Genomic DNA, 57,094 nt, shown 5'->3' with positions numbered 1-57,094 from the left:
CGATCCAGCGAACGTGTGCTGGAGGCCATCGACGCGTTCATCGCGGCAGGGGCACGCAACCCGCGGCCCAAGCCGATGAACCTGTGGCGGAAGCTCAAGATCCGCAAGCGCATCGGTTATTGGGGGCCGGCCTGAGGACCGCGACCGGTTGTCATCTGGCCCGGCGAGAATCGGGCGGGTGAAGGGGTGCCATGAAGATCACTGTCATTGCCAGTACGTACAACGCGGAGGAGTGGCTGGAGAAGGTGCTGCACGGCTACCGGTTCCAGACATGGCGCGACTTTGAGCTGATCGTCGCCGACGATGGTTCGCGCGCGAGCACCCGCGAGATGGTGGAACGGCTGGCGGCCGATTATCCGGTGCCGTTGCGGCATGTCTGGCACGAGGACGCGGGTTACCGGCGACAGGAAATCCTGAATCGCGCGATCCTGGAGTCGTCGCACGACTACATCCTTTTCACCGACGGCGACTGCATTCCGCGCCGCGATTTCGTGGGCGTCCACGCCGCACTGGCGGAGCCGGGGCGCTTCCTGTCCGGGGGCTACTGCAAGCTGAGCATGAAGGCGAGCAAGGCGATCACGCTGGAGGACATCCGCGACGGCCGGTGCTTCCAGCTCGACTGGCTGCGCGCACTGGACCGCGTGGGATTCTCGCCTGCGCTCAAGCTGGGCGCGGGAACGCGGACCGGCCCCCTGCTGGATGCCATCACCACCACGCGCGCGACGTTCAACAACTGCAACTCTTCCGCATGGAAGCAGGATCTGCTGGCGATCAACGGTTACGACGAACGGATGAAGTACGGCGGCCCCGATCGCGAGCTTGGCGAGCGTCTGGAGAACCATGGGGTGCGCGGCAAGCAGATCCGCCATCGTGCAGTCTGCGTGCATCTGGACCACGCGCGGAGCTACAAGACGTCGGAGTCCATACAGCGCAACCTTGCCATCCGCGCACAGACCCGCGCGCAGCGCATCACCCGGACGCCCTACGGCATCGAGAAGGTGGGTTGATCGCGCATGGGTAGCGTGCGCCATGCGTGGATCACGTCGGCGACCTGAAGGTCACTGACGCGGCTCGCCTCGCCGCGTTCGCCGCCCAGCACATGGATCGCTCCGGGACCGATGGGTCGCCATTTCGCGGGCGACGCGGAACCGAACATCACGACGAGCGGGCAGCCGAGCGCGGCAGCGGCATGGGCGGGGCCGGTGTCGACGGACACGATGCTGTGCGCCTGTTCCAGCAATGCGAGCAGGCGCGGCACCGGAAGTTTCCCTGCGGCGTTGACCATCCTGGGCGTGTGCCCAGCGGCCGCGTGGATGTCGTCCAGCACGCCGCGTTCGACCGGCGATCCGCAAAGCACGATCCGGGCATCGGGCCGGTCGTTCCAGATCGCGTCCGCCAGTCTGGCCCATGCACTGGGCGGCCAATGCTTGGAATGGCTCAGTGCGCCCAGACGGCCTCGCTTGTGGGTGCGCTTGTTGCCAGGCTGGAACAGGATGCACGGCGCGGTTCCGAATCCGTAGGCGGCCTTCCAGCGCAGCACGTCCTCGCGATCCGCCGGGCGCACGACCAGCCGCGGCAGGCGGAAGGCAGCGGCATCGACCTCGGCAGCATGCGGGTAGGGGTGCGCCGGATCGTTCGCACCCAACAGCAGCCAGCGGTCAGGCCAGAGTCTCGGGACGCCGTCGCGCTCATCGTCCTCGAGTGCGCGCCGCACCTGGTCCTCGTCGGGTATGCCCGCACGTTGCAGCAGGCGCAATGTGGGCGAATGTGTTTCGCACACGTACACGGGGCCGCGCCCGCGTGCGCGCAGCCGACTGACTGCCGCCCATTGGCTGGGGCAGAGCAGGTAAGGCGTATTGCGGCTGCGGATCGTCCACACGGAACCCACCTCCGGCAATGGCTCAAGCAGGGCGTGCGTCCAGGGTCCGGCGCCCAGTACATCGACGGGACGGCCGTAGCGTGCGTGCAGGAGGCGGATGAGGGTGGTGAGCATCACCACATCGCCGAAGGCGCCACAGCGCACCACGAGCGGAGCGGCGGCGTCCGATTGCGGAATTGACTCCATGTTCACCATGTCAGGCGGCGAGCCGCCAATGTGCCACGCAGGCGATCATAAACAATGGCCACGTCTTCGAAACGTACGAAGCGCAGGCACAGCGGTGCGGCGATCCCGCTCGCGCCCGCCGTATCCAGCCAGAGCGTGGCGGTGCCGCAGGCGTGGTCGAGGGGCGAGCGCGACAGGCGCAACGCCTGCAGTTTGTCGATCTCGGCAAAGCGCCAGTAGCGTGACCACCAGCCACTGCGCACCGCCACGACGTGATTGTCCAGGGCCCAGCCCATGCGCTGCGCCTGCCGGTGTGCGGCGTACGCGGCGAAGGCGAACCATGCGAGCCCCAGCCAGGCCCAATGGCCGACGTGCCACGCTGCGAGCGCGGTGACCGGTACCAGCAGGGCCAGCGACGGCAGCAACAAGCGCCAGCGTGCGGAGTCTTCGACGGGCTGCCAGTCCTCGCGCGGCCATTCCACATGCGGCAGCAGGTGCCGCACGAGTGCATCGCACGCGTCTGGCGACGCGACGGGGGCCACGTCCTTCAGTGCGCGCGTGTCCTGTTGGCCTGCCTTCTCGGCGACGGCGGTATCGATGCGCAGCGAGCGGCGGTGGAACACCCGGTGCAGCACGCCCTCATGGATGGTCCATGCCTGGATGCGCCGGCGCGCAACGCTGGTGCGCAGGCGCGCAAGCAGGCCGCGTTCCACCATCAGGCGGCGTGCATCTTCTGTCAGCCGGAAGCCGTGGAACTGCAGCAGTGCCAGCACGACGGACAAGGCCCGGACCAGGCCCAGCGCGAGGATGACGAGCGCGACGACGCTGGCCGCGCCCGCGAGCCAGCCCAGATGCAGTTGCTCGGCATAGCCGTAAGCCTGTTTCGCACCCTGGCGGAAGAACTGCTCGATCATCTTCTCCGGCAGGATCTGCCACGCGGCACCGAAGCCCGCGGCGACCACGATCATGCCGCGGTTGGAGATCAGGCCAAGCCTGATGACTTCCCGTGTCGAGAGTGACAGAAGTGTGGTGTCGGCCGGGTGTGCTGCGCCCGTCGTACCCGGCGCCTCGTGGGCGGCCGTGCCATGCGCCTGATGCCGCACCAGGTTTTCCAGGGCCAGCGCGTCGTGCAGGCCAAGGACCCGCATTTGGGCTTCCGGCTTCTGTCCTCCCGCAGACTCGAGCCGCACCTCTGCGACGCCGAACATGCGGTGCAGCAGCGACTGGTGGACCACCACGTTGTGGATGCGCGAGAACGGGATCTCCCGTCGCGAGCGGTGCAACAGGCCTTCGCGCACCGTCAGGCCATCGCGCCCGATCGTGTAGCGATAGGTGAAGTACTGCAGGATTGCCAGCACCACCAGCACGGCGATGCCGATGATGGGTGCGAGCGACGCCCAGACGTCGCCATCGCCACTGCTCTTGCGGGCACCGAACACCACCAGCGCGACCAGCGGAAAGATGAGCTGCTTGAGTTGTTGCAGCAGCACGAACAGCCATGACCAGGGGTGCAGGCGGCGTTCGTCGGGAGCATCGGTTTGCACGGCGCCATCCATCACAGCGCGTCGTCGTGGTCGACCTGCGTGGCAAGGCGTTCGCGCAGGCGCTCCGCGTCCTCTGCATCCAGCCCCGACACGGAAACCGCCGCCATCCGCGTGCCTGCGGTATGCACCACCAGGGTCGACAGGCGTGCGCTGCGTTCGAGCGGTCCCCGCTTGAGATCCAGGTGCTGCACGCGCGAAATGGGCACGTGGGTCTCGCTCTGCCACCAGTTACCGCGACGCAACGCGAAACCCTGGTCGTCCAGGCGCCAGCGGGTGCGCCGATGGCGCTTGACCGCGACCCACGCGCCGATCAAGGCGCCGGCCAGCGCCGCTGCCGGAACGGCAAGCCAGGGCGACACGACGTCAGTGGCCCGGGAGATGAAGAAAGCAGGGATCGCCAGCGGGAACATCAGGGCAGCACCGCCCAGCGCGGCCAGCCAGGCGCCGCGGGGCGGCAGCGATTGCCAGTCTGGCGCACCCGCAGCGGATTCAGGCTCCATATGCATCACATCCGTCCTGCCCTGATCTCATCTATCGCACGATAGTCCAGCACATAGTCGTTGCCATTGCGGTACCGGCTCAAGCGCGCCGTCATCCGTTTCCTGGTGCCCGCGCGCTTGTCTTCCGTCAGCTCGGTGTCGGCGGCCAGCTTCTCGAGCGCCAGCAGCTGGAACGGGACGGCCTGCTCGAAGTCCCGGTTGGCGGCCAGCGCGCTGGCCACCGTATCCAGTTCATGCCAATTCAGTTCGTCCTTGCGCCGGATCATGAACTGGGCCAGTTCCAGCGCTTTGGCCGGATCGCGCTGGCCGGCGACAGGACAGGTCGCCCAGATCCATACGCGTTCGTTGCGTGCCTGCTTCGCCCCAGCTTCTTCGGCGCGGGTGGCCCAATCGGCCGCCTGCTTGCAATCGCGCGGCAGCCCGGCCACGCCCTCGAAGTAGTAGTTGGCCATGCCGAGCAGGGCCATCGGTTCGCGCCCGTGCGCAGCAGCGCGTTGCAGGTGCGGCAGTGCACGGGCCAGCGACTCCTCGGAGAATTTGCCACGCTGCGGAATCGCGTTCGATGCGACCCACGCCGCCTGCGCGTGGCCGCCTTCGCTTGCCTTCTCCAGCCAGGCCAGGCCCTCGGCTTCGTCTTTCGGCGCCAGTTGCGGCATCGCGCCGCTGTAGAGCAGGGAGCCGACTCCGAACTGGGCAAGGAGGTCGCCGTCCGCGGCCTTCTGCCGCATCGCCTGCACGCGCAGCCGATAGCTGTGCATGTAGTCGGGCCAATCCTCGTTGAGGCGGGTCCGGATGGCCGCGTCGTCCAACGGCGCGCGGTCCAGCGTCGCCAAGGCTGGCGCTTCGGACTCGAGCATCGCCGAGATCGACATCTCCATGGCCTGGACGTCGCCGATGCCGGCCTGCCGGAAGGACTGGTCCATCAGCGTCGACGCATCCATCACCATCGATTCGTAGCGGTACCGCCAGCGGCCGTCTTCGCGGGCCAAGATGGGGCCGAACTGGAACTGGGTCTCGGTCGGCGATCCGATCTCGCCCACGGCCTCGTCCCCTACTACGGTGACGTTGCTCAGTGCCAGGATCGGCGCGTCTTCGGACGCCGGTTCGACGCCGATCCAGCCGCGGGTGAAGCACAGTGCAGCCACCGCGCGCCCGTCCATCGCCTGCAGCACTTCATCCGCCTGGGTGGCCCGCAGCAGGTACACCAGAACCCGATCCAGGCTGGGCAAGCGGCGGAGCTGTCCGGGGGACGCATACAAGGCCAGGTCGCGCAGGAACGCGAAGTGGTCTTCGCTGGACGTGGCCAGCAGGTCTGCCGCCTCGGCATTGTCCTGGCTGCTGAGCGCCGCGTAGCGATCCCATGCGCGGCTCACGTCGTTCATCGTGGCCATGTCCTCGGCCGCCCACGCCGGCAGCACCAGCGCGCCAGCCACTATCCCGGCCAGCCATCTCCGCATCCGCATCGTCTTCCCCCGTGTATTCCCCTCAGTGGTAGGGATTGCCCTCGCCACTGCCTTCCGGCCGCAGGGTATAGCGTTTGTAGGTCCACTGGTACTGAGCCGGATCGCGACGCGCGATCCGCTCGACGGCCTGGTTGAGTGCTGTCACGGCCGTCACGGCGTCCGTATCGGCGATCGCTGCGGGTGCGCGCTCCACGTGCAGCGCGAAGTCCGGCCCCGGACCGATGCGTTCACACCAGGCGAACAGCACCGTCGCCCCCGTGCGCTCGGCCAAGCGCGACACCAGCGTCATGGTCAGCGCAGGCTTGCCGAAGAACGGCGCGAATTCGCCGTCGCCCATCTTGGGTTGCTGGTCGGGCAGGATACCCACCGCACCCCCATCCTTCAGTACCTTCCACAGCTGGCGCACGGCGGGGCCCTCCGCACGCACCTGGCGGATGTTGTCCGCTCCACGTACCCGCAGCAGGAAGGCGTCACCCGCCGGCGACTCAGGCGGGCGGTAGACGATGGCGATCGGGCCGCGCGAGGCCAGCCACTGGTTGAGCAGCTCCCAGTTGCCGAAGTGGGGCGCAGCGACGATCACGCCATTGCCACTGGCCAGCGCTTCGTCGTACAGCGCTTCGCCGTGACGCTCGCGCAGGCAGGCCAGGTTCTCGCCTGCCGGCCGCGTCCAGAAGCGCAGCGTTTCCAATGCCTGCCGCGCGGTCGTGCGCAGGATGGCGGCGTGCAATTCGTCCCGCTGTCCCGGCAGCAGGTCCGGATAGGCGATCTCCAGATTGCGGCGGGCCACCCGGCTTTCGCGCACGTCGAACCGCCGCCACGCCCAGGCCATCGCATCTCCCAGTGCGCGCAGCCAAGGCCAGGGGAGGCGCCCGATGAAGGCGGCGGCGTGGTAGCCGAAGGCGGCGAGGGTGTCCGGTTTCATCCGCCGAGTGTAGCCAACCGGCGTGCCGCCCTTGCCAGTGCGGGACGGCGCCCCCGGTATCCTGTTCTTCCCTTCATGCCATCCGGACCCATCCCATGCTTTCCCTGATCCAGCGTGTGACCCGGGCGAGCGTCGCGGTCGACGACACCGTCGTGGGGGCCATCGACGCCGGTCTGCTGGCCTTGGTGGGGGTGGAACCAGGAGATGGCGAGGCGCAGATCGCCCGCATGGCCGACCGTCTGCTGGGTTACCGGGTCTTCGCCGACGAGGCAGGGCGCATGAACCACTCCCTGGCGAATACGAAGGGCGGACTGCTGCTGGTCAGCCAGTTCACGTTGGCCGCCGATACCCGTTCGGGCATGCGGCCCAGCTTCACCACCGCGGCCCCGCCCGCCGAGGCTGAACAGGGCTTCAACCGGCTGGTCGACATCTGCCGAGAAAAGCACGCCGGCAGGGTGGAAACCGGGCGTTTCGGCGCCCATATGGTGATCAGCCTCGTCAATGACGGGCCCGTGACCTTCCTGCTCCGCCCGTGACGTTCTCCCCTTGCCGGGAGACAGGCTTCAGGAACCCAAGCCGGTCCGGGCTGGTATAATACGGGGTTCTCCCTTTCCTCTTCCCGGTGGCGCAACCTCGATGGCCAACGAACGTCCTGCGCAGCAGTCCGACATCAAGCTCTTGATCAGCAAGGGCCTGGAGCAGGGCTATCTGACTTACGCCGAAGTCAACGATCACCTTCCCGACGACCTGGTCGATCCGGAACAGATCGAAGACATCATCGGCATGATCAACGGCATGGGCATCGATGTCCATGAAGTCGCTCCCGATGCCGAAACCCTCCTGCTTGCCGATGGCAACACCGGCAACCGCGAAGTCGACGAAACCGCGGCCGAAGAAGCCGCCGCGGCGCTCACTTCGCTGGATACCGAAGGTGGTCGCACCACCGACCCGGTGCGCATGTACATGCGCGAGATGGGCACCGTCGAGCTGCTGACGCGCGAAGGCGAAATCGCCATCGCCAAGCGCATCGAGGAAGGCCTGGGCCAGGTGCAGGCGTCGCTCGGCAACTTCCCGTGGTCGATCGAGCTGTTGCTGGAAGACTACGAGCTGCACAAGGCGGGCAAGAAGCGCCTGGCCGAGGTCATCGTCGGTTTCAACGATGTCGAGGAGCCGGCGCCGGAAGTGCCGGTGGCCGAGGAAACCGTCGAAGCCGCCGACGATGCCGCCGACGATGAAGAAGAAGCCGCCGACGATGTGGCCGAGGAAGCGGGCCCGACCGGCCCGGATCCGGAAGAAGTCGCGCGTCGCATGCAGGTGCTGGCCGACGGCTACGCCAAGTTCAAGAAGTCCTATGCGAAGAACGGCCCCGAGAACAAGGCCGTGGTCAAGCTGCGCACCGAACTGGGCGAGACCTTCGTCACCCTGAAGCTGCCGCTTCCGCTGACCGACACGCTGGTACGCAAGCTGCGTGAGGTCGTGGCTCAGGTCAAGGACCATGAGCGCCGCGTGCTGCACCTGTGCGCCAATGTCGCCAAGATGCCGCGCAAGGAGTTCCTGCGCGCGTGGGAAGGCAACCAGACCAACCTGGGCTGGGTGGACGAGGTGTTGAAGCGCAAGCAGAAGTGGTCGTCGGGCCTGCGTGACGTCAGGGAACAGATCGTCGCCGAGCAGGAAGCCACCATCGCCGTCGAACAGGCGATGTACCTGACGCTGGCCGACATCAAGGAAATCAGCCGCGCGATGGCCTATGGCGAAGCCAAGGCACGCAAGGCGAAGAAGGAAATGGTCGAGGCCAACCTGCGCCTGGTCATCTCCATCGCCAAGAAGTACACCAACCGCGGCCTGCAGTTCCTCGACCTGATCCAGGAAGGCAACATCGGCCTGATGAAGGCGGTGGACAAGTTCGAATACCGTCGCGGTTACAAGTTCTCGACCTATGCCACCTGGTGGATCCGCCAGGCCATCACCCGCTCGATCGCCGACCAGGCGCGCACCATCCGCATCCCGGTGCACATGATCGAGACGATCAACAAGCTCAACCGCATCTCGCGCCAGATGCTCCAGCAGTACGGCCGCGAGGCCACGCCGGAAGAACTGGCGAAAGAAATGGACATGCCGGAGGACAAGATCCGCAAGGTGATGAAGATCGCGAAGGAACCGATCTCCATGGAGACGCCGATCGGCGACGATGAGGATTCCCACCTGGGCGACTTCATCGAGGACACCAACGTGGAGTCCCCGATCGAGAACACCACCAACATCAACCTGTCGGAAACGGTCCGCGACGTGCTCGCCGGCCTGACCCCGCGGGAAGCCAAGGTGCTGCGCATGCGTTTCGGCATCGACATGAACACCGATCACACGCTGGAAGAGGTCGGCAAGCAGTTCGACGTGACCCGCGAGCGCATCCGCCAGATAGAAGCCAAGGCACTGCGCAAGCTGCGTCATCCGTCGCGTTCGGAACAGCTGCGCAGCTTCCTCGACATCGATTGACGCAGCGGAACCTCTGCGTTTGCACCAATGAAACGCGGCCCTGGTGGGCCGCGTTTCTTTTTGGTGCATGGCGTACCCGCGCATTGTGCGCAGTGCGTGGTCTTGTCATTCCGCTCACATCACGCGATCTAGAATGAACGAGACACCCGTTGTCATGGGAAAGGCGTGGAGCGCAGACAGGTATTGAAGGGCGCCATCGCGTTGGCGGCATGGGGCGCGATGCCTCGTGTATGGGCACAGGCGAGCGTCACGGCAGGCGCCACGCCAGGCCACTTCTCACTGGAAACGGTTCCAAGGCTTGCACGGACGCTGGCGCGCCAGCCCTATCGCGCACCCGATGAAACCCTGCCGGTGTCACTGGATGTCGGCTATGACGGCTACCGCGACATACGCTTCGATCCCGCGCAGGCGATCTGGCGCAAGGAGGCGCTGCCGTTTCGGGTGCAGATGTTCCATCGGGGCTTCCTGTTCAAGCAGCGCGTCGAGCTGTGGCGCGTGCACGAGGGGCTTGCCGAACCGATCACCTACTCCCCCGACCTGTTCGACTTTCCGGAAGGGGTGACGCCGCCGCGGGACCCCGCGCTCGGGTTTGCCGGCTTCCGCGTGCATGCGCCGCTCAACCAGCCGGACGTGTTCGACGAACTGATCGCATTCCTGGGCGCCAGCTATTTCCGCGCGCTGGGCAAGGGGCACGCATATGGTCTCTCCGCACGGGGACTGGCGTTGGGCAGTGGCGACGCGGGCGCGGAGGAGTTCCCGCTGTTCCGTGCCTTCTGGATCGAACAGCCTTCGGCAGGCGCGAAGCATTTGGTTGTGCATGCGTTGCTCGACAGTCCCAGCGTGACGGGCGCATTCCGTTTCGTGATCCGCCCGGGTGGCGAAACCGCCATCGACGTGCAGTCGCGCCTCTATCCCCGCGTGGACCTGGCGCATGCCGGCATCGCGCCGTTGACCAGCATGTTCGAGTTCGATGCCGGTGATCGCGTGGGGACCGACGACTACCGTCCGGCCGTGCACGATTCGGATGGGCTGGCCATCTTCAACGGGCACGGCGAACAGATCTGGCGTCCGCTGAGCAACCCGCCGCGGGTCCAGCACAGTGCGTTCGCCGATGCCGATCCCCGCGGCTTCGGCCTGATGCAGCGCAAGCGTGGCTTTGGTGACTATGCCGATATCGAGGCGCGTTACCACCAGCGACCCAGTCTCTGGATCGAACCCAGGGGAAATTGGGGAAGAGGTGCCGTCACGCTGGTGGAGATTCCCACCGGCGACGAATACCACGACAACATCGTGGCGTTCTGGCGGCCCGCCGCGCCGCTGCGTGCGGGGCGCGAATACCGCTTCGACTACCGCATGCACTGGTGCGACTGGCATCAGTGGGACGCTGACCTGGCCGTCGTCACCGACACGCGCATTGGCGCGGCGCCTGATCCTGCGCGTCGACTGGTGGTGATCGATCTGGATGGCGGCCGCCTGGCCTCGCTGCCGCGTGATGCGAAGCTGACACCGGATGTGTGGGCGGCGAAGGGCGACATCGTCGGTGCGGTGGTCTATCCGAATCCGGAGACGCGGGGCTGGCGGTTGAGCTTTGAATTCCGTCCCCAGACAGGGAACACGGATGGACGTGACGTGGAACTGCATGCGCGCGTGCTGGAGGGGCACGTGCCGTTATCCGAAACCTGGCTGTACCGGTGGAGCACCTGACCATGAACACACATCGCGTGGATGATCCGCTTCGGCAGGAGTGGCTGCCCCCCGAGTCGCCGCTTGCCATGCCGGTACAGGACCTGCGGACAGGCCGTCTGTCGTCAAGAGCGCTGCCCACATCGCCCCCCGCCATCAGGCGGCGGCGTGCGCTGGTAGTGGGTACTGCGATCGCGCTGACCCTGTTCGCGACCTACCAGATCTGGTGGGTATTGCGCGGGGACGGCATCAATGTGCTGGAGGGCGTGCTGCTTGCGTTGTTTGTTGCGCTGTTCGCCTGGATCGCGCTGTCGTTCTCCAGCGCACTGGCTGGCTTCGTGCTGCTGTTGCGTCGACGCCCGCATCCACTCGGCATCGATGACGCGGCGGCGCTTCCCGAGCTATCGACGCGCACGGCCCTGCTGCTGCCGACCTACAACGAAGACCCGCATCGCGTGCTGGCCGGCCTGCATGCGATGCATGAGTCGCTGCAAGGTACGGGACAAGGGGATCGCTTCGACTTCTTCATCCTCAGCGACACCACGCGCCCGGAAGTTGGGCATCAGGAAGTGGCGGCCGTCCGGGCTCTGCGGCGCAGGCTGGGTGCCGATGCACGTGTGTTCTACCGCCGTCGCCGCGAAAACGCGGAACGCAAGGCGGGCAACATCGCGGAGTGGGTGCGACGTTTCGGCGGCGCGTATCCGCAGATGCTGATCCTGGATGCCGACAGCCTGATGACCGGCGACACCCTGGTCCGTCTGGCGGGTGCGATGGAACGCAACGCCAGCGTTGCACTGATCCAGACGCTGCCGATGATCGTCAATGGGCGCACGTTCTTCGCGCGCATGCAGCAGTTCGCCGGCCGTGTGTATGGCCCGGTGGTCGCGCATGGCATCGCCTGGTGGCATGGCGCGGAAGGCAACTACTGGGGGCACAACGCCATCATCCGGACCGCGGCGTTCGCCAGGCACGCCGGCCTGCCCCATCTTCGCGGCGGCAAACCGTTCGAGGGGGCCGTGCTCAGCCATGATTTCGTGGAGGCTGCGCTGCTTCGTCGCGGTGGCTGGGCCATCCACATGGCGCCGGGGTTGGGCGGCAGTTACGAGGAAGGACCGCCTTCACTCACGGACATGCTGGTACGCGACCGCCGCTGGTGCCAGGGCAATCTGCAGCACGGCGCAGTGCTGCCGGCGCGCGGTCTGCACCGCATGCATCGGCTGCATCTGCTGGTCGGCATCGGTCACTACTTCACTGCGCCGATGTGGGCCATGCTGATGCTGGTCGGCCTGGCCATCCCCTTGCAGCAGGCCGGCTTCAACCTGAGCCAACCGCATCTGGAAGGCTTCACGCCTGCGCTCTACTGGCGCGGTGGCGATCCCGCCCGCTTCCTTTGGGTTTTCTACTTCACGATGACGGTACTGCTGGCGCCCAAGGTGATGGGTTGCATGGCCACACTGGTGCAGCCGGCGTTGCGTCGGCAGTGCGGCGGTGGGCTGCGCATCATCGGCAGCGCATTGCTGGAAACCGTGATGGCGGCATTGATGGCGCCCGTCACCATGTACGTGCAGTCGCGTGGCGTGGCGGAAGTGCTGGCCGGACAGGATTCCGGCTGGGAGACGCAGCGCCGCGACGACGGCAGCGTGCCCCTCGCCAGCCTCGTGCGCCGCTACGCGGGATTGACGTTGTTCGGCGCGAGCAGCGGCGTGGTCGCCTACCTGGTGTCGCCCGCGCTCGCGGCGTGGATGGCGCCGGTCGTGCTGGGCATGGCCCTGTCCATCCCCATCAACGTCCTGACGGCATCGACCATGGTCGGCCAGCGCCTGCGTGCTGCCGGATGGCTGCGCATTCCCGAGGAGTCCACGCCTCCGGTGATCCTCAGTCGCGCCCTGGCGTTGCGCGCCGCACCCGACGACGCGCCATCGGCACCCGTGGCCTCCGGTACAATCCTCGCGCTGGGGGCCTATAGCTCAATGGTTAGAGCAGAGGACTCATAATCCTTTGGTTCCAGGTTCGAGTCCTGGTGGGCCCACCAGATAAATCAATCACTTGTGTGCGGCCCTCCCTTTCTACATGGTCTGCTGGTACATTTTCGGTACAGTTCTTGGCCGGTGTATTGAGTGGCGACCATAGTTAAAACCTCTTCGGGTAGCTGGAAAGCGCTAGTTAGGAAGGTAGGGTGGCCGACTGCTGCCAAGACTTTCCGCCTGCGGCGAGATGCTGAAGATTGGGCTCGCAGGACCGAAGATGAAATGGTCCGCGGACTTTTTATTGATCGCGCTGCTTCAGGAAGGCTGACATTCGGAGCGGCGCTTGATCGCTATCTGTCAGAGGTAACGCCCTTAAAAAGGCCAACGTCGCAGCGAGCTGAAAAGCTGAAGGCGGTACCTCTCCGGCAATTCTTTGGTTCGTATTCGCTTGCAGCGATAACACCAGAGTTGGTCGCTCGTTACCGCGACCTTCGCCTGACGACGGTGGCTGCAAGAAAGGACCGAGAGGGCAACTCAAAGGTTCTGAGCTCGAATACGGTACGGCTAGAACTTGCCCTACTAGGCCATCTTTTCACAACCGCAATTCGTGAATGGCAGATAGGATTGCCTGCAAACCCCGTTGCGAACGTACGAAAGCCAACTCCTGGCCAAGGGCGCAATCGCCGTCTTCGGTTAGACGAAGAGAATAGATTGCGTGAAGCCGTCTCAAGTCACTCCAATCCAATGATTGAGTGGATCTTCGAGATAGCGCTGGAGACCGGCATGAGATCGAGCGAGATCACCGGCCTTAAGCTTTGGCAGGTGGACGTTCAACGCCGACTTGCACGTCTAGACCTTACCAAGAATCACAGCGCTCGAACCGTGCCACTTACGAAGCGTGCAGCCGAAGTGTTCCGCGCGGCCATTGCCAACCCAACCCGCCCGCTCAACTGTGAATTGGTCTTTTTTGGTGAGCCCGGTCGCGACGGTACACGGAGGCCATATACCTTCACTAAGACATGGAATGACCTCAAGAATTCCATTGGGCTGGGGGATTTTCGTTTCCATGACCTCCGGCACGAGGCAGTCAGCCGCTTCGTCGAGGCCGGCTTGAGTGATCAAGAAGTCGCGACGATAAGTGGGCACAGGTCGATGCAGATGCTCAAGCGCTACACTCACCTTAGGGCAGAAGATCTCGTGCTTAAGCTTGACCAATTGTCTGAAGGCAAGAAGTTAAAGTAAGTGCGCCAAGGAAACGCGCGCAGGGACTGGTAGCGGGGGTACGTGATGGTCGTAATCCAAGAAGTCGTCTCATTGCCTCCGGGTGTCCTTGAATGGTTAACAGCGATCGGAAGCTTACTTGCCGGTATTGGCACCCTGGGTCTCATGTGGGCTGCGCGAGCGGGCTTGAATAGTTGGCGTCTCGAAGCGAAGTCAAAGAGAGCCATGCAGCTAGGGGAGGAAATTCTTGCTCTTTCATACGAGTGCTTCGAAGCGATCGAGTACATGAGAATGGATTTCCCTTTGGCATCAGAACTCGCAGCCTTAGAGCAAGAGCCAACGGAGTCAGTAGAAGAGTTCCACTCACGCCGTCACATAGCCCCAGTTATTGGCAGATATCAGAAAGCCTCAGAGAAAATATCTCGTTTGTTAGCGATGCGGTTTCGCGCTGCCGCATTGTTTTCTGAAGAGCACGGGCGCGTCCTGCAGACGATTCCAAAGCTTGCGAACGATGTGCTTCAGGTAGCCAACGATCTGGATCAACAACGCCGAAATCTAGCGAAGCATCCAAATCTAGCTGTTGAGCGCCCCGATATGTATCAAGCCTGGCTCAGTCGGCTCTTCACGCTCGACGACGCGCTTTGGTGGCGGCCTTACCAAGAAAACAATCAGTTGAATTTGCAGGCAGACATTGCAAAGAAGAAGATTGAAGCCTTGTATAAGCCGATCGTTTCGGATGGCACGTACTCAGACCGTTGAGATTTCCAAATCGCTGTCCAGATCGCACACTACTGTTCACACGGTTTGGTGATCGTTGTTGCGCTCAAAGATCAAGTGTATTCGCTCTCGTACTCAACATTCAGAGCTTAGGTAGTCCACTGTTAGTCACATTCGTCTCTGGAATGGGAGCATCTAAATCTGCGCCTTCCACATCGTACTGGTCAACAAAGTCAAAGAGGTATGCGTGCACTATTGCAGCACTTTTTGGGGTCTGAATTCGGCTGATCAGATCTTGCAGCTCGCGGTCTAGCCAGTCGAGTTGCTGGCGCCGTGGCTTCCCTGTCCATTCTTCAGAATGCAGGCGCTCTTTTATTGGATCGAAGACTGCGCGGATCGCATCAGACATGACGTAGTTGGGATCAGGAGCGACAGTCTTGTAGAGGTCGTCCAACAGTTCATCGCGCCCGTCACCATAGCTGGGGCCCTCATTGATACGGCGGTAAGGTCTGTCGCGGCTGTACATAAATCCGCTCGTATCCATGCCTTCCCCGAGCATGTTGAGCGCATTGTGCACTCCTTCATCCCACGTGCCGCGGTCCGAATCGGATAGGAATGCCGCCAGCTCTAGATCTTGCTTATCGTAGTCTTTCCAGAACTGCCGGAAAGTGTTTGATCTGGGGTAGCGAGAAACCCAAGCGTCGAGGGCGTGAATGCGCGCCACTGCTTCTTCGTTTTTCATCACGCAGCCTTTGAAATCTGATGTTCGTAGTAAGCCTCGGGCCGATCGTCGAGGATGGCCTGCAGCTCGTCCCACGATCTACCTTCGGGCGTTAGCCAGCGCTCAACGTTTTCCGGCTTGATCTGGATGATCGTCCGATCATGCCCAGCTGCAGCCACCTCGGGTGCCGGCTCGTCCGTGATCGCCGCGAAGGACAGGAGAGGGCCGGCGTCAGTCGGTGACTCGTTCCACAGGCAGGCAATGATCATGTCCTGCTGGGGCTTGGGCTGGAATTCCAGCACCACATTCTCGGACGCCTCGCCCGGCGCCAACTCCCTGTGTTCCATGTTGTGTCGCTCTACGTTCTCGTAGAACGCGCTGACCACGATGATCCCGTGCCTCTGGCCGAACAGCTCCTTCCACGTTTTGGGGATGCTGTCCCGCCTGGCGTTGTACGTCCCGGGATACTTCCGCTCGATGAACTCCTGCCAGCCGGGTAGGCGGCACTGGTACCGCATAGGCTTCAGGAGACGCTGCTGTCCCTCCTGCACGACCACCGGCACGTACATGCCTGGGAAGAAGCGGGCATCCCGCGGCTTAGGCTCAGTGCGCTGCAGGTCGTTGAGATCCAGAACCAGCTTGCTGATCTTGTCGGTCGCGATTCGCTGGTCTTCCTGGGCCTTCTTGGTGGTCTTCGTTTGGAGGGTGCGCTCTGCGTCTGCCAGTCGCTTCTTCTGTTTGAAGAGCTCTTGCTGCAGGTCGGTTTCCCTTTGGGCACGCTTGGCAACGATCTCCTGCCAGATAGCCTGAGCCTGGTCGCCTTTCTGGGTACGGAACCAGTCTTCGACGACCTTGGGCAGCTTGGAGCGGGAACCGACCGGGCCCTGCCAGACGTTAGCCGCAAAGTCCTCGAGGCTTAGGACGGCGCCGTACTCGCGGATGTAGTTCTCGTAGTCGGCTTGGATCATGGCTGAGAAGCACACGGGGGGGTTCTCCCTTCGGGACTGGATAAGGCTATCCTGCGACGTATGAACGAGCCAGAAGACGACATCAGCCCCATCGGCGACCTCACCCCCCTAGAGCGGGAGGTTGCCGGGGTGCTGGCAAAGTACGGAGTCGACGCAGACACCGACCTCGTGATCCGTAAGCTCCGCTCGACGCTGCGTGTTGCGGAGCTGGCCAAGGCGCTAGGACGTCCCCTGGGCCAGCGCGAGCGCAAGATCGTGAGTCGCCGGTTTCTCGGCGGGCAGACCGTCGACCAGGTCCTGGCCCACTTGCAGGCAGGGGCGCCGCGGTCGTCAGAAGGCGCTGACTAAGGTTCGAAGTCCCCAGGGGTGGCCAGACCGCGGCGATTGAGCTCGGCCTGCACGGCGGCTTCGATTACGGCTCCATCTTCCTCTGTCACGCCCTCAATCAGCGGTGCCTTCGCGTGGTCCACGGCGCGCCAGAAGATCAGCTCGTCCTGAGTGGCGTCGGGCAGCTCCTCAAGGGCAGCCAGGAACATGTCCCACTGCGGGCCCGCCAATCGCTCCTCAGAAACTGTCGTGCGCCTTATTCCGAGCAGGCCTGAAAGCTCCAGCAGGCGGGAATAGACCTCGACCTTTGACTCAGGCGGTGACTCCTCGAGTAGCTGGGCCCAGAGGGTCTCGATGAACTCGTGCGGATTGCTGCCGACCTGACCATCACGGATGGCGGCCTCAGCTTCGTCTAGGCGAACAGTAACTTCGTCGAAGGTGAGCATAGGTGGACTATAGGGCTGCGCAGTTGCTAGCGCGTGTGGACGAGTCGCCAGCACCAGGCTGGCTGCTCAGGAGTGCCGCGTCAGCAAGGGCGCATAGCGATGCATCTCTAGCGCGGATCCAGTTCTCAACAAACATCTTGCCCCGTCGTACCGTAGGCACAGCCACGGTACGACCTGGAGTTTCGATAGATTGGTCTAGAAAACGCACGCCGAAACCTATTCCATGCGGTTCGATGCAAGCGATCGGACGTTGGGATAAATAGAGCGTGTGGGCCGTGCGATGGGGGTTGACCTTGAATCGGTCGCCGACATGCGGGCTCTCTCGCCAAGAGAAGTTGGGCGCTAGAGAGATAGTCATTTATTGTCCTGCGTTTTACTGCACAGAATTTTGTTGGGTGAGCCGTGGATTCGGCGTCAATTCCTGCCGTGATCGGCACACATGTTGGACAGCATTCAGATCAGCCAGCCGCTAGGGAGACATGGATGCGGGGAGATAGCCGCAGGCGATCAGGTAGCGGAGGGAATCTTCGTACACCTGCGCGTGTTCCTTGGGGTCGGCGGACGCGTAGAGCGGCACCAGTGCCTTCTCCAGCTCTTTCCAGAGCTCATCGCGCCGCAGACCCTTGTAGTACAAGTTGCGCGCCGCGCTTTTGAATTCGTCCCAAGCGTCGGCGTTCCAGATCAGCCGCGCCATCAAGAGGCCTGCGCCCAGCCGGGACGCTGCCACGCGTAGAAGCGGCGCCGTTTCGCTGGCTCCATCGGTGGGGCGAGGTCCTCACGTCCGCAGGCTCGGACGATGAGGCGCAGGCGTTGCAGCGCCCAGCGACCGGCCGACCCTCGGCCAAGTTCTGCATTGCGAACAGCCCACCGCTGGCATTCGACACCAGGCACATCGAGCAGGGTCTGGACGACCCAGCCGCCGTTGCCCGTCTGTTCAACGCGAGCTATGGGAAAGGCGTCCAAATACATCACATGGGCGTCAACGTCTGCTTCCTGGCGCCACACGAAATCCGGCGGGAGCTTGGCTTTGGCGGCCATCTCGTCAGATCTCCATCAGTCAAAAAATAGAAGAAGCTAAGTTACGCACGACATGTGGACACGATGTCAAAGCGAGACAGCTCCAGAGGGGTCGCTACCGTGGCTTGCGTAGCTTCGACACGTGGACACTATCCGGCACATGCCACCGCCAGGGATGCTCTTTAGCTTTGGATATCCCGATCCTTGGTGTAGCTGCAGGTTTGCGGGGCGGGGCAACGCCGTCGTCAACGAGCCACACGCCCTGGTCCTTCGTCACTAGATCAGCACCGTTGAGCTCACCAGTGATTCCCAGCGCTTGAGCTAGACGGCCGGGTCCGCTTCCCAGGTCACCATCACGCCGCAGGTTCCCTCTCGCCTCCCGGATGGCATCAAGCCGCTGCACGGGCTCGATGGCGCGGAGCAGCACGCCAACGCCTTCTCCCTCAGCACCGCAAACAGTGTTGGCGCACCAATGGATGCCGTAGCTGAAGTACACGTAGAGGTGACCAGCCTCACCAAACATCGTGGCGTTGCGGGCGGTCTTGCCTCGGTAGGTGTGGGCGGCAGGATCCTCCACGCCGCAGTATGCCTCTACTTCAACAATGCGACCGGCGCGGCCATCAGCAACGACGATCAGTTTGTTGAGCAGTTCTGGTGCTACGACTCTTGGATCGCGAGCGTAGAAGCTACGAGGCAACGGTTGCATTGGATGACCGTATCGAATTGCGCGTGAAACTGCCGCGCATGCCACTGGTTTCAGTTCCACGCAAGAAGCAGACTCAGCGCAATCAATGGGTTTGGCCCGTTCAGCGAAATACTAATAGCGAGGGCCGCGGCGACAGGTCTACGATTTTCTGCCCCGTCTCGCACGGTGCGACGGGGAGGCCAGAGGATGCGCCCCATGCTGAACCCCGCACACGACACCATTGCCCACTTGATCGGCCCTGCAGCGATTGACCCAGTGCCGCAGCCATTGCCGCTGGGCGCTGCGCTGGTGCGCGCAGGGTTCCCGTCGCCGGCTGAAGACTTTCAAGACGACACGATCGACTTGAACGACATGCTGGTCCGCAACCCGTTGGCTACGTACCTCTACAGGGCTGAAGGTTGGTCCATGCTCCACGCCGGCATCTGTGACGGCGACCTGCTGGTGGTCGATCGCTCTGTGACGCCTGTCGACGGGGATCTCGTCATTGCTACTTGGGACGGAAATCAGCCGGCGTGCAAGATGCTGAAGGTGTGCGCTGATCACATTGAGCTCCATAGCCGGAACCCGCATTACCCGCCTATCGTCCTTGCGCCTGGCACGGAGGCGGAAGTCTTCGCTGTTGTGAGCGTGGCCCGCCAGATCCATCGAGGCAGGAACCGTGTTCGCTCTGGTTGACGGAAACAACTTCTACGCGAGCTGCGAGCGGGTGTTTGACCCGGCTATCCGCAAGAAGCCGGTTGTAGTGCTCAGCAACAACGACGGCTGTGCCATCGCCCGAAGTGCTGAAGCCAAGGCCCTTGGCATCCGCATGGGCCATCCGATCCACCAGGTAGCGCCAGCGTTGCGCCGGCAGCTTGTGGTGCGGTCAGCCAACTTCACGTTGTACGGCGACATGAGCGCCCGCGTGGTGTCCATCCTCAGGGATGCGGCGCCGCGTGTGGAGGTCTATTCAATCGATGAGTCGTTCCTGGACCTGTCGGGCATCCGGGACCGCGAGGCTTTCTGTCGTGACCTCCGCGATCGCGTCCACCGCTGGACGGGTATCCCGAACTGCATTGGCGTAGCGCCTACCAAGACGCTAGCCAAGATGGCCAACAAGTTGGCGAAGTCGGGCAGGGGAGTGGTGGTGCTGGCCAGCAAGGCGCAGCAGGCCCAAGCCCTGGAAGACTTCCCTGTGGGCGATCTCTGGGGCGTAGGCAGGAAGTGGTCCGAGAAGCTGGCCGCCCTGGGGATCACCACGGCCGCACAGCTGCGGGACGCACCTACCGACCTGATCCTGGAGCGGTTTGGCGTGGTTATGACCAGGACGCAGCGCGAGTTGCAGGGGCAGTCCTGTATGGACCTGGAGGAGATCGAGCCTGATCGCCAGCAGATCATCGTGAGCCGGTCCTTTGCCGATCGCGTCGAGGATCATGAGGCGGTCGCCCAGGCGGTGGCCACGTTTGCAGTCCGTGCCTGCGAGAAGCTACGCCGCCGCGGCTTGGTGGCCTCTGCAGTCGGGGTTTTCGCGCATACCGACCCCTACCGGCCCGAGCTCAAGCAGCACAACCCGGGGCGCATGGTCAGCTTCCCAACGGCTACGTCGGACTCCCGCATGGTGCTGAGAGCTATTCGCCGACTGATGGCGGGCATGCTGCGCAGTGGCTACGGCTACAAGAAGGCGGGCGTGACGCTCACCGACTTAGCTAGACCCAGCGAGCTGCAGGGCGACCTGTTCTCACCCGCTACGGTCGGGGACGATCGCCTCATGGCGACGCTCGACCAGATCAACCGCAAGTTCGGACGGGGCGTAGCGGGGCTGGGTGCCAGCGGTTGGCAGGCTAAGCCAGCCTGGGGCATGCGCCAGCAGATGTTGTCCCCCTGCTACACGACCTCTGTCCACGACCTCCCTCGAGCGACCTGCTAGTCCGCCATGCTGTTCCGATCCCAAGAGCGTCCACGCTTCCCGTACGAGTACCCATCCCATCTGCAGTCGCAGATCCAGGATCTGCCTCGAGCGGCCGGCGTGTACTACTTCTATGGCGACAGTCAGTCGGTGCCGCTCTACATCGGGAAAAGCGTCAACATCCGCACGCGGGTAATGAATCACCTCCGCACGGCGGAGGAGGCAAGGTTGCTCGCCCAGACTCAATCTATAACCCACGTTCGAACGGCGGGTGACTTGGGGGCCCAGCTTCTCGAAGCGCAGCAAATTAAGGCTCTGCAACCGCTCTATAACAAGAAGCTTCGACGTGTGCACAGGCTATGTTCCATGGCACTAGATCTAGCGGGGGTCAGGTTCGTCTACTCCAACGAGCCCGAATTTCGAACGCACCATGAGCTTTATGGCTTGTTTGGCAGCAAGGTTCGCGCAGTAGAGACACTTCGCAAGTTCGCCGACGAGAACAACCTATGCTATGTGCGTTTAGGGATTGAAAGACCACAAGGTGAAAGGCCCTGCTTCCGGTACACAATCGGACGATGTGGAGGCGTCTGCTGCGGAAAGGGAGACGTATTGGTGCATGACCAGCTGTTGAGAGGGGCACTCGAATCGATACACGTGATGAAGTGGCCCTATCAAGGTCGCATAGCGATCGAAGAGCGCGACGAAGGCGGTCGACAGCTTCATGTGATTGATCATTGGCGCTACTGCGGCAGCGCTGGATCATTGAAAGATGCAAAGAAGTTGAAGCTGATTAACGCAGAGTTCGACAGGGACGACTACTACATCCTGGCGCAACCCATCAGGTTGGGCGGAGTCAAAGTGCGCGAACTGTAATTTGCATGCCTGCACAGCCATAGAGAATGCGAAACGAAGGCGCGTAGTTTCTAGCTCAGGAGCATCCCGTTGGCGAGGGGCTTAGCGCGACGTCACTGCAGCCATAGGTCGGGTCAGGGCGATCGATCAAATTCTGCGCAGACCTCCGCCAAGCGTGGTAGCAGCTTCTATCTTGATAGTTCCCAACATGTGTGATTAGATTCGATCGTCGGCGAGACATTGCCGGCTACGGTGGGCCAGATTGTTCTTCGGTTGCCACCAAAGTTAGAACGGATCCGCCTGACCGAAGCTAGCGCCGCCACGCTTAGCCATAGAGGTGCAGGAATATACGGACCGCTTCTTTCGGTTGGCGGGCTACGGACCACGCATACGTGGTCCCCTTTCGCGCAAGTTGTGCTTAGGGCGGCCAATAGGCCGGCGGTCCGTCGTACCCGTCATTCTTGAATTCGCCCTAGCACCTTGCATCTCACTTGTTCGAGCAAGTGCCTACTGCAAAGGGTGCATCGTGACCACACATACTGAAAATTCCCTCGACTATCTCTCGTCGAAGTACCCACCATCCCTAAGCGTGAATCAGGTGGCAGAAATCACCTCTACCTCTGCCGATGCCGTCCGAAACGCGTTGAGTAGGGGCAACTATCCAATTCCGTCATTCAAGCTGGGGCGTAGGCGCCTATTTCGGCTGGTCGACGTTGCTGCACACCTGGACGTGCAATTTAGGGCGACAAACTCGCTAGCGAATCCGCAAGCCGAGGGCTCGAAGCGAGCAACAAGCAAGCCAAGCGATCCATCGGTGCGGGGTCGGTCATGAGTACAACAGTTGACCTTCTGCTAAAACTCACCGATGGGTCACCACTAATGCCCCAGACGCAGCTTGCAAAAATTCTAAGTAGAAGTCCAGACGGACTGCGAATGACGCTGGCAGGTGACAACAGCCTAGCTAGACGACTCAACCCAGCCAAGCGTCGAATCGGGAAAAGAATCTACTTTGCAGTCGTTGAAGTTGCAAAGCTGATAGACGATCTGGACGAGAGGGCGGCGGCATGAACTATGAAGTCGCTGCTTGCTCTCATCATAGTGTTCCAACACAACTCTCCCGAGATAAGAGGCTATCGTTCCGCGCAAGAGGTATTGCCATCCGCCTTTTGAGCAACGCTCCTGGTTTCCGTATGAGCGCGACCGACCTTGCGCGTGAGTCGGCAACTGAGGGTAGGTTCGCCATTCTCACAGCAATGAGGGAGCTAAGGGCTCTCGGATACGCACACGTAATCAAGCAGCAGGATGCCCGCGGCCGCTGGAGCACGATCACTCGCATCTATGGCGACCCCAAGCCGGAAACGGGTGACCACACTCCGGCGGCCGAAGTGCAAAAACCGAACTCCGGCAAACCGAACTCCGGTCGACCGACAGCCGGTGCGTCGAGATCCGGTGGACCGAGATCCGGAAACCGCACCGCAAGAAGCAGTAGTAGTAAGAAGACTCTTCTACAAGAAGAAACTACTACGACAGCGGGCGATCACTTGGATTGGTCGGCCACAGGGCTGGAGGCGCTGAGTGAAAACGATCGTTCTCGCGCAAGAGTCATGCTTGCCCCTCTTCGCTCGGAAGTCCAACAGGATGTCCTTGATGAGTTTGCTGCGCGGATGGAGGAAACATCGGTGGTAAGCCCTAACGGGCTGCTGATTGAGCTTATCGCGCGTGCACGAAGCGGGACCTTCAACTTCAGCCGGGGACGGCGTATAGGCCTTAGGCGCCAATGCGGTGACGTCAAGACCGCAGATACCTCGAATGCTGGCCCGGCGCATGAATCACCTTTCATGAACTCCGTGAATTGGGCATATCAGCAGTTTCGCGTTGACGACGACGAAGAAGTGCTTAGAAGCCGCCTTCGAGAGGCAGATGCTCGGTGGCCAGACGAAGCGCGACTTTACCGAGAGCGATCACGCATGACTTCAGCAGTGGCGACTGTGATGAACGACAACATCTTCCCAGGGAACGCGCTGGCAACCCATGGACCGAAGCGGACTCCAATCGAGGAGGCAAAAGCATGAAAAGTGGAGTCTATGTGGGCTGGAGATGCCGCCTGCTTCAAATCGCGTCAGCGTTTCTTCTCGCGATAGCCTACGCCGGCGACGCAACCGCGTCTGGTGTACCTGTCATCGATACCGCCTCAATTGCTCAAGGTCAGGCGAACCAAGCAGAGAGCATTGCTAAGGCGATAGAGCAGATTGACCAGCTGAAAGGTCAGCTCGCGCAGATGAAAAGGCAATACAGTGCGGTGACTGGAAGTAGGGCACTCGGAGAAATTGCTAACGACCCATCCTTCAAGCAATACCTACCCGAGCAATGGAAGAAGGTTTACGACCAAGTCGCAAATGGCGGCTACAAGGGCCTTTCGGGACACGCTCGAGCAATCAGGGAGGGATCCTCTCTCTACGACGCATGCTCAAGGCATAGGGAGGCGGAAAAAGCGCTATGTGAGCGTGCGGCGGCCAAAGGTGCGATTGATAAGGCGTTCGCTCTCGACGCGTATGACAAAGCAGCGAGCCGCTGGGACCAAATAGCTGCGCTAATGAAATCAATCAATCGAACGACTGATCCAAAAGCGATCGCTGAGCTTCAAGCGAGAATCCAGACCGAGCAAGCGGCTCTTCAAAACGAACAAACGAAGCTAGATCTATATCGCCTTGTTGCCGACGCAGAGTCGAAGCTAATAGAACAGCAGATTGTAGAGAGGAACGCGAGAGTCTGGAATTCGAAAGGGCGAGGCATTCAAGTTGAACCGATGAAGTTCAGGAGGAAGCCGTGAAGAGTCTCCATCTCGTCTATCTCGCTTCCGAGGTCGTCGTTCTTACATGGATTATCCGCAAGCTTTACGCGAACGCTTTCAACCTTCCGAAGTGGCCGATCGTATGGTTCGTAGTGACTTCTCTGGTGCAGTTGGCGGTCGCGGCATGGGAGTGGTGTCTGCACCCAATTTTTGGGGGAGCTGTCCAAGTGGAACATACCCAACTGCTAGGAATACTCCTTTTTATTCAAGCTCTGATGCCATTGAGAATCTTCGCGATATCAGTCGAGCATCGTGAATTGGGGGGGGCGTATGACGTCTAGCAAGAATATTGCATTGGCCATTTTGAGCTGCTTCATCCTCTCTAGCTGCAGCATCGGAGGCAATACGGCATGGAAAGACGACGAAGGCAAAGAGGTGGAAGAGAAGGAAATCCGTGCGAGAGATCGCGCTGTCTGGACTGCCAAGGGGCGTGGAATTGATCTAAAGCAGGAGAAGCGCGATGAGTAGCTCCGTAATGCTGTTTAGGTTTGTAGGCGAGACAATAGACGGGGCTGTCAACTCGTTCGTGATTCCTGCCGTGGGGAACCTCACAAACTCGTTGGGGCCTTTGGCGGTGGCTGGCGTCACTCTTTACCTATTGATCATGTCCTACATGATGATGGGTGGGTATCTCACCTCGCCTGTATCTGCCGTACTGAAGCAGCTCGTGAAGTTCGCCATCATTGCAACGTTCGCACTGAATAGTGGCAACTACATGGAATGGGTAGTGGGAGCGCTTGAGGGTCTACAAGCCGGCTTGGCTAGCGCTGTTCAGCCAGGCACATCTAACAGTTCCACGATATACGAAGCACTTGATAGATCTCTGGATAGATCGTTCACGCTCGTAGGCGAATGCCTTTCAAATGCAGATGAAGCTGGAATGCACATTGGATCGGCGCTTGGCTGGCTTTTCTCGGGGTTGTCGATCGGCATTGGCGCCCTCCTCTTTGCGCTGATCGGAGGAGCGATAGTTATGACCGCCAAGCTCGCTTTAGGAATTATGTTTGGGGTCGGTCCACTGTTCATTATGTGCTTGATGTGGCCGGCTACAGCGCGATTCTTCGACGCATGGTTCAGTCAGGTTCTGAACTACACGCTCACCATTGTCTTTGCTTCGGTTGTGATGACCTTCGCTAATGCAGCCTTCGACCACTTCATTGCGGCGGCCGATGTGTCGGCCAACGGCATCAACTCGCCTGCTTTTGCCGCTTTGCAGATTCTAGGGTTGACGGGAATCCTGTCGTACCTCCTCCTCCAAGTCGGCGGTATGGCCTCTGGCTTGGCAGGTGGTGTCTCTGCGGCCGCAATGTCGCTACGTGAGATGGCTTCACCCATTACAAGTGCAGCGAGAGCTGCATCTACCGGTGCAGCTTCGGTAAACGATATCGCGAATCCAGTATCTACAAGGCTGGACCCTAAGACGGGCCTGCAGACCACATCTCGTCGATTCGAGCATGTTGCGATGGGAAGGACGCTCGCGTCGCCGAATCCCGCCTACAGGCGGGCTGTGATGGATCAGTTCCGCCAGTCAATGGGGATAAAGAACGGTGTAAAGGGTTCGGAAGAAAGCGGAGGCGGGCGGTGACACTTCTAGCAATGAACAGTGCGCAGTGCCAGGTATTGAGATCGTCTCCTGTCATCAGGCGAGCTCAGATACGGAAGATTGACCCAGACGCAGTGTTTCGCATCGCACTCTACGTCTCCGATGGTGGGCGCCCGTGCCGCATCGAGCACATGAAGTTTCACACCGGGGGTAAGGCTGTGAGCTATGTAGTGGCAGCCTACCCGTCTGTCACTGATATAGAGTTTCGACCGTTTTGACCGCCAACTGGATAAGGTCGTCTTGACGAACGGCTGGGCTCCTCGGGGTTTGCTCGTCATGACGAACGGCTGGGCTCCCCGGGGTTTGTTCGTCATGACGAACGGCTGGGCTCCCCGGAGTTTGTTCGTCATGACGAACGGCTGGGCTCCCCGGGGTTTGTTCGTCATGACGAACGCCTAGGGCTCCCTGGGGTTTGTTCGTCATGACGAACAGCTGGGCTCCCCGGGGTTTGTTCGTCATGACGAACGCCTCGGGCTCCCCGCGGTTTGTTCGTCATGACGAACGCCTGGGGTTCCCCAGGGTTTGTTCGTCATGACGAACGGATTGGACTCCACGGGGTTTGTTCGTCATGACGAACAGTTCGACCTTCTAGGGGGTAAGCCCGAAGGTCAGCGCAAAAATCACACTCACGATTCAGAGCGAACATCCTCATTGCGCGCACGTAGAGGGATGGATTGCGGCGTCGCTCAAAGAATGAGCTGGAGTTGCGAGTTTTCGTCCGGACGAAAAAATTGGGGGTTGAGAGTTCTATTGCAGGATAGGCACTTGGTGCCGATGTGTGGACACATTTAGCTGAGGGCGCCGTAGATATGGGTCCTTCTGAGGAACAGGCGGGAGGTGGTTATATGACGCGAAAATCAAAGAAGGGCTTGGGCCGCAAAGAAAGCAAAGTGTTGCGACTGAGAGTGCCCGTCGACCTACTGGCGCACTGGGAGAGCTTCATCGAGGCGAATCAAGAAGATGGTCCTGAGGTTCTTCGGCAAGTGATGGCTCAGCTAGCGAACAGGCCCAGACCAAAGGTCAAGGACGAGGTGCAGCACGAAGAAGGAAAACTTACCGTGGATCGGGTTGTAGATCGCGCACCAAAGAAGGCAGTGAAGTTGATGCTCACTCAGTCGGAGTACGCCGCGATATCTAAGATCGCGCATGATCGTGAGTGCTCAATCCAGTTTTGGATTGTGAGCTTGATTCGTGCAGCGCTGACGCGAGGGATAACCGTGGGCGGCGCTGAGCTTGAGGCCCTTGGATCGTCCAACTATGAGCTATCCGCAATTGGGCGAAATCTGAATCAAATCGCGAGGCGGCTTAATATGGGCACTGGAGCCGATACCAACAAACTGGCGCTGTTAGCCGAACACCTACTTGAAAAGGTCGACGTACATAGGCGAGAAGTCCATGCGCTTGTGAACGCGTGCTCTCATAGATGGCGGATAGTTGATGAGAGCTAGTAGCCCAGGTCTCAATGGTGATGCCGTGTGTGGCAGCTGGATCCCGAATACTACGAGGCGAATTGTCAATGTCATACGAGGTGGGCCTACTCTACGAGCTGTCGCGAGAGCTTATTGGTGGCAAGATGTCGAAGATTGCGGCAGAGATCGAGAGGGAGCGGAGTCAATCTGCGCCAGACTGCGAACGAATCCGCGAGCTCCAGGAGAAATCCACGCTGCTATTCGTGGAGCGTGAGGAAATGCGATCGGACGACGAGAGTGCTATTCGGTCAAGCATTGCAAGGCATTCGCGTTTGTCAGGTGAAGAGCTGGCGGACTTGCTGGGTCGAGGCTCCTGAGCGAGGGATGGGCAAGCCCTAATACCCCCGGATGAAGAGGCCACCCGGATGCACTCCATTTGCCTGTAGCGCAGCCGAGATCTGCTGGAAGCATTCGATTCCCGGCCGTGCCGATGCGAGGGCAAGCGGTCCTAGTCCAGTGGTACGGAGAATGGCCCTATTCAGTTCACCAATCCGCGAGCCAGATGGCTGGGTAGCAAGGCTGACGTCCTCGGGGGACGCGGCCCTATTGGTGCGAGGGCACAAAGGCTAGAATGGCTAAGGTAGGCGTAACTTCCGCTATTCCGCAGCTCAACCAGGTCCGTTTGGAGGTCCGAGTGTCGACCAAGCAACTGCTTGCATTGTTGACCTCTCATATTGAGGGAGACGAGGACCAGTTCCTTTCTATCGCACTTCAAATTGCGGCACATGAAGCGCGTCAAGGCAGACAGGAAGAGGCTGATAGGCTGAAAAGTTTGGTTCAGCGTGCTCGCGATCGCCAGCGTCGCTCCAAGTTGACTAGTGGTCAGACGGCAATTCCACTAGCGAGGCCTCGTGGGGAGCTCCAAGGCTTGTTGGAGGCCGGATATCCGAAGACTTCACTTGCAAGCATGGTACTCACAGATGAAGTGAGGCATCGATTAGAACGGGTTGTGCGAGAACAATCCGAACGAGCGCGATTGCGAGATTACGGCCTTGCTCCCACCACACACCTTCTGCTTGTGGGTCCTCCTGGAACGGGCAAGACTATGACCGCATCGGCGCTGGCCGGCGAACTTCACCTTCCGCTATTCACCATCCGTCTTGAGGCCATCTTCAGCAGGTTCTTTGGTGAGACGGCAAGCAAGTTGAGGCTGGTATTCGATCAGATAGCACAGACGCGTGGAGTCTATCTTTTTGACGAGTTTGACGCTATCGGTGCCCGCCGCGGCGATACCAATGATGTGGGCGAGATAAGGCGAGTTCTAAACTCCATGCTAGCGTTCATGGAGGAGCCAAACTCCACTGACAGCCTGATCCTTGCAGCGACAAACCACGTAGAAATCCTTGACGAAGCACTTGCTCGTAGATTCGACGAGGTGATTGAATATCACTTGCCAGACAATACATCGGCACGTGCAATTCTCGAAGGCCGCTTAGGCAACTTAAAACCTAGTTCTCGAGTTTGGTCGACAATTGAGCCATCGTTGACTGGCCTTAGTCATGGAGAGATCGTGCGTGCAGGGGACGCAGTTGTTAAAGACGCGATATTGAAAGGTGACGCAAAGATCTCTTCGCAAGCATTGCACACTGCAATTAAGAATCGGCAAACGCTGCAGGGAAGGTTCCGGAAACGAGTGACCTGAAATAGCAGCTCGCTGGCCGCCGTAAAAACAAACGAATGGACTTCTTTGAGGTGGTATGACGGCGCCAGATGACTACGGGGCAAGGGATAGGCCTCATATCTCTATTGATGCCTTTAGAGAGGTTGTTCAGTACAGCTATCCGCTGCGTCCAGTACAGCGGAGAGCGGCGCGCGAGAACTACGAAGGTCATTCCCGGGAGCTGTTAGCGCAGCTCTCTGAAGCATTGCCGAGCATCCCTCCGACGTCTGCTGATTTTCGCGCAACGATATCTGGTCTCCCGAGCGGCTCGGTTGTAGAGGTATCAACTACGTCGCCTGCTTCCTCACGAGTCGCTGCTGTGCGGCTTCCTCAAAAGCTAGAGTTCCCAGCGCAAGACATTGCGATCTTGAGGACAGAGAGAAATCAAGATAGGAGTGAGCGGGCGCTTGTGTTCATTCCGGATGAGTCGCGTGAGTTTTTACGTGAGAGACTTCGTGAGTACGGAAGCGCATCAGTCGGCGCAACGCGTCCGCACCTGGACCGATTCGAAGTTGTCGAGAAAATATCTGCGGCTACACCACAAGCCCTTTTCGTAGGAAAAGTCGACTTTGAGTCTACCGAGGCTGCCTGGTGGGAGTTGTGGATAAGAGGGGCGGAACGGAGTGTCAATCTTCTAGTGGAGCTGGTTCGCTCCACTGAAGGGATTGATATCCACGCGGATAGGCTGAAATTCCCGGATACAACAGTTTTATTCCTACACGGCCCAGTGCGCTCCATTGCGGACTTCGCGGCGCAGGTGCCCGGTGCCATAACTGAAATTCGCGCGGCTACTGGCACCATCGAGCCCTTCTTAGATCAACGTGCAGGTGGAGCAACTTCAAATGACTGGGTGGCCGACCTAGTCGAGCGAATGGAGAGCCCTCCGGAGAATTCACCTTCCGTTTGCGCGCTAGACACTGGCGTGGCCGGGGGGCATCCCCTACTTGCTCTCAGCCTTGCGGGTGCGTGGGCGTATGACGATTCCTGGGGTGCGGACGATCATTACCCATACGGAGGACACGGGACTGCGATTGCGGGCTTAATACTATTTGGTGATCTTGATGCGGCAATGCAAAGTGCCGAGGTGTTTCGTTTGACTCACACGGTGGAGTCAATGAAGCTCCTACCGCCCGCCGGCTTCCCACCAACGCGTCCCTTGAGCTATGGAATAGCGACTCAAGGCGCAGTTGCCAAAGTGGAAGTGGAGCGTGCTGGTGTAAAGAGAGCATTCTGTCTCGCAGCCTCTACGGAGGACTTTCCGCCCAGTCGTCCATCTACGTGGAGCGGCGCTCTGGATCAGATTGCCGCTGGTTCAATGGCGGGTGATTCAGTTGAGAGCGAATTGGCCATGGATCGTCCAAAGCGCTTGATGCTAGTAGCGACGGGAAACACTCCTGAAGGCATGCTTGAAGATGTGAAGCTTCTGCAGTCAATGGAAGATCCATCACAGAGTTGGAATGCCCTGACAATTGGTGGCTTCACGCGGAAGGATGTTGTGCCTGCTCCGCCGCCTCTGCTCACGGCAGTAGTCGCGGCTAACAATAGAAGTCCCTATAGCCGTGGATCTACTGATCTTCCCTTCGACATTACACCCATCAAGCCTGAGGTTTTGTTTGAGGCAGGCAACATGCTCCATGATGCCGGCGGACTGTGCGATTGGCATCCGTCCGTCTCATTGTTGGCCCTCGGCAAAGACGTTACCTCAGAGCCGCTAGTGCCTTTCTGGGCAACTAGTGCTGCTGTGGGCGTGGCCGGCCACTTTATTGGTCAATTGCAGGCTGCGCTTCCGATGCTTTGGCCTGAAACGCATCGCGCACTTACAGTCGACTCAGCGCAATGGCCAGGACCCGTACACAAGAGGTTTGTTGGTAGGGGCGCGCACTGGAAGAGTGGTTCCAAGAGGGATAAGCAGATGCTCCTGCGAGAGGTCGGGTATGGCGTACCCCAGATTGACCGAGCGATCCAATCGGCCCGAAATGACATGAGTCTCATCGCTCAGTCAGAGATCCAACCATTCGCGCTCGGATCTGATGGCAGGTCAGGTGTCTTCAACGAAATGCACTTCTACGATCTCCCGTGGCCAAGATCTACCCTTGAAGCACTTGAAAACGAAGTAGTAGTGATGAAAGTCACGCTGTCATATTTTGTCGAGCCAAACCTTTCAGGTCGAGCTGCTACGAGACCTGATACGTATCGTTCTTTCGGACTCCGATTCGCAATGAAGAAGCGTTCGGAGACTGACTCGGCCTTCCGTGCACGTATAAATGCAGCCCAAGAGCGTGATACCTCTAATCCAACTGAAGAGGCGGGCTATTGGCTCCTTGGCGAGAAGGCGATCAACGCAGGCTCTCTGCACTGCGACTTGTGGCGTGGATACGCTATAGATCTTGCGGGACATGATGCGATTGCAGTGTTCCCGGTAGGTGGATGGTGGAAGTCGCATACAGGACAGAGACGAGTGACGGACAAAGGGCGTTACGCGCTCGTTGTCTCGATCTCAGCACCAGGCCATGCCGTGGACATGCATGCAGAAGTTGAGGCGCTAGTGAGCCTTGGAGTTGGCCAGACGGTTTCTAGTTGAACCCAGTTTAATTGAGATGTTTGATGTAAGTGGAAGTTCCGCCGATAGATGAGGTATAGCGTCGATGGATTCAGCTCCTCTATTCCATGCAACTTTTGCGAATCTTGTGTTAGGCACGACGCTGCGTGCAGTGGGAAGAACCACGTTTTATCCTGAGGTCGTAGATCTCCTAGAGGCTTCTCGTCCGGCAAAGCGGCCTTCCCGCGCGGTTTGTATGTTTGCCGCAGAGTCACCCGAGGCAGCGTACAGATTTCTCATGAGCCAAAGGAGCGAAGAGAACCAGTCCATAAATGTCTATCAAGTTGAAATGGGCGACTATCACAAAGCGCCTTTCCGCGTGATTCACGAAATAAGCAAAAGAATGACTGCATCGTCGCCGACTACGTCCTTGGTCGATGAGTATTGGAGTCCGTCGAAGAACTGGACATTCTGGGAATTTTTTGGACCGGAGTTTGATGTGGTTTCGAAGGTCTCCGTTGATCAAGTGAAGGTGTACGCAATTGGACTGCGCTACGGCTCTGATGTGGACTTGAGCGCCAGGATTTAGTGGTTAGGGAGAAGGGTCGGAATGCATGACTTCGTTTGAAGAGTGCTACCGTCCCGCTACAAGATTTTCGACCATAGGGTCTGGCGGTACGCTTACGGTACAGCGGCTAGTTTCCGATTACTGACCGAATTTTCGCTAACCTTCTGATTCAAAAGGAACTAGGCTTCGCTGACCTTCGTTGCGCTTCTCTACATACTGCTTGGCTTACGGCATTGCGAGCGAACTCATAATCCTTTGGTTCCAGGTTCGAGTCCTGGTGGGCCCACCAAAACGCAATTCGAGAAAGATCAGCCAGTCAATGCTGGTCCTGGTAGCGAATCTGCGTGGCGCCGCCGCTCTGAAGAATGATGCCGGTCTTGTCCGCTGGCAAAAGTACGGCAATGGGGTGGGTTGTGTTTGCCTTGTAGCGCCAGGCTTCGCCACCTTTGAGATCGACCAGTTCGATCTTGCCGCGTGTCGATTCAATGCCGGCCAGTACCAACCAAGGCTCACCTGGTGTGTATGAGGCCCATTGCACCGTCTGCAAAGTGAGGGGATAGGTTCGCTCTCGCTTCCAGTTATGCGTGTCCCATTGCACGATCTCTGTCTGCTGCCCCGAGATGATGGGCGGGAAGTCCTGACGCTTTTCCTTCGGCAGCCAGTTCACCGTGACCAGCCGCTTGCCATCGTCCATCAGCATGACGGCCAGGACATCGGTCCGGATCTCCAGCCCGTAGGTGGAGGTGCTGCTGACGACACGCATGCGGAGAGACTCGCCTGCGGTCTCCAGTTTCAGCAGCATCAACTCGCCGCTGCTGCTGCCCACGGCGATCAATCCGGACTTCTTGTCCGATCCAAGGGCCGTCACCGATCCCTTGAGGCGCAAGGCGTCGCCGACTACCGCGCGCTTTGCATGGTCGTACAGCCGTAGTTCGTTGGCGCTTCCGATCAGGTAGTAGCCCTTGACGGGGCTTGCTGCAACCGGACCGCCGTGCCATTCCCCCGGGAGCGCGAGTAACAATTCACCGCTGCGCGCATCCCACACCTTGGGCGTGCCCTCCGGGTCAAGGTCCATTACCGTGGTGCCGATCGAACTGGTCAGCACGATGCCATCCTCAGGACCGATGGCGACATGGTCGATCCGGACCGTATGTGCTTGGCGCGCGATACGCGAATCCACCCTGCGGGTGTCCCAAAGCTCCAGTCTTCCGCTTTCGCGTCCCACGGCCAACAGTTTGAGCTCCGGGTCGTACACGACTGAACTCGCCCTGTCGTCCAAGCGGCGATTCAGGTCGATGAAGTTCTGCACAAACTCGGTAGGTGGACGCCCCGTTCTGGATGCCAGTGCCCACCATGAAAGCGCCAGAGTGGCGCATAGCAGTAGAAGTGCGGCAAACCACTTTCCGAACACTCCAGTGTCCACGTCTTCCCTGTAATGGCTGCCCCAGTCGGCGCAATCCTAGCAAGGTTATCGGGTGCTGGAGCGACCTTGCCCCCAGTCGAGGATTAACCTGATATCGCGCCCCTGGCCGCTCGGTGAACCTGGGCCTCAGCTACCGATTCTGAGACGCCAGAGATCCAATGTGAGGGGCTCCCGCTCGGGAGCCCCTCATTGTTTTTGATCCTAAGCAACGTTCGGCCCCGGGGCTAAAGCGGGCAGTACGACGCCGGCTTCTTTGCCGAAGGCGGGACCCTTAGTTCCGATGTCAGCTGTCGGTCGCGACCATGCTTTCTCGGCGCTCTCAATAGCAGCTTTATGTGAGGCATCGTTATGGAGTGGGCTCGGTGCCTCCGTGGGGGGTAGTTCTTAAGTTGAGGAACCGGGAGCGATCTTCTATCGGGAGTCGGCCAGCTGCGACCGGCAAGAACAGGTGATAGACTGATGTTCTTGATAATCATTCGCATTGAAAGCCCTCATGTCCCCCCAACGGTTTACGCGTGGCCTCCTGGCCACCGCCCTGTCCTTGGCCATTTTTCAGGCTCATGCCCAGGCTTCCCCTGACGCCGCACCTGCCAACCCTGATGTAACCGAACTGGATGCGGTCCAAGTCTTGGGCCGGGCCCAAACTCTGTACAAGGCCGACGATGCCGCGGTCGGTACCCGTACGGATACGCCCTTGGCTCTGGTGCCGCAGTCGGTACAGGTCATGCCCCGCGAACTGATCGATGACCAGGCCGCACGCCAGGTCACCGACCTTTACCGGAGCATCAGCGGCATCAGCTTCTTCAGCTATGCCGGCGTGACGTTGCGTGGATTCCGCCAGGAGAACGTGCTGTACGACGGGCTGCGTGGCGATCCCTATGCAGGCTTCTCCGTCCCGCAATTGTTCAACATCGAACGGGTCGAAGTACTCAAAGGTCCGGCCGGCGCGCTGTATGGCGGCGGCGATGCCGGCGGTGTCATCAATTACGTTACGCGCAAGCCGCAAGCCAAGGTGCAGCGCCGGGCCGAAATCCAATTCGGCAACGAGGATTTTGTTGCCGGTTCGGTCGAGGCGACCGGTCCGCTCACCCCGTCCGGAAGGGTGCGTTATCGCCTGGGAGCCTACGGCGATGGCGAGGAGGGCGTTCGCTGGAATGCGGACAGCCAGAGCGTGATCGGTGATGCCTCGATCGCCATGGACATCGGCGAGACCGGCGAACTGACGGTGCAATACACCGACATCACCCAGAACCTGGGGGGCAACCGGCTCCGCGGCGTGCCAGTGAACGACAACGGCGAATTCCTCACGAACCGTCGCTGGAATCACAACGAAGCCACCGACTTCCTCGACATGAATGCCAAGGTGCTGCTCGCGCAGTATCGTTTCTCGCCGGCGCAAGCATGGGACGTCGACTTTGCTGCGCGATGGTTCGAGAACAGCGAGCATCAGATCTACCACGAGCCGATGGGCTTGATCGACCGGGACGGCGATGGCACCGCGGAATGGATGACGCGCCAGCTGCGCAACCAGTACCGGGACAACGACGCCATTGCAGTGAACGGCAATGCCGTCTGGCGCTTCAGCACCGGGACTGTGGAACACAAGTTGCTGTTCGGCGCCGACTACTACCACGTGGATTCGGATTTCACGGCACAGACAGCCAATAGCGCGGACCTGGTTCGCAACGCAGGACCCGTGCCCGGCATCGACCTGTTCAATCCCGTATACGGGATCACCTCCTACCGCGACTACAACCTCGCCGCCCTTCCGTGGCGTGACACCAGCACCCGCGGCATTCGCTACGGCGGTTACATCCAGGACGAGCTGACCCTGACACCGCGCTGGTATCTGCTGGCCGGCTTGCGCTGGGACGGCTTTGAGGATGAGGACCTGATCGGCGGAACCCGCGTGGATGGTCACGACCTCAGCTGGCGCCTGGGCAGTACCTTCGTGCTGCGTGATGGACTGAATGCGTATGCCAGCGTGGCCAGCGGCTTCGTGCCGCAAGCGACCGGCAACCAGAACCCCGCGGCAGGGGGCCCTTTCGATGCCGAGCAGAGCAAGCAATGGGAGATGGGCTTGAAGACGCTGCTGGCCGATGGCCGCCTCACGCTCAACACAGCGCTCTACCGGATCGAGCGCAGCAACATCGTGCAAGCCACGGGTGAAGTCGTGGACGGAACCAACCAGCTGGCGGCACTTGGCCTGGTACGCAGCGAAGGCCTGGAAGTCGACCTGCTGGCAGACGTGACCGACCGTTGGGTCATCAACATCGCATACGCCTACAACGATGCCCGCGTGATCGATGCCGGCAGCAACGGCATCACCAATGCATCAGGCGATCGCTTCGCCAACGCCCCGCGCAACAAGCTGGGCCTGTGGACCCGCTATGACATCCCGGCCATCGCATCCGCCATCGGTTTCGGAGCGGACTACACGGACGAGCGCATCAGCCTGGAGGGGCAGCGGGTCAAGCCGTACACGATTTTCGACCTGAGCTGGCAGACGCAATGGCGGGACTGGAAGTTCCAGGCCAACATCAAGAACCTGTTCGACAAGGTCTATGCGGCCAGCGGTTTCATCGAACGCAACGGTCATTTCCCCGGTGAACCGCGACGGCTCTACCTGCAGGCGGCCTATACGTTCTGACGTCATGCTCCAGCCACCGCCAGCGATCTCATCTTCTTCCGTGCCGACCCAGCTCCACAGAGCGGGCGGAAGGCGCCGTTGGTTCGATCTGCACAGTTGGATCGGACTCAAGCTGTGCCTGTTCATGGGCTTTATCTGCCTGACCGGCACCCTGGCGGTGTTTGCGCAGGAAATCGATTGGCTGCTGCACGCGGAAATGCGCGTGACTCCCGGCGAGCAACGCGTCAGTTGGGGGCAGATGGTCGATGCGGTGCAGCGGGCCCATCCTGACGGGTCGCTTCAGGGCCTGGCTGCACCGCATGCATCGCGCTTCGCCGCCAAGGCCCAAGTGCGTACGGCAGATGGAAGGCTGCGGTTTGTCTGGGTCGACCCGTACACCGGCAAGGTGACGGGGGATACCCATTGGTTCAATGTCCACCGTTTCCTGCGCAACACGCATCGCCACCTCATGCTGCCCGTCAAGTACGGCGTACCGCTGGTAGCGGCGCTGTCGATCCCCTTGCTGCTGTCACTTGTCAGCAGCTTCTTCATCTACAAGCGCTGGTGGCGCGGATTTTTCAGTTGGCCACGAGGCGATCGGCCACGCCGCCTTTGGGGTGACATCCATCGGTTGCTCGGTGTCTGGAGCCTATGGTTCGTGGCGCTGATTGCGGTTACCGGCAGGTGGTATCTGGTCGAATCACTGGGCGGCAAGGCCACGCCTCCACCGAAGATCTCGCTGCCAGGTGACGGCAAGGGCGAGAAGGCGGCACCTGCCGATCCTTTGGCCATCGACCGCGCCGTCGCGGAGTTGGCGAAGCGCTGGCCTGAGCTGAGTGTGGCAGGAGTGCAACCCAGTGCGGCTGGCCAAGGCATCCTCATCGACGGACAAGCGCAGGCATGGCTCGTACGTGATCGAGCCAATGTCGCCGGCTTCGATCTGCGCGATGGCCGTCTGCTCGAGCTCCAGGATGGGCGTGAGATGAGCGTCCATCAGCGCATCGCCGAGATGGCCGATCCGCTGCACTTTGGCTCATTCGGTGGATGGCCGGTGCGGCTGCTGTGGTTCCTGTTCGGCGCTGCGCTCACGGCGCTCAGCTTCACGGGCGTGTACCTGTATGGCCTGCGAGTGGCCGACGCACTGCGCTCTGTCCGAAAGCGGGGGCGTCATGAGTCGACCTGACCCCGGTCCTTGGAGACTGGCCTGGCGCAGCATGGGACGATGGCGCTGGCTTTGGCTGGTGCTGCTGATTCTCTGGCTCGCGCTGATTCCATTGGAAGCCATGAAGTAGAGCTTGTCGCTGGCGAAGCAGAAGCAAAGGCTGCTTCCGGCCCTGGACCAACCGCTAGCTCCCTGGCTTCTGGAAATCTCAGCTCCGGCGCATCAGGATCATCTTTTCCTGAGTCATGTCGCGCATGGTGTAGGGAATGCCGCCGGTGCCATACCCGGATTCCTTGCGACCAGCGAAAGGCATCCAGTCGGTGCGAAAGGCGGTGGGGTCGTTGATCATCACCGCCGAGGCATCCAGACGGTTGGCCGCGCGCAGGGCGATATCAATGTCCTGGGCGAAGACGCTGGCCTGGAAGGCGGTGGGCAGGGCGTTGGCGCGCGCAATCGCCTCGTCGAGATCGCTATAGCGGTAGACCGCGACCACCGGGCCGAAGATCTCTTGCAGGGATACCCGTGCGTCGACAGAGGGATCGAGCAGCACCGCAGGTTGCAGCGTCGTCTCAGAGAGGCGTGTTCCGCCGGTAGCGAGCTTGGCGCCGCCCTTGACCGCCTCCCCGATCCATTCCGCGACCCGGTCTGCCTCTCGTGGCAGAATCAGTGGGCCAACCTCGGTCTCCTTCAACGTGGGATTACCGGTACGCAATCTTTCGACGCGAGCGATGAGCCTGTGCGTGAAGTCGTCGGCAATGTCATGGTGGACGTAGATGCGCTGCGTCGATACGCAAACCTGGCCTGCATGGTAAAACCCGCCCTTCACGATCGGCTCGATGATCTTGTCGAGGTCGGCGCTGCGATCGACGATGGCCGGCGCAAGACCCCCATGCTCGAGCGCCGAGCGCGCCCCATGGGCGAGCTTGGCATGCAGCGACCAACCGACCCTGGCCGAGCCGATGAAACTCAGGAACGCGACCCGCTTATCGGTCGCGAGCTTTTCGGCCAGTTCATTGCCTTCCGGTACGAAGCTCTGGCACCAGGGCTCTGGTAGGCCGGCTTCATGTGCCATCGCAACGAACTCGATGCAGGAGAGGGGGGTCGTGCCCGCGGGTTTGACGATGACGGGGCAGCCGACCGCGATGGCCGGCGCGACCTGGTGGACGATCAGGTTCAGCGGATGATTGAACGCCGAGATCGCTGCCACGATGCCGATGGGCTCTTTGGTGGTAAACGCCCAGCGATTCTCCGCAGCGGCCGACAGGCCCATCGGGATCTCCCGGCCAGCGAAGTTCCGCAGTTCGTCGGCGGCGTTGTGGACGCCGTCAATGGCGCGCGTTGTCTCGACGATAGCGTCAGGTAGCGGCTTGCCACCCTCGCGCGCGATCTGCATGGCGAGCTGGTCGCGCTTACCTTCCATCAGAAGGGCCAGCCTGCGCAGGATGGCAATGCGCTGATGCGGCTTGAGCCAGCCGTCACGATCCTTGAACACGCGCTCGGCGGCTTGCAGTTTGCGCTCCAGTGCCATGGCATCGTCGGTTTCTATTTCCGCGATCGGTGCACGGTCGAAGGCCTGAACGACGTTCAGCATGGTGGATTTCCTCACACGTCAGATGCTCGAGGGAGAAGCGGGGTGCCATTCTCTGCGCGGCTTTGCAAGCCGTCATTGACGACCGATGGCGTCGCGACAGATCCGCTCACGCGCACTCCAGGCCGGGTTTCCGATTGCGCAATTCGTCGACGAGCACACGCGTGTTCTCGGAATAGTCGATCGGCACGTCAATCAGATGAACCCCGCCACCGGCGAAGGCGGCTTCGAGCGTCGGCACGAGATCCTGGACTGCGGTCACCCGCGAACCCTTCGCGCCATAAGCTTGGGCATAACGCACGAAGTCGGGATTGCCGAAGCGCATGCCGAAATCCGCGAAGCCATCGACTGCCTGCTTCCAGCGGATCATCCCGTACGCACTGTCGTTCAGGATGACCACGACCAGGTTAAGTCCGAGCCGCACGGCAGTTTCCATCTCCTGCGAGTTCATCATGAAGCCGCCATCGCCGCAGACCGCCATGACGCGACGATGTGGATAGAGCATCGCCGCCATCATCGCGGAAGGCAGGCCGGCACCCATCGTGGCGAGCGCGTTGTCGAGCAGCAGTGTATTGGCGACATGGGTGCGGTAGTTGCGGGCGAACCAGATCTTGTACATGCCATTGTCGAGACAGACGATGCCGTCGTCCGGCATGACTCCGCGCACATCGTGGACGAGGCGTTGGGGCGTGACCGGGAAGCGATCCTCTTCGGCGCGGTCGTTGAGGCGGGCAAGGATCTTCTGGCGCAGCGCGATCATCCCTTCGTCGGGAGACAGGCGGCCTTCGAGCCGCTCGGCGAGCGCTTCGACGGAGTCTCCAATATCGCCGATCACCTCGATATCCGGATGGTAGACCTGCTCGACCGTAGCGGATTGGTAGCCGACATGGATGACCCTCGGTCCACCGCTGTTCTTCATGAGGAAGGGGGGTTTCTCGACCGTGTCATGGCCGATGGCGACGATCAGGTCGGCACGCGCGACGGCTTCGTGGGCATAGTCGCCCTCCGAGAGCGCGGCGGTGCCCATGTAGAGGTTGGAGCCGCCAGTGACCGCACCCTTGCCCATTTGCGTGTTGAAGAAGGGGAGCCGGGTACGCATCACGAAGGTCGATAACGCCTCGGTCAGCCATGGCCGGCTGCCGGCCGCGCCGATCATCACCAACGGGCGCTTGGCGGCGAGGATGGCCTCCACCGCCCGGTCGAGCGCGGCAGGAGGGGCGAGGGGACGCTCGATCGGGTGCACCGGAATGACGGGGGCGCTTTTGACCTCTTCGGCGGCGACGTCCTCCGGGAGCTCGAGATGCACCGGCCCCGGCCTCTCCTCCGTGGCAACGCGGAACGCATCACGCACGGTAGCGGGAATGGACGCCGCGCTGACGATCTGGCGCGTCATCTTGGTCAGTGGCTTCATCGACGCGACGATATCCACGATCTGGAAACGAGCCTGCTTGGCGCTCATCACGGCTTTCTGGCCGGTGAGAAGGATCATCGGCATGGCCCCGAGATGGGCATAGGCTGCACCGGTCGAGAAATTCAGTGCGCCCGGGCCCAACGTGGCGAGGCAGACGCCTGGCTTACCCGTGAGCCGCCCATGCGTCGCCGCCATGAAGGCGGCTGCTTGTTCATGACGCGTCAGGACGAGTTCGATGCGTGAGGTCCGGAGCGACTCCAGGAAGTCAAGATTCTCCTCCCCCGGTACGCCGAAGATACGGTCCACGCCTTCGTTCTCAAGCGCATCGACCAGCAAGGCAGAGCCCTTGCGCATAGTTCGGATCCTTATGGCAGTGAATCGGACAGAACTGGGCGGACGTAGTGCATGGGCGAGTCTAGCAAGCGATACGTTAACTGCGCGGAGCGTGGCGGGACTCGGGTACTGTGAACCGGCGAGGAAAACAACACGAAGAAGATGATGGTTCACGACGCCCCGGCGACACCGTGCGTCTGGCTGCCGCACGGGCGAAGGGAATCGGGCCGGCACTCGTCCTTGCCGGACGTAACGAAGATCCGCTGCAGGCTCGCATGTTCGTGCTCGATGACCTAGCCGATGTCAGGCGCGGGCTGCAGGACATCGACGTGCCGCTCAACTGCGCCGGTCCGTTCGTGCACACGGTGGAGCCGCTGATGATCGCCTGCCAGCACACTGTTTGTCATGAGTCATGCGTATGGCAAAGAGGGGCATGGCGCTGCAAACGCGCTTGCCGGCAATCGTGCTGTCGAGCTCACGCAAGGTTCGAATTGTTGTGCTCTGCAGCATGGGAATTCGTGCGTGGCGTCTTGCATCGGAGTGTTCGGCTGCTTTATGGTGCAATCGATTGCATTGAGGCGAATCTTTGAAGCTTCGCGCCGGTTGGGAGGCCGGGATATCGATGTATGTCTATTCGATCAGAACGGCATGCTGCATCTCGTCCGGTGCATGCCTCGCGATGGCAGCGATGTCTCGAACGATAGTTTCGAGCGTCCGCCGGCCGTGGCTGGATCCATGAGCGCGCAAGGCGGGGGATTCACGCGCCGGGATGCGCTGCGCGCCGCCATGTTGGGCAGCGCTGGGCTGGTCGGTGCCGGCCTGGTGTCCGGCACCGGTGCAGCGGCGCCGCTCAAAGGCACGCTGAAACATTCCGTCGCCCGCTGGGCATTCCCGAAGTTGTCGATTGCCCAGTTGTGCGAGACGGTGAAGGGCATAGGTTTTGCCGCCATCGACTTGGTCGGCCCGCAGGACTGGCTGACGCTGAAAGCGCATGGCGTGTTCAGCTCGATGTGCAACGGCGCAGAGCTTGGTCTGGATAAAGGCTTCGCCGCCACCCAGTTCCACGATCAACTGGTCGAGCGCTATACGCGCCACATCGATTTGGTGGCGGACGCCGGTTATCGCAACCTCATCTGCTTCTCCGGCAATCGCAACGGCATGGATCCTGAGGAGGGCCTGGTCAACGCCGAAGCCGGCCTGAAACGGATCCTGGGCCATGCGGAGAAGCGCGGCGTCATGCTGGTCATGGAGTTGCTGAACTCGAAGGTGGATCACCCCGACTATCTGTGCGACCGCTCCGGCTGGGGCGTGGCGCTGTGCGAGCGGCTGGGCTCCGATCATTTCGGCCTGCTCTACGACATCTACCACATGCAGATCATGGAAGGCGACGTGATCGCCACGATCCGCAAGCACCACGCGTTCTTCAGGCATTACCACACCGCGGGCGTGCCTGGCCGGCACGAGATCGGCGAGGACCAGGAACTCAACTATCCAGCCATCTGCCGCGCCATCCGCGATACGGGCTTCGACGGTTACGTGGCGCAGGAGTTCATGCCCACCGCCGCCGATCCCATCGCCTCGCTGCGCGAGGCCGTGCGCCTCTGCGACATCTGAATCCGATATCCACCAGGGAAATCCCATGGCAGACAATCACTACGACGCCATCGTCGTCGGCTCGGGAATCAGCGGCGGTTGGGCTGCCAAGGAACTGACCGAGAAAGGCCTCAAAGTCCTGATGCTGGAGCGCGGCCGTAACATCGAACACGTCAAAGGCTACGTGAACGCGATGAAGGAGTCATGGGATTACCCGCATCGCAATCATCCCACCCAGGAGATGCGGGCCAGGTTCCCGGTCCGCGTGCGCGACGGCGGCCTGGGCGAGAACACGCTGGACATGTGGGCGAACGAGCAGGATTGCCCCTACACGGAAACCAAGCGCTTCGACTGGTACCGCGGCTACCACGTCGGCGGCCGATCACTGATGTGGGGCCGGCAGAGCTATCGCCTGTCGGATCTGGATTTCGAGGCAAACCTGAAAGAGGGCATCGCCACCGACTGGCCGATCCGCTATGCCGACATCGCGCCCTGGTACGACCACGTCGAGAAGTTCGCCGGCATCGCCGGTACCCGAGAAGGCCTGGACGTCCTGCCCGACGGGGAATTCCTGCCGCCCATTCCTTTGAACATCGTCGAGAAGGACGTAGCCGCGCGGATCAATCAGGCCTTCGGCGGCACGCGCCACCTCATCCACTCGCGCACCGCCAACATCACCCAGCCCAAGCCCGAACAGGGCCGGGTGAACTGCCAATACCGCAACAAGTGCGTTTTAGGTTGTCCGTTCGGCGCGTACTTTTCCACCCAGTCGGCCACGCTTCCGGCGGCGATGAAAACGGGCAATTTGACGCTGCGGCCGTTCTCGATCGTCAAGGAGGTGCTCTACGACAAGGACCGCAAGCGCGCGCGAGGGGTGGAAATCATCGACGCCGAGAACGGCCAGACCTACGCTTACACGGCCAAAGTGGTTTTCCTCAATGCGTCCTCGTTCAACTCCACCTGGCTACTGATGAATTCGGCCACCGATGTCTGGGAAGGCGGCCTGGGTTCCTCCTCGGGCGAGCTGGGACACAATGTCATGGACCATCATTTCCGTGTCGGTGCCTCGGGTCGTGTCGATGGTTACGAGGACAAGTACTACTCGGGTCGCCGTCCGTGCGGTTTCTACATCCCACGCTTCCGCAACGTCGGCAGCGACAAGCGCGCCTACATGCGAGGCTTCGGCTATCAGGGCGGCGCCAGCCGCACCGGATGGTCGCGCGAGATCGCCGAGCTCAGTATCGGTGCGGAACTGAAGGAGGCGCTGACCCAGCCGGGCGAGTGGCGCATCGGCATGACCGGGTTCGGCGAGATGCTGCCGTATCACGACAACCGGATCACCCTGGACCCCGAACGCAAGGACAAGTGGGGTTTGCCGGTGCTGGCGATGGACGTGTCCATGCGCGAGAACGAGCTCGCGATGCGCAAGGACATGGGCGCCGATGCCGCGGAGATGCTGGAAGCCGCAGGCATCAAGGACGTCCGGGTGCATGACGATGACTACGCGCCGGGCATGGGTATCCACGAAATGGGTACCGCGCGGATGGGACGGGACCGGAAAACGTCGGTACTGAACATGCACAACCAGGTATGGGATGCGCCGAACGTCTACGTCACCGATGGCGCCTGCATGACCTCAGGCGCCTGCGTGAATCCGTCGCTGACCTACATGGCGTTGACGGCGCGTGCGGCGGACCACGCCGTGCAAGAACTCAAGGCGGGGAATCTGTGATGGAACGCCGGGAACTCCTGAAGATGATCGCCGCCGCCACCGGCGCGGCCATGATCGGCATACCGGCGTTCTCCTACGCGCAGGCGCCGGTTGCCGGCGCTGCGAGCGCCTTTTCCGAAGTCGATGTGGCGCTGCTGGACGAGGTGGCCGATACCATCCTGCCGCGGACCAGGACGCCGGGGGCCAAAGATGCGGGCGCGGGCGCGTTCATGGCCCGGTACGTGGCCGACTGCTACACGCCGCAGAACCAGGCAATCTTCCGCGACGGTCTGGCCGATCTGGATCGGCGTGGCGGGCAAGGGTTCCTCTCACTGTCGCGGGACGCGCGCGCCACACTGCTGCGTGCGCTGGATGCCGAGGCCAGGGCGGGGCTGGGTACCACCGCGAAGGAGGGCGGTGTGAACCCGGGGCCGCTGACGCCGCACTACTTCACGATGCTCAAGCAGCTGGTGATCTTCAGTTTCTTCACCTCGCGCCCGGGCGCGACTGAGGCGCTGCGGTACGTGCCCGTGCCGGGCCGCTACGACGGCGAACTGGGCTACACGCCGGGCACGCCGGCATGGGCCACCGAATGAGCGGCCTGTACCGTCCGTCCACGCCCCGCGCGTTCACGAGAACCTCCATGACCCCGATGACAAGACCCATGCTGATGGCGACCTGCCTGCTCGCCCCTTGCGTGTTGGCCGCAGCGCCCGCCATCGCGCAGGCTGCCGGTGATCCGCAGCGCGACCCTGCCAAGACCGAAGTCTGGAAGCCGATCCCGGCGATGGTCGCCACGCCCCGCGATGCCGCCCCGTCCGATGCCGTGGTGCTATTCGACGGCAAGGATCTGTCGGCGTGGGAGGGCGAGCAGGGCGGCGAGGCGCGCTGGGTGGTGGCCGACGGCGCGTTCACGGTGGTGCCGGGCAGCAAGGGCATCCGCACGAAGCAGCGCTTCTGCGATATCCAGCTGCATGTGGAATGGCGCACGCCTGTCGAGACCCGGGGGCTCGATGGACAGCAGCGCGGCAACAGCGGCATTTTCCTGCAAGAGGTCTACGAACTGCAGGTGCTGGACAGCTACGAGAACCCCACGTATCCCAACGGGCAGGCCGCATCGATCTACAAGCAGGCCATTCCGCTGGTGAACGCCTCGCGCGCACCGGGCCAATGGCAGGTCTACGACATCATCTGGAAGGCGCCGCGCTTCTCCGCTGGCGGCGGTCTGGTCTCACCGGCGCGCATCACCGTGCTGCACAACGGTGTGCTGGTGCAGAACGATACGGTCGTGTCGGGCAAGACCGAATACATCGGCGCGCCCTCGTATCCGCCCCACAGCTGCGCCCCGATCTACCTGCAGGATCACGATGCCAGGGTCAGCTTCCGCAACATCTGGGTGCGCGAACTCTGAGCTGCGCGCTGGACGCTCATCCGTCTTCGCTTATTGCTTGAGGAAGGCGACCAGGTCGTCGATTTCCTTTTCCGAGAGCTGGCTGAAGGGCGGCATCAGCCCGCCGCCATTCACGATCTTCTCCCTGATCTGCTTTTCGTCCAGCCGCTTGCCCACGTCAGTGAGGGCAGGGAAGGTGCCCGGAATGCCGGCACGTTCCGCGCCGTGGCAGGCCGAACACTGGGTGGCGTAGAGCCGGGCACCGGCCGCCGCATCCTGCGGGACTCCCGAGATCGCCGGGACCGCGACGGAGGCGGCCACCACGACAGACAGGCTGGCCAACTTGACGAATTTCCCCATGGGGATCACTCCGGTATTCAGCGCGCTGCGTCCGCAGGCAGGTGCTTGTAGAGATAGTCTGCGCCGGCTTTCACCACCGCGGAAGGATCGCGCGGCTGATCGTGCTCGACGATGAACCACTGCACGCCCGCCGCCTTGGCGGCAGGAAGGATCGATCCCCAGTCCAGCACGCCCTGGCCGACGGGGGCGAACCCTCCTTCATCCTGCGCCTGGCCCGTGGCTGCGTTGTCCTTGGCATGGACCGCGAACAGGCGCCCGCGGAACTTGCCAAGCGTCGCCGCTGGATCGAGCCCGGCGCGCGCCACCCAGGCCAGATCCAGCTCCGTTTTCAATCCTGGGCCCGCCGCTTCGAATAGCAGATCCAGTCCCGTCTTGCCGGCGAAATCCACCAGTTCGAAGTCGTGATTGTGGTACGCCAGGGTCATGCCCCTGGCTTGCAGCCGTTTCGAGATGCCCGCCAGTTCCTCGCCCAGGGCCGTCCAGCCGGCCGCGTCGGTCGGCCGCTCCTGTTCGCCCAGATAGGGCACCACCAGCACGGTGTTGCCGATCGCCTGGTTGAAGGCGACCACGCCATCCAGGTCCGTGCGCAGGTCCGCCAGCTGCACATGGCTGGAGATGACCCTGATCGAATACCTGTCCAGCAACCGCTTCAGTTCGTTGGCACTGACGTTCTGCGTGCCGACGGTTTCCACCGCCCGCACGCCCGCATCGTGCACGATCTTCAGTTGCTCATCGAGCGAGGCCACATGACGCAGTGTGTACATCTGCACGGCGATGGGCTTGGGCGGCATGGCGGCGTCCTTGGCGAGGGCGGACAGGGCGGAAAGGCACAGCAGCGTGGCGGCGGCGATTTCGCGCAAAGGCGTGATGGTCATGGTGCACTCCAGGTTCGAAGACCTGCAGACAGGAAGAAGCGGCGCTCGTGTCCCAGGTCGATCAAGGTATGGACGTCCAGGCGCGCGTCCTGGCCGAGGCGATGACGCGGTCGACGATCAGTGCCGAGCGCAGTCCGTCTTCGAATGTCGGCAGCCCTTCAGGTCGCTCAGCGACGATGGCGCGGTAGGTGTCGGCGACGAAGGCGTCGAAGCAGTTGCCATAGCCCTGCGCGTGACCGGGTGGCAGCACCGACAGCCGGCGTTGTTCGGCGCTTCCCGCTCCCGGACCGCGCACGAAGATCTCCTCGCGCTGGTCGGGCAGTCCGATCCAGAGCCGTTCGCTGTCTTCCTGATCGAAGGCCACGCTGGCTTGCGCACCGTCGATTTCGAACCACAGACGGTTCCGGCGTCCAGCCGACACCTGGCTGACGGTCAACGAGGCCAGCGTGCCGTTGCCGGTCTTGAACAGCGCCGCAGCCACGTCTTCGCTGGATACCGGCTGCATCGCGCCGCCCGCCGCGGGCGTTGAGAAGCTCAGCCCGGTGGCGGCGGCGCGCTGCGCGATCACCGTTTCGAAGGCGGCGCTGACGTCCACGAACCGTTCGCCGCTGACCCATTCCACCAGGTCGCACCAGTGAGAACCGATGTCGGCGAAGACGCGCGACGCGCCGCCCAGCGCCGGATCCACGCGCCAGTTGTTGCTGGCCGGGTCCAGCAGCCAGTCCTGCAGGTAGCTGCCATGGATGAGCCGTAGCGGCCCCAGGTCGCCGTGAGCGATCCGCGCGCGCGCTTCGCGAACGACTGGGTGATAGCGGTAGACGAACGGCACCGTCGCCACCAGGCCGGTGGAGGCCGCCAACGCGGAGAGCGCTTCGGCATCCTGCAGGGTGGTGGCGAGGGGCTTCTCGCAGATCACATGCTTGCCGGCTTCCAGCGCGGCCTGCGCCATCGCGCGGTGCAGGTGATTAGGGGTGCATACATGCACCACTTGCACCTCCGGGTCGGCGAGGGCGTCGCTAATATCGCGATAGGCGCGCGGCACGCCCCATGCTTTCGCCACTTCGGCGCCACGTTCCGGCGATGACGCACTGACGCCACGCACGACCGCGCCGGCCAACATGGCCGCGCGACGATGCACCGCACCGATCATTCCGGTGCCGACGATGGCGACCCCGAGCTTGCCCATGCGGCGGCTCCTCAGCTGGCGGACGACGTGGAAGGCGCACCGGCGGAAACCGGCCGCTCGCGGAACAGCAGCAGGAAGGCCACCAGCACGACGAAGGCCACAGCCGCGGGAAACAGCCAGATCTTCTGCCAGTCCGGGCCCGCCGCCGTGGTGTAGTACTCAACGACCGCACCGGACAGGAAGGTGCCGATCAACATGCCCACACCATAGGTGGCCAGCGTGATGAACCCTTGCGCGCTGCTGCGCACCGCCGGGCCCACGTGGGCGTCGGTGTAGATCTGGCCGGTGACGAAGAAGAAGTCGTAGCAAATGCCGTGCAGCACGATGCCGATGACCAGCAGCACGAACCCGCCGCCGGCGTCGCCATAGGCGAACATCCCGTAGCGCAGCACCCACGCCGCCATGCCGATCGCCAGCATGGTCTTGACGCCCAGCCGCGCGAACAGGAAGGGCATGGCCAGCATCAGCAGCACCTCGGACACCTGACCCATGGACTGCAGGCCGGCCGCACCGCGCACACCCAGGTCGTTGAGGTACGGATTGGTGAAGTTGTAGTAGAACGACAGCGGCACGCAGATGGCGATCGAGGCCAGGAAGAACACCAGGTACGAGCGCGACTTCAGCAGGCGCAGCGCGTCCAGGCCGAGGATCTGGCCCAGCGAAGCGTTGCGCTGCTGGGCGAGCGGCGGCGTGTGGGGCAGGGTGAAGGCGTACAGTCCCAGCATCAGCGAGGCAGCCGCGGCCATGCGGAAGGTGAGCTCCAGGCGGTGCGCCTGTTCCCACCCCAGCCAGCCAATCAGCACGCCGGCGACGATCCAGCCGATGCTGCCCGCGACCCGCACGGGCGGGAACTGTTTTTCGGGCGACTGCATGTGCCGCATCGCCACGCTGTTCGCCAGGGCCAGCGTCGGCATGAACAACAGCATGTAGGCCATCACATACGCGGCGAACGCGTCGAAGCTCGTCGCCGTGGACGCGAACCACATCAGCACCGCCCCGGCCAAGTGCAGCACCGCCAGGATGCGTTGCGCGGCGAAGTAGCGGTCGGCGATCAATCCGACCAGGAACGGCGCGACGATGGCGCCGATGGACTGGCTGAGGAAGGCGGTGGCGACCTGGCTTGCGCTAGCCTTCAGCGGGCCCTGCACCAGATACGTGCCCAGGGTGACGAACCACGCCCCCCAGATGAAGAACTGCAGGAACATCATCGCGCTCAGGCGCGACATGGCGAACGTCATGACTTCCCCTCCCAGGTCGGTGTTCGGTCAGAGCCCCAGCATGCAGCGCAGTGTTTCCCGACTCGCACCGCTGCCGGCGAAATCGTCGAAGGCGCGCTCGGTCACCCGGATCAGATGGTCGCGGATGAAGGCGGCGCCTTCGCGCGCGCCGTCTTCCGGATGTTTCAGACAGCACTCCCATTCCAGTACGGCCCAGCCGGGGAAATCGTACTGCGCCATCTTCGAGAAGATGGCCTTGAAATCGATCTGGCCATCGCCCAGCGAGCGGAAGCGGCCGGGACGGTCGATCCAGTTCTCGTAGCCGCCATAGACGCCGCTGCGCGCACTGGCGCGGTACTCGGCGTCCTTGACGTGGAAGATGCCGATGCGTTCGTGGTAGCGGTCGATGAAGCCAAGATAGTCCATCTGCTGCAGCAGCAGGTGGCTGGGGTCGTAGAGGATTTTGGCGCGCGGATGATGGTCCACTGCGTCGAGGAACCGTTCGAAGGTCGCACCGTCGTGCAGGTCTTCGCCGGGATGGATCTCATAGCAGAGGTCGACGCCGTGGGCATCGAAGGTATCCAGGATGGGACGCCAACGGCGTCCGAGTTCGACGAAGGCCTCTTCCACCAGGCCCGGTGGCCGCTGCGGCCAGGGGTAGAAATAGGGCCAGGCCAATGCACCCGAGAACGTGGCATGCGCGGTCAGTCCGAGTCGCTGGCTGGCCTGCGCGGCCATTACCATCTGTCCGACCGCCCACGCCTGCCGGGCGGAAGGATCGCCGCGCTTCTCCGGCGGGGCGAAACCGTCGAACAGGCTGTCGTACGCGGGATGTACGGCGACCAGCTGGCCCTGCAGGTGGGTGGACAGTTCGGTGATGCGGATGCCATGCCGGTCCAGCATGCCGGCGATATCGTCGCAATACGCTTGGCTCTGTGCTGCTTGCGCCAGGTCGAAGATATGGGGCGCGCTGGTGGGCACTTGTACGCCAGAATAGCCGAGCCCGGCCGCCCATTCGGCCAAGGTATCCAACCGATCGAAAGGAGACTTGTCACCGATGAATTGCGCCAGGAAGAGCGCGGGACCCTTGAGTGTCTTCACGGCGATCGGCCCTGATGCAATCGATTGCATGATCCTAGCATGGGGTCCGACGCAAATGCGTTGTGCAGCGCATCGGAGACGGGGCTGACATGGCGACGATCTACGACATCGCCAGACACGTGGGCGTCTCGGCAGGGACGGTGTCTCGCGCGCTCTCGCGCCCGGAGAAGGTGCTGCCGGCGACGCGCGAGCGCATCGAGCAGGCGGCGGCCGCGCTTGGCTATGTCCCGAATACGATTGCCCGGACGCTCAAGACGCAGCGCAGCGGCAAGATTCTGGTCACCGTGCCGGACATTGCGAATCCGTTCTTCGCGCAGATACTTCAAGGCGCGGAAGAAACCGCACAGGCGGCCGATTACGCGGTGCTTCTGGGAGATACCCAGCACCAGCCGGATCGCGAAGAGCGCTATGCGCAGATGCTTCGCCGCAACGAGGCCGACGGCCTGATCGTCCTGGGACATCGGCTGCCGCCGACGGCACGCGAGATCGTCAAACAGTTGGGTTCGCACGCGCCGGTGGTCAATGGCTGCGAGTTCGATCCGGCGTTGGGCATTCCTAGCGTCCATATCGACAACGCGGCCGCCGCTCGCGCCGCGATGGAACACCTGTACGCATTAGGGCACGAGCGCATCGCGGTGGTCGGTGGCCCACCCGACAATCCCCTGCATCAACAACGACTGGAAGGGGCGAGAACCGCAGCCAGGGCGCGCGGCCGCCTGCGCCAGCTGACGCTCGCGCCGGGCGATTTCTCCGTGCAGTCCGGCTACGCGGCGGCCAGACAACTGCTGGGGCAGGGTTCCAGCACACCGACCGCAGCCTTCTGCTTCAGCGACCAGATGGCGTTGGGGGTACTGGCCGCCTGCAGGGACCTCGGCCTCAGCGTGCCACAAGACTTCTCGATCGTCGGCTTCGACGACCTGGCCTCATCCCGATACCTCAACCCGCCCCTGACCACCATCAGCCAACCCATGCGCGAAATCGGTATTCGCGCCGTGAAGATCTTGCTTGCCATTATTGATGGCGTGGACGTGCAACACCGGCAGACGTTGGACTTTGCTTTGATGCTGCGTGGGTCTACTGCTGAACGCATGGGGTAAGCGAGGGCTACTCCTGTGCCGAAAATGGCGGTTCCATGTAGCGGAGCGCTGCTCAGACCTCTCCTGCCGTCGCCAACGTGATGCGCGTCCTTCGCGGATGATCAAGGATGTTTATCGGGGTTAGGGGGGCATGGCAGCTTCCGACCCGAAGCGGACATCTAAGGATGTCCGCCGCTTTCGGTCAGGGCACGTGCAGCCGGTCAAGCGGGCTGAGCGTCTTGCGGACGGCATGCTCCACATGCGTGTAGATCATGGTCGTCTTAAGATTTCGGTGACCGAGCAATAATTGGATGGTCCGAATGTCCGTGCCAGCTGCCAGCAAGTGAGTGGCAAACGAATGACGTAGGGTGTGAACCGAGGCGTGCTTGACGATGCCGGCTTGCCGCACCGCATTCTTAAATGCCATCTGCACTCCGGACTCAGACGCATGCCAGCGAAGTCGGCGACTGGTCTGAGGGCAGGCCCGCACAACGCGAGAGGGGAACAGGAACTGCCAAGCCAGGCTCTGGCTGGCGCTTGGGTACTTTCGCTGCAACGCATTGGGCAGAGGAGCAAAGCCGGCGCCGCGTGCAAGGTCCTGCTTATGCAGCCTGGCCACCCCCACCAGCTGGCGCCCAAGCCGAGACCGGAGGCGATCCGGCAGCAGGGTGGTACGGTCCTTGCCCCCTTTTCCCGCTCTGACATGAATCAGCCCAGCCTCGAGGTCCACGTCCTTGACCCTGAGGGTCATACACTCGGTGACTCTAAGGCCTGACCCGTAGAGAAGGTGGGCCATCAAGGCAGCCACGCCATCCATTCTGGGCCAGAGCCGCAATCGCCTCGTCTGTGCTCAAGACAACCGGAAGTCGGTCTCTTCGCTGGACCCGGCGTAGGCCACTCACCTGGCCGACCTCGACTTCCAACACGTCGCGATAGAGAAACAGCAAGGCATTGAGCGCTTGGGACTGGGTGGATGCAGCGACACCCAGGGCTGCCGCCAAGTGATTGATGAAGGCCACTATGCCAGCGGTGCCAACCGCACGTGGATGCTGGCGGCAATGGAAATGGATGTACCTACGAATCCAGAACCGGTAAGCCTGCTCGGTTCGGCGACTCAGATGACGGCGGCGGCAGACCACGGACACTTGGTCCATGAGCCGAAGAGGGGGCGGCGTGGTGGCGCTCGGTTCACCCCATAAGGTTCGCTCCAGTGGTGGTGAAACGACGGCAGCGTACCTTGGGTACGCCAACCGTGGGTCCGGTTATACATCCGGTTGTTAGCCGGACCCAGTGGCCCTAAGATCGAGCCGTATCAAGGGGATAGCCCACCATACGGTGTGCTGTGGATAAGTCGTATAACCGGACCCAGGGATCCGGCTATTAGGTAGTTAGGCCGTGACCACACATAGCGATATCTTCATCAAGGCATCTAATACCACCGACTTGAGTGAGTTCTCCGCAAGAGCGTTTCATGTGCTGGGGGTTCTTAAGTACGAGGAGCGCGAGAGCAGCAATTATGTTGACGGACGGTACTTCTGCTCGTTTGGCCAGGATCCTGAGCTGGAGATCTGCTACGCAGATGACGCGCTTCTTTCCGAGTACAGATTCTGGTTACCTATCTCGGCAAACTTGGCGTCCGCCGAAACGTACGCTGTTCAATCAGCCATAGTGCTTTCGCGCCTCGGCTATGAGTGCTTTGTTCCAACACCTGGCTGGGGTCGCAAAGACTGGGACGGCCGTGGTTCGCACTTCACGGCCTAACAATTCATTCAAGCCGAACCCGCTTCGCGGGTCGGCTTAATTCAGGCGTTAGGCCTTGGAGCGAGCTATGCGGCTACTCGTAGTAACGGCATTGGCAATTGCCTGCTCCTCGTGCGCATCCACGCCGCACCTTGCTGATACGAGCATGTGCGAGCACTTGGATTCATGGGCCAAAACTGTGCCGGCGGGACAATCGAGCACAGTCAAGCTAATCCGGGGAGGCACATGGATGGTCAACCATTACAAGAGCTGCGAGCACTCCGATGGTGACATAGCGGCAGGCGTCTTCTGTGAGTGGCTCATGGAGAACACTTCCACAGAGTTCATGGAGTCAAACATCAACCGCTCCATTACCTGCCTCCAAGGCCAACGCATCGCCGGGCCGAGTGGGAATACCGGCATTGAGTCTTGGTCCGGTAAAGCGTCCTTCTACAGTCCGCAACTGACCACGGCCGATGTCCAGATCGACTTGGAGTACTCACTGGACAACTCCAAGGAGAGTCGAGAGGATTTCCTTCAGTTCACTGTTCGGGCCCAGTAGTTTGCAGCCAAGGCCTAACAATTCATTCAAGCCGAAGCCGCTTCGCGGCTCGGCTTAATTCAGGTGTTAGCGCCCTATGATCAAAATCCGCCCGTTTGATCTTCTAGCCATAAGTGAGAATGGTCGCTACTACTACTGCATAGCGCTGTCAGAGCAGATTATGGGCGGCGGCCAGCTTGTTTATGCCTTCTACTACACAAGCGAATCGGTCGCTTGCGTAGACGATCTGTTGAGCAAGCACCCACAAGGGTTCCACCGCATCATCGACTTCATCGCAGCCAAACGCTCGGGTTCTGTGACCCGGCTTGCTGCAAAAGTTCCTGCTGCTCATCTCGATAACGTGCGGCTCTTCCGACAAGACGGACCGAACTTCGGTCATGACCGCACTTGGGCAATCTGGGATCGCGAGGGGCGCGTCGTCCGACGACCCGTCGAACTGACTATTGACGAGTGGTCTTACCCCGTTTTTGTCTGCTCCTTGCACTACAGCATGTGCGGGCAGATTGACCAGCGCTGGCACCCATCGCACGATAGGGCTGGCGCTAACAATTCATTCAAGCCGAACCCGCTTCGCGGGTCGGCTTAATTCCGGTGTTAGGGGGCTATGGAAGTGTCCAAGAGTCGTGTAGCACTACTTCGAGAGATTTTCTCGCAAGGTTTCCGAACACCGGACTGGCGGCACAAAGAACCGCCACCAGTTGTGCCGGCGGAGATGTTCTTTGCCGATAACGACGACAATGAGTGCATCGCTGTCAATATCGACGATCACCCGGGCGTGGACTTCTTTAGGAGCAAGCTGGCGAATATCGCAGCCAAGCCTGAGGTGGCAGCGGTGCTGGTCAATATCTATGACCTAGACCCGATCATCTATGGTGGCTGGCCGTATGCGGAGAACGTCCACATACTTACATCAGCTTCTGAGGAGATGGTCCAGTCTTGGGCCACCGAGCTGCGCTCTGATGGGGCTGGGGAGGGTTGGCCATACGGTGAACCGCGCCAGCACGCGCAGGCGACGGAGGGTCAGCGTTGGTGGTGGCTGTCGTGGGACTAGCCCCCTAACAATTCATTCAAGCCGACGCCGCTTCGCGGCACGGCTTAATTCAGGTGTTAGGCCCAATGTTGAGATTTGTCGCGATCTTTGCCGCAATCGCAACCTCGATTAGTTGCGCTTCGCATGTCGTATCAGATGCGCCTTCGGATCGGCATGCCAAACTGACTGTCGTAGGCCATCCTGACTTCCCGAATGAAGAATTTGGTGTCAATGGCGTTGGCGATCCGTTTCAGTTTGAGCCCAGACCGATTCTCTATGTTCCAAAGGGCCGCAGAGTCATTTGGTACGGTTGCCCAGGATTCGTCTATACAGACTCCGGTCCAAGCATTACGTACCGATTTAAGGCGGGCGCCTCTTACGAGCTCGTGTGTTCCGATGTCATCGACGGCAAGGTCTTCATTCGGAACGCTGGCGATGGGGCCTAACAATTCATTCAAGCCGAACCCGCATCAGGTTCGCTAACTTCGGTTCGTTCTGGGTACTATCGGCTTCGGTGCCTATCCAGTGCGGGTCGGCTTAATTCAGGCGTTATGCCGCTGATGACAGTTGTAATGATCTACGGGTTCCAAGGTCGCTTTTCCGGTGACTCCAAGTACACCTGGGCCCACCCCGACGTTGGCGCCACTCACAAATGCATGCTCTTCCTTAGGCAGCAATCTGAGGCCTACGACTTCGAGGCGGCGCTGGACGAGTGTGGCCGATACGGCTTTACCAATATTGAGAATATGCGCGGCGGCAAGCTCCAGATTGACGTCCTAAACACGGACCTCTATCGGGGGTTCGCTGGCTTCTATGAAGAAGCTCTGAGTTCGGGCGCCGCTCTGGTCTACTATCCTCACAAGGGCGCGGCAGATGGCGACGCGGCCTAACAATTCATTCAAGCCGAACCCGCTTCGCGGGTCGGCTTAATTCAGGTGTTAGGGGGCTTGGGTAATGTCGTCGTCGCTGAAGCCATTAAAGTCCATAGCGCATAACCTGTGCCACCAGTTCGCGAGCACACTGAACTACTGGGACGGCGATTACGGCATCAATCACCTGGCGCGTTCGGTTGTTGATGCTGGCAACCTCGTTACGGTCGATCTCCTTGCCGGCACATCGAGCCCCGAACTATCCGCCGAGAGGGTACATGCGCCTCAGCAGCTTGCCAAAGCTCTCCCTCAACTTCTCGCAAAGGAAGGCTTCGCCACCGATCTGCTTGCCAGTGCTACGGCCACGTACCGGTTCCGCGGTCCGCCTCCCGAACTAGGCGGTTCCGTGGCGTACGATTGCCAAGTGGAGTTCACGACAACTGAGGGGCGTTCCTACGCCGTCGAGCTTTCAGAGCTCAACGCTCCGTAGCCGCCCCCTAACAATTCATTCAAGCCGAACCCGCTTCGCGGGTCGGCTTAATTCAGGCGTTAGGCGCTATGCCCCAGCAACGCGTGCATTGGATGCATCTACTACTCGGGCTTGCCGTATCAGCCGCAGCCTTCTGTGGCTGGCGGCTTTCACTTTCCCCTCAGCCGACGCGGCTCGAGTATGCTTCCGGAATTATTACGAGTTCGGAAGAGGTGCGCGGGGGCCGTGCTCGGACAATCCACTTCCACATCGACGTCTCCAGCCTAGAGTTCACTTACCCGAGCATCCTGCCCGCCTACGGCACAGCGTCGGAGGTCCTAAAGCCTGGCAACACAGCGGCAATTGGCTATGCAGGCCCCGGTGAGCCCGAGTTGTGGGAGCTATCCGTCAATGGCCAATCCATTGTTCAATCGGCCGGTGCGCATGAGGCAAGGCTTTCCAATGGCAAATGGGCATTCTGGCTCTTCGTCGCCTTTTCGCTATCTACTGTCTATCTCGGGTGGTGCTATCGGCGGCAGTCCAGATAGCGCCTAACAATTCATTCAAGCCGAACCCGCTTCGCGGGTCGGCTTAATTCAGGCGTTAGGCGGCATGACCAACCCATATCGTCAGCTCCAGATATCAGCTAGCAAAGCGCTCCTGAAGTTCATCCGGGACCATAACGGCCATGTGGGCGCTGACCTATCTGAGTGCCTCCGGCTGCTTGAGGCCGACAGAACTCCGGACGCTATTGCGCACGCCCGAAAAGTGAAGCCCCATGGCATGGGCGGCATCACCGACTGGTATCCTCAGCCAATAGCACATACTGAAACCATCGAATACAACGGCGAAATCCTCCGTGCGCTAGTGAACGAGTGGTGTCGTGCACTTTCTCTTTCATTCGAAGAGCGCGATCCTGTTTCTCGGGATGCTCAGAAAGGCGAGATCGCGGCTGTGCTAAGAAGCGATGGGTATGTGCTCTGCCCCTTTTGCCGTAAGACCTTCTCTTCAATGTCTTCCAGTTGGGATGGTGTCAGGCACACAACATGTGGCGTGCGTTTGGAGCTCATCTCGGAGAGTTCGGATGCCGCCTAACAATTCATTCAAGCCGAACCCGCTTCGCGGGTCGGCTTAATTCAGGCGTTAGCGCTCTATGGCTGCATGGATTCGCACTGGATTTAGCATTGCCCTAGGCGTTTCAAT

The 57,094-nt window shown here is 61.3% G+C and carries 53 protein-coding genes and 1 tRNA gene (1 of these 54 cut by a window edge); 33 read left to right on the top strand and 21 right to left on the bottom strand.

The genetic code is table 11. The features are described 5' to 3' along the window. Both WBN46_RS15140 and WBN46_RS15135 read left to right on the top strand, forming a co-directional pair. Window positions 1-135: the 3' portion of a CDP-glycerol glycerophosphotransferase family protein gene (locus tag WBN46_RS15140; protein WP_337732279.1), read on the top strand. The gene continues 894 nt to the left of window position 1, outside the view; the window shows 135 of its 1,029 coding nt (coding positions 895-1,029); the start codon falls outside the window, past its left edge; the stop codon is at window positions 133-135. Between the two features lie 56 nt (window positions 136-191). Then, on the top strand, window positions 192-1,007 hold the full coding sequence (locus WBN46_RS15135) for a glycosyltransferase family 2 protein (RefSeq protein WP_337732278.1): 816 nt from the start codon (window positions 192-194) through the stop codon (window positions 1,005-1,007). On the opposite strand, the gene WBN46_RS15130 is transcribed toward WBN46_RS15135, so the two are convergent. From WBN46_RS15130 to WBN46_RS15110, 5 genes are read right to left on the bottom strand one after another with little or no spacing between them, the layout of a single operon-like run. Then, entirely contained in the window at window positions 983-2,065 is a 1,083-nt protein-coding gene (locus WBN46_RS15130) for a glycosyltransferase family 9 protein (RefSeq protein WP_337732277.1), read from the bottom strand. The genes WBN46_RS15135 and WBN46_RS15130 overlap by 25 nt on opposite strands. 2 nt (window positions 2,066-2,067) lie before the next feature. Continuing rightward, on the bottom strand, window positions 2,068-3,588 hold the full coding sequence (locus WBN46_RS15125; protein ID WP_337732276.1) for a PH domain-containing protein: 1,521 nt from the start codon (window positions 3,586-3,588) through the stop codon (window positions 2,068-2,070). A gap of 11 nt (window positions 3,589-3,599) precedes the next feature. Beyond that, on the bottom strand, window positions 3,600-4,094 hold the full coding sequence (locus WBN46_RS15120; RefSeq protein ID WP_337732275.1) for a PH domain-containing protein: 495 nt from the start codon (window positions 4,092-4,094) through the stop codon (window positions 3,600-3,602). Next, window positions 4,094-5,551, bottom strand: a complete 1,458-nt coding sequence (locus WBN46_RS15115) for a hypothetical protein (protein ID WP_337732274.1) — start codon at window positions 5,549-5,551, stop codon at window positions 4,094-4,096. The genes WBN46_RS15120 and WBN46_RS15115 overlap by 1 nt, the downstream gene beginning before the upstream one ends. Before the next feature lie 22 nt (window positions 5,552-5,573). Beyond that, complete coding sequence (locus WBN46_RS15110; protein WP_337732273.1) at window positions 5,574-6,473, bottom strand: lauroyl acyltransferase; 900 nt, start codon at window positions 6,471-6,473, stop codon at window positions 5,574-5,576. Window positions 6,474-6,568: 95 nt separating this feature from the next. Between WBN46_RS15110 and dtd the strand changes: the two genes are divergently transcribed. From dtd to WBN46_RS15075, 7 genes are all read left to right on the top strand, one after another. Further along, window positions 6,569-7,009: a D-aminoacyl-tRNA deacylase gene (gene dtd / locus WBN46_RS15105; protein WP_337732272.1), complete on the top strand. Its 441-nt coding sequence runs from the start codon at window positions 6,569-6,571 to the stop codon at window positions 7,007-7,009. A gap of 100 nt (window positions 7,010-7,109) precedes the next feature. After that, window positions 7,110-8,966, top strand: a complete 1,857-nt coding sequence (rpoD, locus tag WBN46_RS15100) for an RNA polymerase sigma factor RpoD (protein WP_337732271.1) — start codon at window positions 7,110-7,112, stop codon at window positions 8,964-8,966. Between the two features lie 165 nt (window positions 8,967-9,131). Further along, the gene (locus WBN46_RS15095) at window positions 9,132-10,670 is read left to right on the top strand and encodes a glucan biosynthesis protein G (RefSeq protein WP_337732269.1); all 1,539 of its coding nucleotides are present in this window, start codon (window positions 9,132-9,134) and stop codon (window positions 10,668-10,670) included. 2 nt (window positions 10,671-10,672) lie between these two features. Beyond that, the gene (gene mdoH, locus WBN46_RS15090) at window positions 10,673-12,643 is read left to right on the top strand and encodes a glucans biosynthesis glucosyltransferase MdoH (RefSeq protein WP_337732529.1); all 1,971 of its coding nucleotides are present in this window, start codon (window positions 10,673-10,675) and stop codon (window positions 12,641-12,643) included. Further along, window positions 12,606-12,681, top strand: a tRNA-Ile gene (locus WBN46_RS15085). The genes mdoH and WBN46_RS15085 overlap by 38 nt, the downstream gene beginning before the upstream one ends. A 217-nt stretch (window positions 12,682-12,898) precedes the next feature. Next, window positions 12,899-13,858 (top strand): site-specific integrase, encoded by a 960-nt coding sequence (locus WBN46_RS15080; RefSeq protein ID WP_337732268.1) that lies wholly within the window; start codon window positions 12,899-12,901, stop codon window positions 13,856-13,858. A gap of 45 nt (window positions 13,859-13,903) precedes the next feature. Then, the gene (locus WBN46_RS15075; protein WP_337732267.1) at window positions 13,904-14,596 is read left to right on the top strand and encodes a hypothetical protein; all 693 of its coding nucleotides are present in this window, start codon (window positions 13,904-13,906) and stop codon (window positions 14,594-14,596) included. Window positions 14,597-14,696: 100 nt separating this feature from the next. On the opposite strand, the gene WBN46_RS15070 is transcribed toward WBN46_RS15075, so the two are convergent. Together WBN46_RS15070 and WBN46_RS15065 are read right to left on the bottom strand one after the other, a co-directional pair. Beyond that, window positions 14,697-15,296: a hypothetical protein gene (locus tag WBN46_RS15070; RefSeq protein WP_337732266.1), complete on the bottom strand. Its 600-nt coding sequence runs from the start codon at window positions 15,294-15,296 to the stop codon at window positions 14,697-14,699. Then, window positions 15,296-16,243, bottom strand: a complete 948-nt coding sequence (locus WBN46_RS15065; RefSeq protein ID WP_337732265.1) for an SOS response-associated peptidase family protein — start codon at window positions 16,241-16,243, stop codon at window positions 15,296-15,298. Before WBN46_RS15065 ends, WBN46_RS15070 begins: the two co-directional genes overlap by 1 nt. 60 nt (window positions 16,244-16,303) lie before the next feature. Here WBN46_RS15065 and WBN46_RS15060 point away from each other — a divergent pair, with 60 nt between their 5' ends. After that, window positions 16,304-16,591, top strand: a complete 288-nt coding sequence (locus WBN46_RS15060; protein ID WP_337732264.1) for a hypothetical protein — start codon at window positions 16,304-16,306, stop codon at window positions 16,589-16,591. Here WBN46_RS15060 and WBN46_RS15055 read toward each other — a convergent pair. From WBN46_RS15055 to WBN46_RS15040, 4 genes are all read right to left on the bottom strand, one after another. Beyond that, window positions 16,588-17,016, bottom strand: a complete 429-nt coding sequence (locus tag WBN46_RS15055; RefSeq protein WP_337732263.1) for a hypothetical protein — start codon at window positions 17,014-17,016, stop codon at window positions 16,588-16,590. The two genes, WBN46_RS15060 and WBN46_RS15055, sit on opposite strands and share 4 nt — an antisense overlap. 469 nt (window positions 17,017-17,485) lie before the next feature. Continuing rightward, window positions 17,486-17,710, bottom strand: a complete 225-nt coding sequence (locus WBN46_RS15050) for a hypothetical protein (RefSeq protein ID WP_337732262.1) — start codon at window positions 17,708-17,710, stop codon at window positions 17,486-17,488. Beyond that, window positions 17,710-18,054 carry a hypothetical protein gene (locus WBN46_RS15045; protein ID WP_337732261.1) on the bottom strand — a complete coding sequence of 115 codons (345 nt, stop codon included), beginning with the start codon at window positions 18,052-18,054 and terminating at the stop codon, window positions 17,710-17,712. Before WBN46_RS15045 ends, WBN46_RS15050 begins: the two co-directional genes overlap by 1 nt. Window positions 18,055-18,148: 94 nt before the next feature. After that, on the bottom strand, window positions 18,149-18,739 hold the full coding sequence (locus WBN46_RS15040) for a DNA-3-methyladenine glycosylase (RefSeq protein WP_337732260.1): 591 nt from the start codon (window positions 18,737-18,739) through the stop codon (window positions 18,149-18,151). 195 nt (window positions 18,740-18,934) lie between these two features. On the opposite strand from WBN46_RS15040, the gene umuD reads away from it, so the two are divergent. The 9 genes from umuD to WBN46_RS14995 all read left to right on the top strand — a co-directional run bounded on the left by umuD (window position 18,935) and on the right by WBN46_RS14995 (window position 32,187). Continuing rightward, window positions 18,935-19,414 (top strand): translesion error-prone DNA polymerase V autoproteolytic subunit, encoded by a 480-nt coding sequence (umuD, locus tag WBN46_RS15035; protein ID WP_337732259.1) that lies wholly within the window; start codon window positions 18,935-18,937, stop codon window positions 19,412-19,414. Beyond that, window positions 19,398-20,645 (top strand): Y-family DNA polymerase, encoded by a 1,248-nt coding sequence (locus tag WBN46_RS15030; RefSeq protein ID WP_337732258.1) that lies wholly within the window; start codon window positions 19,398-19,400, stop codon window positions 20,643-20,645. The genes umuD and WBN46_RS15030 overlap by 17 nt, the downstream gene beginning before the upstream one ends. A 6-nt stretch (window positions 20,646-20,651) precedes the next feature. Then, a complete protein-coding gene (locus WBN46_RS15025; RefSeq protein WP_337732257.1) occupies window positions 20,652-21,497 on the top strand; it encodes an endonuclease in 846 nt (281 codons plus the stop codon). A gap of 2,047 nt (window positions 21,498-23,544) precedes the next feature. Then, the gene (gene virB5, locus WBN46_RS15020; protein WP_337732256.1) at window positions 23,545-24,306 is read left to right on the top strand and encodes a P-type DNA transfer protein VirB5; all 762 of its coding nucleotides are present in this window, start codon (window positions 23,545-23,547) and stop codon (window positions 24,304-24,306) included. 481 nt (window positions 24,307-24,787) lie between these two features. Further along, a complete protein-coding gene (locus tag WBN46_RS15015) occupies window positions 24,788-25,912 on the top strand; it encodes a type IV secretion system protein (RefSeq protein WP_337732255.1) in 1,125 nt (374 codons plus the stop codon). 863 nt (window positions 25,913-26,775) lie between these two features. Beyond that, window positions 26,776-27,378 carry a plasmid mobilization relaxosome protein MobC gene (mobC, locus tag WBN46_RS15010; RefSeq protein WP_337732254.1) on the top strand — a complete coding sequence of 201 codons (603 nt, stop codon included), beginning with the start codon at window positions 26,776-26,778 and terminating at the stop codon, window positions 27,376-27,378. A 655-nt stretch (window positions 27,379-28,033) separates the two neighbouring features. After that, window positions 28,034-29,041, top strand: a complete 1,008-nt coding sequence (locus WBN46_RS15005; RefSeq protein WP_337732253.1) for an ATP-binding protein — start codon at window positions 28,034-28,036, stop codon at window positions 29,039-29,041. A 655-nt stretch (window positions 29,042-29,696) separates the two neighbouring features. Further along, window positions 29,697-31,640 carry a S8 family peptidase gene (locus tag WBN46_RS15000; RefSeq protein ID WP_337732252.1) on the top strand — a complete coding sequence of 648 codons (1,944 nt, stop codon included), beginning with the start codon at window positions 29,697-29,699 and terminating at the stop codon, window positions 31,638-31,640. A gap of 64 nt (window positions 31,641-31,704) precedes the next feature. After that, window positions 31,705-32,187: a hypothetical protein gene (locus WBN46_RS14995; RefSeq protein ID WP_337732251.1), complete on the top strand. Its 483-nt coding sequence runs from the start codon at window positions 31,705-31,707 to the stop codon at window positions 32,185-32,187. Window positions 32,188-32,482: 295 nt separating this feature from the next. Here the strand turns inward: WBN46_RS14995 and WBN46_RS14990 are convergent, their stop codons facing one another. Then, complete coding sequence (locus tag WBN46_RS14990; RefSeq protein ID WP_337732250.1) at window positions 32,483-33,475, bottom strand: hypothetical protein; 993 nt, start codon at window positions 33,473-33,475, stop codon at window positions 32,483-32,485. Window positions 33,476-34,082: 607 nt separating this feature from the next. Here WBN46_RS14990 and WBN46_RS14985 point away from each other — a divergent pair. Together WBN46_RS14985 and WBN46_RS14980 are read left to right on the top strand one after the other, a co-directional pair. Continuing rightward, complete coding sequence (locus WBN46_RS14985) at window positions 34,083-36,239, top strand: TonB-dependent siderophore receptor (protein WP_337732249.1); 2,157 nt, start codon at window positions 34,083-34,085, stop codon at window positions 36,237-36,239. Between the two features lie 40 nt (window positions 36,240-36,279). Then, window positions 36,280-37,401, top strand: coding sequence for a PepSY-associated TM helix domain-containing protein (locus WBN46_RS14980; protein WP_337732248.1), 1,122 nt, complete (start codon window positions 36,280-36,282; stop codon window positions 37,399-37,401). 187 nt (window positions 37,402-37,588) lie between these two features. On the opposite strand, the gene WBN46_RS14975 is transcribed toward WBN46_RS14980, so the two are convergent. Together WBN46_RS14975 and WBN46_RS14970 are read right to left on the bottom strand one after the other, a co-directional pair. Further along, window positions 37,589-38,971, bottom strand: a complete 1,383-nt coding sequence (locus WBN46_RS14975) for an aldehyde dehydrogenase family protein (protein ID WP_337732247.1) — start codon at window positions 38,969-38,971, stop codon at window positions 37,589-37,591. 106 nt (window positions 38,972-39,077) lie between these two features. Continuing rightward, window positions 39,078-40,733, bottom strand: coding sequence for an acetolactate synthase large subunit (locus WBN46_RS14970; RefSeq protein WP_337732246.1), 1,656 nt, complete (start codon window positions 40,731-40,733; stop codon window positions 39,078-39,080). Between the two features lie 765 nt (window positions 40,734-41,498). Between WBN46_RS14970 and WBN46_RS14965 the strand changes: the two genes are divergently transcribed. From WBN46_RS14965 to WBN46_RS14950, 4 genes are read left to right on the top strand one after another with little or no spacing between them, the layout of a single operon-like run. Continuing rightward, on the top strand, window positions 41,499-42,326 hold the full coding sequence (locus WBN46_RS14965) for a TIM barrel protein (protein WP_337732528.1): 828 nt from the start codon (window positions 41,499-41,501) through the stop codon (window positions 42,324-42,326). Window positions 42,327-42,351: 25 nt separating this feature from the next. After that, entirely contained in the window at window positions 42,352-44,037 is a 1,686-nt protein-coding gene (locus WBN46_RS14960) for a GMC family oxidoreductase (protein ID WP_337732245.1), read from the top strand. Next, the gene (locus WBN46_RS14955; RefSeq protein ID WP_337732244.1) at window positions 44,037-44,612 is read left to right on the top strand and encodes a gluconate 2-dehydrogenase subunit 3 family protein; all 576 of its coding nucleotides are present in this window, start codon (window positions 44,037-44,039) and stop codon (window positions 44,610-44,612) included. The genes WBN46_RS14960 and WBN46_RS14955 overlap by 1 nt, the downstream gene beginning before the upstream one ends. 56 nt (window positions 44,613-44,668) lie before the next feature. After that, window positions 44,669-45,427: a DUF1080 domain-containing protein gene (locus WBN46_RS14950; protein ID WP_337732243.1), complete on the top strand. Its 759-nt coding sequence runs from the start codon at window positions 44,669-44,671 to the stop codon at window positions 45,425-45,427. Between the two features lie 30 nt (window positions 45,428-45,457). On the opposite strand, the gene WBN46_RS14945 is transcribed toward WBN46_RS14950, so the two are convergent. The 5 genes from WBN46_RS14945 to WBN46_RS14925 all read right to left on the bottom strand — a co-directional run bounded on the left by WBN46_RS14945 (window position 45,458) and on the right by WBN46_RS14925 (window position 50,145). Continuing rightward, window positions 45,458-45,766: a cytochrome c gene (locus WBN46_RS14945; protein ID WP_337732242.1), complete on the bottom strand. Its 309-nt coding sequence runs from the start codon at window positions 45,764-45,766 to the stop codon at window positions 45,458-45,460. 17 nt (window positions 45,767-45,783) lie between these two features. Further along, window positions 45,784-46,641, bottom strand: a complete 858-nt coding sequence (locus WBN46_RS14940) for a sugar phosphate isomerase/epimerase (protein ID WP_337732241.1) — start codon at window positions 46,639-46,641, stop codon at window positions 45,784-45,786. A 61-nt stretch (window positions 46,642-46,702) separates the two neighbouring features. Beyond that, the gene (locus tag WBN46_RS14935) at window positions 46,703-47,827 is read right to left on the bottom strand and encodes a Gfo/Idh/MocA family oxidoreductase (protein ID WP_337732240.1); all 1,125 of its coding nucleotides are present in this window, start codon (window positions 47,825-47,827) and stop codon (window positions 46,703-46,705) included. A gap of 11 nt (window positions 47,828-47,838) precedes the next feature. Then, entirely contained in the window at window positions 47,839-49,065 is a 1,227-nt protein-coding gene (locus WBN46_RS14930) for a nucleoside permease (RefSeq protein ID WP_337732239.1), read from the bottom strand. Between the two features lie 27 nt (window positions 49,066-49,092). Then, on the bottom strand, window positions 49,093-50,145 hold the full coding sequence (locus WBN46_RS14925; RefSeq protein ID WP_337732238.1) for a sugar phosphate isomerase/epimerase family protein: 1,053 nt from the start codon (window positions 50,143-50,145) through the stop codon (window positions 49,093-49,095). An 89-nt stretch (window positions 50,146-50,234) separates the two neighbouring features. On the opposite strand from WBN46_RS14925, the gene WBN46_RS14920 reads away from it, so the two are divergent. Beyond that, entirely contained in the window at window positions 50,235-51,242 is a 1,008-nt protein-coding gene (locus tag WBN46_RS14920) for a LacI family DNA-binding transcriptional regulator (protein WP_337732237.1), read from the top strand. Between the two features lie 181 nt (window positions 51,243-51,423). Here the strand turns inward: WBN46_RS14920 and WBN46_RS14915 are convergent, their stop codons facing one another. Continuing rightward, window positions 51,424-51,972 carry a tyrosine-type recombinase/integrase gene (locus WBN46_RS14915; RefSeq protein ID WP_337732236.1) on the bottom strand — a complete coding sequence of 183 codons (549 nt, stop codon included), beginning with the start codon at window positions 51,970-51,972 and terminating at the stop codon, window positions 51,424-51,426. 13 nt (window positions 51,973-51,985) lie between these two features. Next, on the bottom strand, window positions 51,986-52,375 hold the full coding sequence (locus WBN46_RS14910; protein ID WP_337732235.1) for a site-specific integrase: 390 nt from the start codon (window positions 52,373-52,375) through the stop codon (window positions 51,986-51,988). A 241-nt stretch (window positions 52,376-52,616) separates the two neighbouring features. On the opposite strand from WBN46_RS14910, the gene WBN46_RS14905 reads away from it, so the two are divergent. From WBN46_RS14905 to WBN46_RS14875, 7 genes are all read left to right on the top strand, one after another. Continuing rightward, window positions 52,617-52,982, top strand: a complete 366-nt coding sequence (locus tag WBN46_RS14905) for a hypothetical protein (protein WP_337732209.1) — start codon at window positions 52,617-52,619, stop codon at window positions 52,980-52,982. 229 nt (window positions 52,983-53,211) lie between these two features. Further along, the gene (locus tag WBN46_RS14900) at window positions 53,212-53,523 is read left to right on the top strand and encodes a hypothetical protein (RefSeq protein WP_337732234.1); all 312 of its coding nucleotides are present in this window, start codon (window positions 53,212-53,214) and stop codon (window positions 53,521-53,523) included. Window positions 53,524-53,599: 76 nt separating this feature from the next. Further along, window positions 53,600-54,109 carry a hypothetical protein gene (locus WBN46_RS14895; protein WP_337732233.1) on the top strand — a complete coding sequence of 170 codons (510 nt, stop codon included), beginning with the start codon at window positions 53,600-53,602 and terminating at the stop codon, window positions 54,107-54,109. Window positions 54,110-54,127: 18 nt separating this feature from the next. After that, complete coding sequence (locus WBN46_RS14890; protein ID WP_337732232.1) at window positions 54,128-54,574, top strand: hypothetical protein; 447 nt, start codon at window positions 54,128-54,130, stop codon at window positions 54,572-54,574. A gap of 551 nt (window positions 54,575-55,125) precedes the next feature. Further along, window positions 55,126-55,443 carry a hypothetical protein gene (locus tag WBN46_RS14885; RefSeq protein WP_337732231.1) on the top strand — a complete coding sequence of 106 codons (318 nt, stop codon included), beginning with the start codon at window positions 55,126-55,128 and terminating at the stop codon, window positions 55,441-55,443. 64 nt (window positions 55,444-55,507) lie between these two features. Beyond that, entirely contained in the window at window positions 55,508-55,912 is a 405-nt protein-coding gene (locus WBN46_RS14880) for a hypothetical protein (RefSeq protein WP_337732230.1), read from the top strand. 591 nt (window positions 55,913-56,503) lie between these two features. Continuing rightward, a complete protein-coding gene (locus tag WBN46_RS14875) occupies window positions 56,504-56,986 on the top strand; it encodes a hypothetical protein (protein WP_337732229.1) in 483 nt (160 codons plus the stop codon). The last annotated feature ends 108 nt before the right edge of the window (window positions 56,987-57,094 follow it).

It is taken from the genome of Pseudoxanthomonas sp. CCNWLW251 (genome assembly GCF_037402255.1).
Taxonomy (GTDB): Bacteria; Pseudomonadota; Gammaproteobacteria; order Xanthomonadales; family Xanthomonadaceae; genus Pseudoxanthomonas_A.
The sequence above is the reverse complement of the archived record's forward strand: the minus strand, read 5'-3'. Positions and strand labels throughout refer to the sequence as shown.

Excerpts from the sequence above, each read along its gene's own strand:
- WBN46_RS15120 (WP_337732275.1), bottom strand. The coding sequence starts at position 4,094 with ATGCATATGGAGCCTGAATCCGCTGCGGGTGCGCCAGACTGGCAATCG.
- WBN46_RS14920 (WP_337732237.1), top strand. The coding sequence starts at position 50,235 with ATGGCGACGATCTACGACATCGCCAGACACGTGGGCGTCTCGGCAGGG.
- WBN46_RS14910 (WP_337732235.1), bottom strand. The coding sequence starts at position 52,375 with ATGGACCAAGTGTCCGTGGTCTGCCGCCGCCGTCATCTGAGTCGCCGA.
- WBN46_RS14875 (WP_337732229.1), top strand. The coding sequence starts at position 56,504 with ATGACCAACCCATATCGTCAGCTCCAGATATCAGCTAGCAAAGCGCTC.
- WBN46_RS15055 (WP_337732263.1), bottom strand. The coding sequence starts at position 17,016 with ATGCTCACCTTCGACGAAGTTACTGTTCGCCTAGACGAAGCTGAGGCC.
- WBN46_RS15050 (WP_337732262.1), bottom strand. The coding sequence starts at position 17,710 with ATGGCGCGGCTGATCTGGAACGCCGACGCTTGGGACGAATTCAAAAGC.
- WBN46_RS14935 (WP_337732240.1), bottom strand. The coding sequence starts at position 47,827 with ATGGGCAAGCTCGGGGTCGCCATCGTCGGCACCGGAATGATCGGTGCG.
- umuD (WP_337732259.1), top strand. The coding sequence starts at position 18,935 with ATGCTGAACCCCGCACACGACACCATTGCCCACTTGATCGGCCCTGCA.
- WBN46_RS14975 (WP_337732247.1), bottom strand. The coding sequence starts at position 38,971 with ATGCTGAACGTCGTTCAGGCCTTCGACCGTGCACCGATCGCGGAAATA.
- dtd (WP_337732272.1), top strand. The coding sequence starts at position 6,569 with ATGCTTTCCCTGATCCAGCGTGTGACCCGGGCGAGCGTCGCGGTCGAC.
- WBN46_RS14890 (WP_337732232.1), top strand. The coding sequence starts at position 54,128 with ATGGAAGTGTCCAAGAGTCGTGTAGCACTACTTCGAGAGATTTTCTCG.
- WBN46_RS14895 (WP_337732233.1), top strand. The coding sequence starts at position 53,600 with ATGATCAAAATCCGCCCGTTTGATCTTCTAGCCATAAGTGAGAATGGT.
- WBN46_RS14885 (WP_337732231.1), top strand. The coding sequence starts at position 55,126 with ATGATCTACGGGTTCCAAGGTCGCTTTTCCGGTGACTCCAAGTACACC.
- mdoH (WP_337732529.1), top strand. The coding sequence starts at position 10,673 with ATGAACACACATCGCGTGGATGATCCGCTTCGGCAGGAGTGGCTGCCC.
- mobC (WP_337732254.1), top strand. The coding sequence starts at position 26,776 with ATGACGCGAAAATCAAAGAAGGGCTTGGGCCGCAAAGAAAGCAAAGTG.
- virB5 (WP_337732256.1), top strand. The coding sequence starts at position 23,545 with ATGAAAAGTGGAGTCTATGTGGGCTGGAGATGCCGCCTGCTTCAAATC.
- WBN46_RS14900 (WP_337732234.1), top strand. The coding sequence starts at position 53,212 with ATGGTCAACCATTACAAGAGCTGCGAGCACTCCGATGGTGACATAGCG.
- WBN46_RS15075 (WP_337732267.1), top strand. The coding sequence starts at position 13,904 with ATGGTCGTAATCCAAGAAGTCGTCTCATTGCCTCCGGGTGTCCTTGAA.
- WBN46_RS15040 (WP_337732260.1), bottom strand. The coding sequence starts at position 18,739 with ATGCAACCGTTGCCTCGTAGCTTCTACGCTCGCGATCCAAGAGTCGTA.
- WBN46_RS15025 (WP_337732257.1), top strand. The coding sequence starts at position 20,652 with ATGCTGTTCCGATCCCAAGAGCGTCCACGCTTCCCGTACGAGTACCCA.
- WBN46_RS15115 (WP_337732274.1), bottom strand. The coding sequence starts at position 5,551 with ATGCGGATGCGGAGATGGCTGGCCGGGATAGTGGCTGGCGCGCTGGTG.
- WBN46_RS14955 (WP_337732244.1), top strand. The coding sequence starts at position 44,037 with ATGGAACGCCGGGAACTCCTGAAGATGATCGCCGCCGCCACCGGCGCG.
- WBN46_RS15065 (WP_337732265.1), bottom strand. The coding sequence starts at position 16,243 with ATGATCCAAGCCGACTACGAGAACTACATCCGCGAGTACGGCGCCGTC.
- WBN46_RS14950 (WP_337732243.1), top strand. The coding sequence starts at position 44,669 with ATGACAAGACCCATGCTGATGGCGACCTGCCTGCTCGCCCCTTGCGTG.
- WBN46_RS14940 (WP_337732241.1), bottom strand. The coding sequence starts at position 46,641 with ATGACCATCACGCCTTTGCGCGAAATCGCCGCCGCCACGCTGCTGTGC.
- WBN46_RS14965 (WP_337732528.1), top strand. The coding sequence starts at position 41,499 with ATGTTGGGCAGCGCTGGGCTGGTCGGTGCCGGCCTGGTGTCCGGCACC.
- WBN46_RS15130 (WP_337732277.1), bottom strand. The coding sequence starts at position 2,065 with ATGGAGTCAATTCCGCAATCGGACGCCGCCGCTCCGCTCGTGGTGCGC.
- WBN46_RS14915 (WP_337732236.1), bottom strand. The coding sequence starts at position 51,972 with ATGACCCTCAGGGTCAAGGACGTGGACCTCGAGGCTGGGCTGATTCAT.
- WBN46_RS15070 (WP_337732266.1), bottom strand. The coding sequence starts at position 15,296 with ATGAAAAACGAAGAAGCAGTGGCGCGCATTCACGCCCTCGACGCTTGG.
- WBN46_RS15060 (WP_337732264.1), top strand. The coding sequence starts at position 16,304 with ATGAACGAGCCAGAAGACGACATCAGCCCCATCGGCGACCTCACCCCC.
- WBN46_RS14960 (WP_337732245.1), top strand. The coding sequence starts at position 42,352 with ATGGCAGACAATCACTACGACGCCATCGTCGTCGGCTCGGGAATCAGC.
- WBN46_RS14930 (WP_337732239.1), bottom strand. The coding sequence starts at position 49,065 with ATGACGTTCGCCATGTCGCGCCTGAGCGCGATGATGTTCCTGCAGTTC.
- WBN46_RS15135 (WP_337732278.1), top strand. The coding sequence starts at position 192 with ATGAAGATCACTGTCATTGCCAGTACGTACAACGCGGAGGAGTGGCTG.
- WBN46_RS14985 (WP_337732249.1), top strand. The coding sequence starts at position 34,083 with ATGTCCCCCCAACGGTTTACGCGTGGCCTCCTGGCCACCGCCCTGTCC.
- WBN46_RS14970 (WP_337732246.1), bottom strand. The coding sequence starts at position 40,733 with ATGCGCAAGGGCTCTGCCTTGCTGGTCGATGCGCTTGAGAACGAAGGC.
- WBN46_RS15045 (WP_337732261.1), bottom strand. The coding sequence starts at position 18,054 with ATGGCCGCCAAAGCCAAGCTCCCGCCGGATTTCGTGTGGCGCCAGGAA.
- WBN46_RS14945 (WP_337732242.1), bottom strand. The coding sequence starts at position 45,766 with ATGGGGAAATTCGTCAAGTTGGCCAGCCTGTCTGTCGTGGTGGCCGCC.
- rpoD (WP_337732271.1), top strand. The coding sequence starts at position 7,110 with ATGGCCAACGAACGTCCTGCGCAGCAGTCCGACATCAAGCTCTTGATC.
- WBN46_RS15015 (WP_337732255.1), top strand. The coding sequence starts at position 24,788 with ATGAGTAGCTCCGTAATGCTGTTTAGGTTTGTAGGCGAGACAATAGAC.
- WBN46_RS14995 (WP_337732251.1), top strand. The coding sequence starts at position 31,705 with ATGGATTCAGCTCCTCTATTCCATGCAACTTTTGCGAATCTTGTGTTA.
- WBN46_RS15080 (WP_337732268.1), top strand. The coding sequence starts at position 12,899 with ATGGTCCGCGGACTTTTTATTGATCGCGCTGCTTCAGGAAGGCTGACA.
- WBN46_RS15110 (WP_337732273.1), bottom strand. The coding sequence starts at position 6,473 with ATGAAACCGGACACCCTCGCCGCCTTCGGCTACCACGCCGCCGCCTTC.
- WBN46_RS14880 (WP_337732230.1), top strand. The coding sequence starts at position 55,508 with ATGTCGTCGTCGCTGAAGCCATTAAAGTCCATAGCGCATAACCTGTGC.